Origin of the sequence: Marinomonas sp. NPDC078689 (assembly GCF_044542435.1) — a bacterium.
In the GTDB taxonomy this organism is placed as follows: domain Bacteria; phylum Pseudomonadota; class Gammaproteobacteria; order Pseudomonadales; family Marinomonadaceae; genus Marinomonas; species Marinomonas arenicola.
The window spans coordinates 1-57671 of record NZ_JBITUJ010000003.1 but is presented as its reverse complement, the minus strand read 5'-3'; the positions used below and the strand labels follow the sequence as shown (position 1 = coordinate 57671).

Annotated in this window: 46 protein-coding genes, 1 rRNA gene and 2 pseudogenes; 22 read left to right on the top strand and 27 right to left on the bottom strand. The window is 45.9% G+C overall.

Translation table 11 applies throughout. The features are described from left to right. Positions 1-34: 34 nt before the first annotated feature. The 4 genes from ACIGBN_RS06405 to ACIGBN_RS06390 all read left to right on the top strand — a co-directional run bounded on the left by ACIGBN_RS06405 (position 35) and on the right by ACIGBN_RS06390 (position 3305). Positions 35-433, top strand: coding sequence for a YeeE/YedE family protein (locus tag ACIGBN_RS06405; RefSeq protein ID WP_133004030.1), 399 nt, complete (start codon positions 35-37; stop codon positions 431-433). Positions 434-443: 10 nt separating this feature from the next. After that, positions 444-854, top strand: a complete 411-nt coding sequence (locus ACIGBN_RS06400; protein ID WP_133004031.1) for a DUF6691 family protein — start codon at positions 444-446, stop codon at positions 852-854. Between the two features lie 267 nt (positions 855-1121). After that, a complete protein-coding gene (locus tag ACIGBN_RS06395; RefSeq protein ID WP_396664328.1) occupies positions 1122-2288 on the top strand; it encodes a type III PLP-dependent enzyme in 1167 nt (388 codons plus the stop codon). A 162-nt stretch (positions 2289-2450) separates the two neighbouring features. After that, on the top strand, positions 2451-3305 hold the full coding sequence (locus tag ACIGBN_RS06390; RefSeq protein ID WP_396664326.1) for an MOSC domain-containing protein: 855 nt from the start codon (positions 2451-2453) through the stop codon (positions 3303-3305). Between the two features lie 74 nt (positions 3306-3379). On the opposite strand, the gene ACIGBN_RS06385 is transcribed toward ACIGBN_RS06390, so the two are convergent. Further along, positions 3380-4966: an ABC-F family ATPase gene (locus ACIGBN_RS06385; RefSeq protein ID WP_396664324.1), complete on the bottom strand. Its 1587-nt coding sequence runs from the start codon at positions 4964-4966 to the stop codon at positions 3380-3382. Positions 4967-5304: 338 nt separating this feature from the next. Between ACIGBN_RS06385 and ACIGBN_RS06380 the strand changes: the two genes are divergently transcribed. Next, positions 5305-5796, top strand: coding sequence for a Crp/Fnr family transcriptional regulator (locus ACIGBN_RS06380; protein ID WP_133004035.1), 492 nt, complete (start codon positions 5305-5307; stop codon positions 5794-5796). Positions 5797-6008: 212 nt separating this feature from the next. Here the strand turns inward: ACIGBN_RS06380 and ACIGBN_RS06375 are convergent, their stop codons facing one another. The 10 genes from ACIGBN_RS06375 to ACIGBN_RS06330 all read right to left on the bottom strand — a co-directional run bounded on the left by ACIGBN_RS06375 (position 6009) and on the right by ACIGBN_RS06330 (position 19704). Next, positions 6009-6359 (bottom strand): RidA family protein, encoded by a 351-nt coding sequence (locus ACIGBN_RS06375; protein ID WP_133004036.1) that lies wholly within the window; start codon positions 6357-6359, stop codon positions 6009-6011. A 114-nt stretch (positions 6360-6473) separates the two neighbouring features. Beyond that, complete coding sequence (gene cobO / locus ACIGBN_RS06370; RefSeq protein WP_133004037.1) at positions 6474-7082, bottom strand: cob(I)yrinic acid a,c-diamide adenosyltransferase; 609 nt, start codon at positions 7080-7082, stop codon at positions 6474-6476. Positions 7083-7225: 143 nt separating this feature from the next. Next, entirely contained in the window at positions 7226-10966 is a 3741-nt protein-coding gene (metH, locus tag ACIGBN_RS06365) for a methionine synthase (RefSeq protein ID WP_396664800.1), read from the bottom strand. Positions 10967-11104: 138 nt separating this feature from the next. Next, entirely contained in the window at positions 11105-12763 is a 1659-nt protein-coding gene (locus ACIGBN_RS06360) for a hypothetical protein (protein WP_396664322.1), read from the bottom strand. Between the two features lie 217 nt (positions 12764-12980). After that, the gene (pepN, locus tag ACIGBN_RS06355) at positions 12981-15614 is read right to left on the bottom strand and encodes an aminopeptidase N (RefSeq protein WP_396664320.1); all 2634 of its coding nucleotides are present in this window, start codon (positions 15612-15614) and stop codon (positions 12981-12983) included. Positions 15615-15624: 10 nt separating this feature from the next. Further along, complete coding sequence (locus ACIGBN_RS06350) at positions 15625-16449, bottom strand: DUF2797 domain-containing protein (RefSeq protein ID WP_133004041.1); 825 nt, start codon at positions 16447-16449, stop codon at positions 15625-15627. Further along, on the bottom strand, positions 16449-16730 hold the full coding sequence (locus tag ACIGBN_RS06345) for a YeaC family protein (protein WP_133004042.1): 282 nt from the start codon (positions 16728-16730) through the stop codon (positions 16449-16451). Before ACIGBN_RS06345 ends, ACIGBN_RS06350 begins: the two co-directional genes overlap by 1 nt. A 41-nt stretch (positions 16731-16771) precedes the next feature. Further along, positions 16772-17653, bottom strand: coding sequence for a rhomboid family intramembrane serine protease (locus ACIGBN_RS06340; protein ID WP_396664317.1), 882 nt, complete (start codon positions 17651-17653; stop codon positions 16772-16774). 99 nt (positions 17654-17752) lie between these two features. Next, entirely contained in the window at positions 17753-18634 is an 882-nt protein-coding gene (locus tag ACIGBN_RS06335; protein ID WP_133004044.1) for an NAD(+) kinase, read from the bottom strand. A 116-nt stretch (positions 18635-18750) separates the two neighbouring features. Continuing rightward, the gene (locus ACIGBN_RS06330; RefSeq protein ID WP_396664315.1) at positions 18751-19704 is read right to left on the bottom strand and encodes a 1-aminocyclopropane-1-carboxylate deaminase/D-cysteine desulfhydrase; all 954 of its coding nucleotides are present in this window, start codon (positions 19702-19704) and stop codon (positions 18751-18753) included. 219 nt (positions 19705-19923) lie between these two features. On the opposite strand from ACIGBN_RS06330, the gene ACIGBN_RS06325 reads away from it, so the two are divergent. Then, positions 19924-23004, top strand: a complete 3081-nt coding sequence (locus ACIGBN_RS06325; protein WP_396664313.1) for an FAD-binding and (Fe-S)-binding domain-containing protein — start codon at positions 19924-19926, stop codon at positions 23002-23004. Positions 23005-23066: 62 nt separating this feature from the next. Beyond that, complete coding sequence (locus ACIGBN_RS06320; protein ID WP_133004047.1) at positions 23067-23807, top strand: spermidine synthase; 741 nt, start codon at positions 23067-23069, stop codon at positions 23805-23807. A 106-nt stretch (positions 23808-23913) separates the two neighbouring features. Here the strand turns inward: ACIGBN_RS06320 and pgm are convergent, their stop codons facing one another. From pgm to ACIGBN_RS06305, 3 genes are all read right to left on the bottom strand, one after another. Then, positions 23914-25560, bottom strand: coding sequence for a phosphoglucomutase (alpha-D-glucose-1,6-bisphosphate-dependent) (pgm, locus tag ACIGBN_RS06315; RefSeq protein WP_133004048.1), 1647 nt, complete (start codon positions 25558-25560; stop codon positions 23914-23916). Between the two features lie 146 nt (positions 25561-25706). Further along, positions 25707-26903: an EAL domain-containing protein gene (locus ACIGBN_RS06310; RefSeq protein WP_133004049.1), complete on the bottom strand. Its 1197-nt coding sequence runs from the start codon at positions 26901-26903 to the stop codon at positions 25707-25709. A 21-nt stretch (positions 26904-26924) separates the two neighbouring features. Continuing rightward, positions 26925-29072, bottom strand: a complete 2148-nt coding sequence (locus ACIGBN_RS06305) for a methyl-accepting chemotaxis protein (protein ID WP_133004050.1) — start codon at positions 29070-29072, stop codon at positions 26925-26927. Between the two features lie 506 nt (positions 29073-29578). Here ACIGBN_RS06305 and ACIGBN_RS06300 point away from each other — a divergent pair. Beyond that, positions 29579-30730, top strand: a complete 1152-nt coding sequence (locus tag ACIGBN_RS06300) for a patatin-like phospholipase family protein (RefSeq protein WP_133004051.1) — start codon at positions 29579-29581, stop codon at positions 30728-30730. A 119-nt stretch (positions 30731-30849) separates the two neighbouring features. On the opposite strand, the gene aceF is transcribed toward ACIGBN_RS06300, so the two are convergent. Both aceF and aceE read right to left on the bottom strand, forming a co-directional pair. Further along, positions 30850-32799, bottom strand: coding sequence for a pyruvate dehydrogenase complex dihydrolipoyllysine-residue acetyltransferase (gene aceF, locus ACIGBN_RS06295; RefSeq protein ID WP_396664310.1), 1950 nt, complete (start codon positions 32797-32799; stop codon positions 30850-30852). Between the two features lie 89 nt (positions 32800-32888). Continuing rightward, positions 32889-35555, bottom strand: coding sequence for a pyruvate dehydrogenase (acetyl-transferring), homodimeric type (aceE, locus tag ACIGBN_RS06290; protein WP_133004053.1), 2667 nt, complete (start codon positions 35553-35555; stop codon positions 32889-32891). 933 nt (positions 35556-36488) lie between these two features. Between aceE and nadC the strand changes: the two genes are divergently transcribed. From nadC to ACIGBN_RS06235, 11 genes are all read left to right on the top strand, one after another. Then, on the top strand, positions 36489-37334 hold the full coding sequence (nadC, locus tag ACIGBN_RS06285) for a carboxylating nicotinate-nucleotide diphosphorylase (RefSeq protein ID WP_133004079.1): 846 nt from the start codon (positions 36489-36491) through the stop codon (positions 37332-37334). Between the two features lie 10 nt (positions 37335-37344). Next, complete coding sequence (locus tag ACIGBN_RS06280; protein WP_396664307.1) at positions 37345-38529, top strand: acetate/propionate family kinase; 1185 nt, start codon at positions 37345-37347, stop codon at positions 38527-38529. A 41-nt stretch (positions 38530-38570) separates the two neighbouring features. Continuing rightward, positions 38571-40676, top strand: coding sequence for a phosphate acetyltransferase (gene pta, locus ACIGBN_RS06275; protein WP_396664306.1), 2106 nt, complete (start codon positions 38571-38573; stop codon positions 40674-40676). 278 nt (positions 40677-40954) lie between these two features. Next, complete coding sequence (locus ACIGBN_RS06270) at positions 40955-41401, top strand: pilin (protein ID WP_396664304.1); 447 nt, start codon at positions 40955-40957, stop codon at positions 41399-41401. Positions 41402-41403: 2 nt separating this feature from the next. After that, the gene (locus tag ACIGBN_RS06265) at positions 41404-42354 is read left to right on the top strand and encodes a GspE/PulE family protein (RefSeq protein ID WP_396664302.1); all 951 of its coding nucleotides are present in this window, start codon (positions 41404-41406) and stop codon (positions 42352-42354) included. Continuing rightward, complete coding sequence (locus ACIGBN_RS06260; protein ID WP_396664301.1) at positions 42341-43393, top strand: type II secretion system F family protein; 1053 nt, start codon at positions 42341-42343, stop codon at positions 43391-43393. The genes ACIGBN_RS06265 and ACIGBN_RS06260 overlap by 14 nt, the downstream gene beginning before the upstream one ends. After that, positions 43393-44187: a prepilin peptidase gene (locus ACIGBN_RS06255; RefSeq protein WP_396664299.1), complete on the top strand. Its 795-nt coding sequence runs from the start codon at positions 43393-43395 to the stop codon at positions 44185-44187. Before ACIGBN_RS06260 ends, ACIGBN_RS06255 begins: the two co-directional genes overlap by 1 nt. Continuing rightward, positions 44184-44804: a dephospho-CoA kinase gene (gene coaE, locus ACIGBN_RS06250; protein ID WP_133004060.1), complete on the top strand. Its 621-nt coding sequence runs from the start codon at positions 44184-44186 to the stop codon at positions 44802-44804. The genes ACIGBN_RS06255 and coaE overlap by 4 nt, the downstream gene beginning before the upstream one ends. 4 nt (positions 44805-44808) lie before the next feature. Beyond that, complete coding sequence (yacG, locus tag ACIGBN_RS06245) at positions 44809-45015, top strand: DNA gyrase inhibitor YacG (protein WP_133004061.1); 207 nt, start codon at positions 44809-44811, stop codon at positions 45013-45015. A 29-nt stretch (positions 45016-45044) separates the two neighbouring features. Continuing rightward, on the top strand, positions 45045-46256 hold the full coding sequence (locus ACIGBN_RS06240) for a response regulator (protein WP_396664296.1): 1212 nt from the start codon (positions 45045-45047) through the stop codon (positions 46254-46256). Between the two features lie 11 nt (positions 46257-46267). After that, positions 46268-46915, top strand: a complete 648-nt coding sequence (locus tag ACIGBN_RS06235) for a HAMP domain-containing sensor histidine kinase (RefSeq protein ID WP_341567871.1) — start codon at positions 46268-46270, stop codon at positions 46913-46915. 39 nt (positions 46916-46954) lie between these two features. Here ACIGBN_RS06235 and ACIGBN_RS06230 read toward each other — a convergent pair whose 3' ends face one another. The 8 genes from ACIGBN_RS06230 to ehuB form a co-directional block, all read right to left on the bottom strand. Then, a complete protein-coding gene (locus tag ACIGBN_RS06230; RefSeq protein WP_133004064.1) occupies positions 46955-47644 on the bottom strand; it encodes a sensor histidine kinase KdpD in 690 nt (229 codons plus the stop codon). Then, the gene (locus ACIGBN_RS06225) at positions 47641-49317 is read right to left on the bottom strand and encodes a tetratricopeptide repeat-containing response regulator (protein WP_133004065.1); all 1677 of its coding nucleotides are present in this window, start codon (positions 49315-49317) and stop codon (positions 47641-47643) included. Before ACIGBN_RS06225 ends, ACIGBN_RS06230 begins: the two co-directional genes overlap by 4 nt. A gap of 10 nt (positions 49318-49327) precedes the next feature. Further along, complete coding sequence (locus ACIGBN_RS06220) at positions 49328-49948, bottom strand: GntR family transcriptional regulator (RefSeq protein WP_396664293.1); 621 nt, start codon at positions 49946-49948, stop codon at positions 49328-49330. A gap of 11 nt (positions 49949-49959) precedes the next feature. After that, on the bottom strand, positions 49960-51132 hold the full coding sequence (locus tag ACIGBN_RS06215; protein WP_396664291.1) for a benzoate/H(+) symporter BenE family transporter: 1173 nt from the start codon (positions 51130-51132) through the stop codon (positions 49960-49962). A gap of 272 nt (positions 51133-51404) precedes the next feature. Then, the gene (gene ehuA / locus ACIGBN_RS06210) at positions 51405-52178 is read right to left on the bottom strand and encodes an ectoine/hydroxyectoine ABC transporter ATP-binding protein EhuA (protein ID WP_133004068.1); all 774 of its coding nucleotides are present in this window, start codon (positions 52176-52178) and stop codon (positions 51405-51407) included. Then, on the bottom strand, positions 52175-52852 hold the full coding sequence (ehuD, locus tag ACIGBN_RS06205; protein WP_133004069.1) for an ectoine/hydroxyectoine ABC transporter permease subunit EhuD: 678 nt from the start codon (positions 52850-52852) through the stop codon (positions 52175-52177). The genes ehuA and ehuD overlap by 4 nt, the downstream gene beginning before the upstream one ends. Then, a complete protein-coding gene (ehuC, locus tag ACIGBN_RS06200) occupies positions 52852-53511 on the bottom strand; it encodes an ectoine/hydroxyectoine ABC transporter permease subunit EhuC (RefSeq protein ID WP_341564829.1) in 660 nt (219 codons plus the stop codon). The genes ehuD and ehuC overlap by 1 nt, the downstream gene beginning before the upstream one ends. 15 nt (positions 53512-53526) lie before the next feature. Further along, the gene (gene ehuB / locus ACIGBN_RS06195; protein WP_396664288.1) at positions 53527-54375 is read right to left on the bottom strand and encodes an ectoine/hydroxyectoine ABC transporter substrate-binding protein EhuB; all 849 of its coding nucleotides are present in this window, start codon (positions 54373-54375) and stop codon (positions 53527-53529) included. A 292-nt stretch (positions 54376-54667) separates the two neighbouring features. Here ehuB and ACIGBN_RS06190 point away from each other — a divergent pair, with 292 nt between their 5' ends. Both ACIGBN_RS06190 and ACIGBN_RS06185 read left to right on the top strand, forming a co-directional pair. Beyond that, positions 54668-54973: a helix-turn-helix transcriptional regulator gene (locus ACIGBN_RS06190; RefSeq protein WP_341564827.1), complete on the top strand. Its 306-nt coding sequence runs from the start codon at positions 54668-54670 to the stop codon at positions 54971-54973. Between the two features lie 13 nt (positions 54974-54986). Beyond that, positions 54987-56051 (top strand): alkene reductase, encoded by a 1065-nt coding sequence (locus ACIGBN_RS06185; RefSeq protein ID WP_396664286.1) that lies wholly within the window; start codon positions 54987-54989, stop codon positions 56049-56051. A 185-nt stretch (positions 56052-56236) separates the two neighbouring features. On the opposite strand, the pseudogene ACIGBN_RS06180 reads toward ACIGBN_RS06185, so the two are convergent. After that, positions 56237-56554, bottom strand: a pseudogene (locus ACIGBN_RS06180) (type II toxin-antitoxin system RelE/ParE family toxin); the annotation flags it as partial. A gap of 23 nt (positions 56555-56577) precedes the next feature. Further along, a pseudogene (locus ACIGBN_RS06175) lies at positions 56578-56715 on the bottom strand (type II toxin-antitoxin system prevent-host-death family antitoxin); the annotation flags it as partial. A gap of 351 nt (positions 56716-57066) precedes the next feature. On the opposite strand from ACIGBN_RS06175, the gene ACIGBN_RS06170 reads away from it, so the two are divergent. Further along, positions 57067-57261, top strand: a complete 195-nt coding sequence (locus ACIGBN_RS06170; RefSeq protein WP_396664284.1) for a hypothetical protein — start codon at positions 57067-57069, stop codon at positions 57259-57261. A 132-nt stretch (positions 57262-57393) separates the two neighbouring features. Here the strand turns inward: ACIGBN_RS06170 and rrf are convergent. Then, a 5S ribosomal RNA gene (gene rrf / locus ACIGBN_RS06165) occupies positions 57394-57508 on the bottom strand. Positions 57509-57671: the final 163 nt, after the last annotated feature.

Below are 57671 nucleotides of genomic sequence, written 5' to 3'. Positions count from 1 at the left end.
ATATTAGACAATACTGATGTTACTGGAGCCAGTTATGACCTCTTTCTATAATCCCTTATTCGGCGGCCTTCTCATTGGCCTCGCTGCGGCGATTTACCTAATCACAACGGGTAAGGTGCTGGGCATTAGCGGTATGCTTGCGCAATCCTTATTTAAGGCCAACAAAACGCTGCCTTTGATTTTTTTGCTGGGTTTAATCATCGGCGGCAGCGCCTATGGTGTATTCACCCAGCAAACCGTCCCATTCCCAGACATACGAAGCCCATGGCTGATGATTGTTTCTGGATTGCTTGTGGGTTATGGCACCCGCCTAGGAAATGGCTGCACCAGTGGTCATGGTGTATGTGGCCTCGCCAGACTCTCGCCTCGCTCTATGGTGGCGACCGCCATTTTCATTTCCACTGCCATCATAACCGTGGCACTTACTCACTAAGGAGATCATCATGATATTTTTCATCACACTGCTTTGCGGTTTACTTTTTGGTTTTGGTCTCGCACTGTCGGAAATGACCAACCCTGCCGTGGTGATTGGCTTCTTGGATATTTTTGGCAACTGGAACCCTTCTTTGATCATTGTAATGGCCGCTGCGGTCGCCGTGAGCATGATTGGCTATCTGATCAGCAAAAAACAAATCAAACCTCTGCTCACCGATCTCTGGTCGCTTCCCACAGCCAAAATAATTGACAGCAAATTGATCCTCGGTAGCGCCCTTTTTGGTATCGGTTGGGGACTCAGCGGCTATTGCCCAGGGCCTGGCTTAACCGCACTCATCAACAACCCAGCAGAAGGTCTGTATTTTGTTATCGCATTGATTGCAGGCAGCGCCTTGTATCAATTTCAACCAACCAAATAAAGCCCTATCAGGACAAGACGATTCGCTTCTTTTTAAAAGGGAATTTTTCATTGTAAAAAACATAAAAAATACTTGACGCTAACCCTTTAGGGTTTTAAATTGCGCCCGCGTCATTTGCTGAACATAATCCGCACCGCTTCAACTGCTGCGCTAGTCGCTTAAGGCCCTCGAGCCGGATAAGTAACAGCCATAAGTAGGATGGGGGGAGGTAAAGACGTTTCATCACTTTAATCCGGTTTATGTTTAGCCAAAAAGGAACCTAATTCCATGACGATCGACGTCCATTCTTTCTACTCTCCAGAACGTTTCGCCCGCTTCAAAGCTTTTGCTGAAACAAAAGAAACCCCTTTTGTTGTGATCGACACAGCCATGATTGATGAAGCCTACACTGAAATTACAACAGGCTTCCCTGTGGCCGATATTTTTTACGCCATTAAAGCCAACCCAGCGCCAGAAATTCTGACTTTATTGCGTGACCGCGGCTCAAATTTTGATGTGGCGTCTCGTTACGAGCTAGACAAACTGCTTGCCATTGGCGGCGTGTCGCCTGAGCGTGTTAGCTACGGCAACACCATTAAAAAAGCACAGGACGTTCGCTACTTTTACGAAAAAGGCGTACGTATGTTTGCTACAGATTCAGAAGCTGACCTACGTAATATTGCTAAAGCCGCACCTGGCTCTCGGGTCTATGTGCGCATTTTAACAGAAGGCACTGTTACTGCTGACTGGCCACTATCGCGTAAATTCGGCTGTCGACCAGATATGGCAATGGACTTGTTGGTATTGGCGAAAGAACTTGGCCTGATTCCATACGGCATATCTTTCCATGTAGGCTCTCAGCAGCGTGACATTGGTGCTTGGGATGCGGCGATTGCCAGTGTGAAGGTGATTTTTGAACGCCTAAAAGAAGAAGATGGTATTGAGCTTGAAATGATCAATATGGGCGGTGGTTTTCCTGCCAATTACATCACTCGCACCAACGAATTGTCGACTTACGCGGAAGAGATCTCGCGCTTTTTAGAAGAAGACTTTGGCGACGATTTGCCACGCATCATTCTTGAACCAGGCCGCTCTTTGATTTCGAACGCGGGTATTTTGGTCAGCGAAGTTGTGTTGATTGCACGCAAGTCCAACACAGCACTAAACCGCTGGGTATACACGGATGTGGGTAAATTCTCAGGCCTTATTGAAACACTGGATGAGTCCATTAAATACCCTATCCATGTTGATAAGAAAGGCGAGTTGGAAGAAGTGATCATTGCCGGTCCTACGTGCGACAGTGCCGACATCATGTATGAGAACTACAAATACGGCTTGCCATTGAATCTGGCCATTGGCGACCGCATGTACTGGCTATCAACAGGCGCCTACACCACCACTTACAGTGCTGTGGAATTCAACGGCTTTCCGCCGCTGGCGTCTTACTACTTATAATCTTCGTTCGCTTACTTTCCAGTAAGCCATCGTTAAAACACAGCGCCTCGCTGGGACCATCCAGCGAGGCTTTTTATTGCGCCTCACCATTAAATAACCATAAGCCGGTTGCAGCCATCGAGAAGTTAAGGATAATTGCCTTATCTATATAAGGAGAACACCTTGTCTTATTTTGTTAGCGACCTCTGCATTTACCCAATAAAGTCCATTAAAGGCATCTCCCTAACCACCAGCCAAGTAAATCTAGATGGCTTATTAGGCGACCGACGCTACATGATCACCAAGCCAAACGGTGATTTTTTGACGGGCAGAGAGTACCCTACGCTCACGTTATTAACGGCATTGCCATTGGGCGAAGATCGCTGGCAGTTAACCCATCCTAATGCAGAATCCCCTTTAGATCTTGATCCCAGCACCTTTAAAGAAGATTACCAAGAGGTGATCATTTGGGAGAACCCAGTAGCCGGACAATCTTGCTCCGAACAAGCAAACCAGTGGTTCAGCAAAATCCTCAACGACGAGGTAGCCCTGGTGTACTTTGGTGACCAATCCTCCCGCGTCACCAGTCGTCGACCTGACAAACCGGTTGCTTTTGCCGATGGCTACCCATTTTTGCTGACCACCAAAGCCTCACTCGACGAACTCAATAAAAGCTGTCCAGAAGACATCCAAATGGCGCAATTTCGCCCTAACATTGTGGTCGATGGCGACCTTCCTTTTGCCGAAGACAGCTGGAAACGCATTAAGATTGGCGACGTCATATTTGAGAACGTCAAACCTTGTGAGCGCTGCATTTTCACCACCATCAACCCAGATACGGGCGAACGCAGCAGAAAAGGCGAACCGATGAAAACCCTTGGGAAATTCCGTCTTGTGAAAAAAGAAGGCGTGCTGTTTGGGATCAACCTGATTGCTGAAAATAGCGGCACTATTCAGCAAGGAGACCGCGTAGAAATTTTAGAATATCAAGACGCGCCAGTGCTGGATGACAGGCGCATCAAGTCCTCTAAGCAGTAAGTCTCGATCAATAGACATAAAAAAAGGGAAGCCAACACTGGCTTCCCTTTTTATTTGCAATCAAAAAGCGATGATTAAGCTTCTTGTTTTGCCAAGTATTCGTCGTAAGTACCGTGGAAGTCAACGATGCCTTCACTGGTTACTTCCATAATACGGGTTGCCAAAGAAGAGACAAACTCGCGGTCATGACTGACAAAAATCAAGGTGCCTGGGTAGTTTTCAAGCGCCAAGTTCAAAGACTCGATGGATTCCATGTCCATGTGGTTAGTCGGCTCATCCATTACCAATACGTTGGGCTTTTGCAGCATCAACTTACCGAATAACATACGACCTTGCTCACCACCAGATAAGACCTTAATAGACTTTTTGATGTCATTTTGCGAGAACAACAAACGCCCTAAAGTGCCACGAATAACTTGCTCATCGTCGCCTTCTTGACCCCACTGCCCCATCCACTCGATCAAATCAACGTCTTTCTCAAATTCATGAGCGTGATCTTGAGCGTAGTAACCAATATTGGCATTTTCAGACCATTTCACAGTACCGCTCGTTAGCTCTGTATCGCCAACCAAACATTTCAACAAGGTGGTTTTACCGATACCGTTTGGCCCGATCACCGCAATGCGCTCGCCCACTTCCACCATCATGTTCAAGCCGCTGAACAATTGCTCATCGTAAGACTTGGACAATTTTTCCACTTGAACCGCCATACGGTGCAATTTCTTTTCTTGCTCAAAGCGAATAAATGGGTTTTGTCGGCTAGATGGCTTAACGTCTTCCAGCTGGATTTTATCAATTTGCTTCGCACGAGAGGTTGCTTGTTTGGATTTTGACGCGTTCGCAGAAAAGCGACTTACGAACGATTTCAGCTCGTTAATTTGTGCTTTTTTCTTCGCATTGTCAGACAACAGACGCTCACGAGCTTGTGTCGCCGCGGTCATGTACTCATCGTAGTTACCAGAGAAAAGGCGCAACTCACCGTAGTCCAAGTCAGCCATGTTAGTACACACGGAGTTCAAGAAGTGACGGTCATGGGAAATAATGATCATGGTGCAATTACGCTCAACCAAAACCCCTTCCAACCAACGAATGGTGTTGATGTCCAAGTTGTTGGTAGGCTCGTCCAATAACAATATTTCAGGATCAGAGAACAAGGCTTGCGCCAACAATACACGCAGTTTTAAACCTGGAGCCACTTCACTCATTAGGCCGTAATGCTGTTCCGTTGGGATACCAACGCCTAACAACAATTCTCCGGCACGAGCGTCAGCCGTGTAACCGTCCATTTCTGCAAATTCTGCTTCAAGGTCGCCAGCACGAAGGCCGTCTTCCTCAGTCATCTCAGGGTTCGCGTAGATCGCGTCTTTTTCTGCCTTAACAGCCCACAATTCAGTGTGCCCCATGATCACAGTATCGATCACAGAATATTCTTCGTAAGCAAATTGGTCCTGTTTCAACTTACCAAGACGCTCATTTGGATCTTTGGATACGTTGCCGGAACTTGGCTCTAGATCACCGCCAAGGATTTTCATGAAAGTGGATTTACCACATCCATTTGCACCGATTAAACCGTAGCGTTTGCCTTCTGCAAATTTTACGGAGACATTTTCAAACAAAGGTTTGGCACCAAATTGCATGGTGATATTGGCCGTTATTAACAAGGTAATCTTCCACTTTTCATGACGTAAATTTAGGCGCTTATTATCAGCTGCCCTTGATGGCGCGTATTATCGCACAAATACCTCTCACTCTTTAAGCCACAAAATCATTATTGCGCGTAATAAAGCAAAGTAAAGTGACAGCGCCTCTGTTTGGCACAGAGAATAGATTGTATTTTTGAACGCTTGGTTACATATTCGCTCTAATGGTTACCAGAGAAAACAAAACACCCCTTTTCTTGAAAGAGGCGTCTACTTCACACTGTACCGTAAGCAAAACAGCTTAAGAATATCGCACAACAACCGATAATAAAGATAACCAACATCGGCGGGAGAACATAATGCGTACCGTCCAAGCATATGAAACAGAATTTGACATTTCACCCAAACGGCTTAAAGAAGGCTCTATTTTCGGCGCACTGTCAGAAGACGCCATACAATACCTTCTAGATAACGGCCTTATTCACGCTGCCCAAAAAGGCGATGAAATTTTCCACTACAACGACAAAGGAGAGAGTTTTTACGCTGTCCTTCACGGCAGCCTAGACTTCTTCAAACAACACCAACACAAAGTATTACACACGCGTGACGTGGAATTTGGCGAAGCGATTGGTTTCGTCTCTATGGTGGCTCTTCATGGACGAGTGGGCACCGCCTACGCCAAAGAAGACAGCTTATTACTTGAAGTAACCAGCACCCTCTTCAGTGATTTCCATGACACTTACCCTTTCGATTTTGGAATACTATTGATGAATTTGGCCAGAGACATGGCGCGAAATATTAGAGAGCTCAGTAACGCACTGGTAGAGCATGAAGTTGGCGCGCACCTATGACATCTGCATCATTAAGACAGTCACCAGGGCGGATCATAAGGCAATGAAAGAAGCGTGATTTAAGCTTGCATTGAAAGGGAATGGCATTAAAAACGAATGGCACTGAAAGAAGTTCATCAGCCTTCAGCAACGGCTGAAGCAAAAAGGTAAAAAAACTGAATCTACATTAAGCGAGCCACAGATTGATCTTTTCAACCTGTGGCCAAACAACACTATTTCTCAGCGGCAACCACGGAAATCTCCACTAACAACTCCGCTCTGGCCATACGCGCTTCAACACAGGCGCGTGCTGGAGCATGACCTTCTGGCACCCAAGCATCCCAAACAGCGTTCATGGCAGCAAAGTCTTTCATATCACGAATGTAGATAGTCGCAGACAAGATATGCTCTTTATCAGACCCTGCTTGCGCCAACAGATTTTCCACTTTATCGAGCATGGTCGCCGTTTGCTCAGTAATATCAGTATTGGCATCCGCCCCAACTTGACCACAAAGGTAAATGGTTCCTTGATGCTTAACAATGCGACTCATGCGCTGGGCAGTTTCCATACGTGTAATAGACATAAACAAATTCCTCTAATGATTGCTTAACGGGTGAATGGGGACAATCTTAACAAATAAAAAATAGAGAATCCCACTTAAAAACAACCAAGATACAAAATATGATATGGCTGTTTTTTAGAATTCCAGTCCTTTCTGTGCCTTTATGCCGCGCTTAAAAGCATGTTTCACTTCTTTTATCTCGCTCACCGTGTCGGCTAACTCAACCAGTGATTCCGACGCTCCTCTGCCAGTTACCACAAGATGCTGAGTGTCTGGTCGATTCATCAACGCCTCCAACACCACACCCTCTTCAAGGTATTCGTAGTGCAACAAATAGGTCAATTCATCCAACACAACCAAATCAAAAGCAGGGTCTGCCAACATGGCTGCCGCTTGCTGCCATGCTTCATTAGACGATGCGATATCCGCCTCACGGTTTTGCGTTTCCCAAGTAAAACCCGACGGCATAATCTCCCACTGAACGTTCGGCTGCGCTTTAAAAAAGTCTATCTCGCCCGTGTTCCATTCGCCTTTTAAAAACTGCACCACCCCCACTTTCATACCGTGACCCAAGGCGCGCGCCACCATACCAAGCGCCGAGCTGGATTTGCCCTTGCCATTGCCGGTCAGCAACACAAAAGTCCCCTTGTCTTCTTGCGCTTTAGCAATGCGTTTATCAACGTGCTTTTTGATTGCTTGCATGCGCAATTGATGCTGTTCTGGATCTTTAATGGTTTTTGCCATCGTGTTCTCCATTCACTGTTAGAAAGTCATTATTGACACGGATTTTCTAGACACTGGCTGCTAAAAAACACCTTCTAGAAAGTAAAAAAACCTTACCTACGACCAAGCATAGATAAGGTTTAACCGATTCACTCGATGTTTTTTTAGATACGATCGTCTTCTGGATCGTAACCAAGGTTTGGTGATAACCAGCGCTCGGCATCGTCTTTTGACATGCCTTTACGAGCCGCGTAATCATCCACCTGATCTGGACCTATTTTGCCCACACCAAAATAGGTGCTGTCTGGATGCGCAAAATACCAGCCACTTACCGCAGCGGTCGGTAACATAGCGAAGCTTTCTGTAATTTCCATATCAATTTTATCTTTGACATCCAACAACGACCAAAGCTTAGCTTTCTCAGTATGATCCGGGCACGCAGGATACCCTGGCGCAGGACGCATCCCTTGATATTTCTCTTTGATCAACTCTTGATTGGTTAACGTCTCTTCTGCGGCATACCCCCAGAACTCTTTACGCACTCTTTCATGGAGGTATTCGGCCGTCGCTTCTGCAAGACGATCCGCCACCGCTTTAATCATAATAGAGTTGTAATCGTCATGGTCTGCCTCGTAGGCTGCAACCAAAGGATCAATACCAAAGCCTGCGGCACAAGCAAATGCGCCCATATAATCCGCGACACCACTGTCTTTAGGCGCCACAAAATCCGCCAAGCTGTGATTGTATTTACCCGGCGCAGTCAGCTCATTTTGAATGCGTAAGAAAGACAGGCGTTCAATGACTTCGGTGCGAGTTTCATCCGCGTAAATTTCAATGTCATCATGATTCACTTGGTTTGCCGGGAACAAGCCCACCACAGCTCGCGCTTTTAAGCTCTTTGTGGCGATCACTTCTTCGAGCATTTCCAGCGCATCGTGATAGACACGAGTCGCTTCTACACCAACCACCTCATCCGTTAGGATGCGCGGATAAGCGCCCGCCAATTCCCATGTTTGAAAAAATGGCGTCCAATCGATGTAATCCTTAACCACATTCAAATCAATGTCATTTTCCGTTAACACAGTAATGCCAAGCTTACTTGGTTTAACGATATTATTTTCAAACACCAGCGGCGCTTTATTAAGACGCGCCTTGTCCAAGGACACACGACGACCCGCTTTAGCGCGATCTTTATAGCGGATACGTGTTTTCTCATAATCCAGCTTGATCTCATCAACAAATTTCTGACGACGCTCCGTATCTTTACTCAGTAAAGCACTGGCCACACCGACACTACGAGACGCATTGGTTACGTGTACAACTTGGTTGTTCTTGTAGTTTTGCTCAATTTTTACCGCGGTATGGGCTTTAGAAGTGGTCGCCCCACCAATCATCACAGGCAAAGTAAAACCTTGGCGCTGCATTTCTTTTGCCACGTGCACCATTTCATCCAAAGATGGGGTAATCAAACCGGACAGACCGATCATGTCAGCCCCTTCTTCTTTGGCGGTACGCAGGATTTTCTCAGCCGGTACCATAACGCCCAAGTCGATCACTTCAAAGTTATTACATTGCAACACCACACCCACGATGTTTTTACCGATATCGTGCACATCGCCTTTCACTGTGGCCATCACAATTTTGCCATTACTAGAAGACGCCGTGTCCATGTTGCGGGCTTTTTCTTCTTCGATATAAGGCATCAAATACGCCACCGCTTTTTTCATTACGCGAGCGGATTTCACCACTTGCGGCAAGAACATTTTGCCGGAGCCAAACAAGTCACCAACAATGCCCATACCGTCCATTAATGGGCCTTCAATCACCTCTAATGGTCGATCAAACGCCAAGCGAGCTTCTTCTGTGTCTTCGTCTATAAACTCTGTGATGCCTTTTACCAAAGCATGACTTAAGCGCGCAGAAACGGGCAAACCGCGCCATTCTTGGGTTTCTTTTTCAGCCACTTCACCGGTGCCGGCAAACTCTCCCGCCATCGCCAACAAATTGTCGGTCGCATCCGGTGTTCTGTTTAGTACCGCATCTTCAACCGCATCGCGCAGTTTTAGAGGAATGTCTTCATACAAGGCCAATTGACCGGCATTGACAATCCCCATGGTCATGCCTTGCTTAATCGCATGGTACAAAAAGACCGCGTGAATCGCTTCACGAACAGGGTTATTACCACGAAACGAAAAAGACACATTCGACACACCGCCAGAGACTTTCGCATAAGGCAATTCACGAGTAATGTCGCCAGTCGCTTCAATAAAGTCCAACGCATAACGGTTGTGTTCTTCAATCCCGGTCGCAATGGCAAAGATATTAGGGTCAAAAATAATGTCTTCTGGTGGGAAGCCAACTTCGTCCACCAAAATCTTGTAAGAACGACGACAAATATCAATCTTACGCTGGCGAGTGTCCGCTTGGCCGGTCTCATCGAACGCCATCACAATCACAGCCGCGCCGTATTTCATTAGCTTGCGCGCCTGCTCTCTAAAGTTGTCTTCCCCTTCTTTCATGCTGATGGAGTTAACCACCCCTTTGCCTTGAACCCACTTAAGGCCGGCTTCAAGAATCTCCCATTTAGAAGAGTCCAGCATGATTGGTACACGAGAGATATCCGGCTCTGAGGCGATGAGCTTCAAGAAACGCTCCATCGCTGCCTGAGAATCCAACATGCCTTCATCCATGTTGATGTCGATGATCTGCGCGCCGTTTTCCACTTGCTGACGCGCCACATCCAGGGCGGTGTCGAAATCCCCTTCTTTGATCAGGCGCTTAAACATTGCCGAACCTGTGACATTGGTTCGCTCGCCCACGTTCACAAACAAACTGTCGCCATCGATATTAAATGGCTCCAAGCCAGATAAGCGACACGCTTTTTCAATCGTCGGAATCACCCGTGGTGTAGACTGCTCGAACGCCTTCGCAAACGCTTCAATATGGCTCGGTCCGGTGCCACAGCAACCACCAATAATGTTAATAAAACCGGAGTCGACCCAACCTTTGATCTCATCAAGCATTTCTTCTGGTGTTTCATCGTACTCACCAAAGGCATTAGGCAAGCCCGCGTTTGGATGCGCAGAAACATGGGTGTCAGCAATTCTAGACAGTTCGTCTATGTATTGGCGTAAATCTTTTGGCCCCAACGCACAGTTCAGCCCCACAGAAATCGGCTTGGCGTGAGAAATAGAGTTCCAGAAAGCCTCTGTTGTTTGACCTGACAAGGTACGACCCGATGCATCGGTAATGGTGCCCGAAATCATAATCGGGTAGCGCACTCCGGTTTTTTCGAAATAATCCAACACCGCGTAAATGGCGGCCTTGGCGTTCAAAGTATCGAAAATGGTTTCGATCAGAATGATGTCCACGCCACCCTTGATCAGACCATCTACCGCCACCGTGTAAGCGTCGACAAGTTCATCAAAATGGATATTACGAAAGCCTGGATCATTCACATCTGGCGAAATTGTACAGGTACGACTGGTTGGTCCAACCGCCCCCGCCACAAAACGTGGCTTATCAGGGTTTTGCTGAGTGAATTCATCCGCGGCTTCGCGTGCTAGGCGTGCGGATTCAAAATTAAGCTCATAACTCAGCGCCTCCATGTGGTAATCCAGCATGGAGATATAATTGGCATTGAAGGTATTGGTTTCTATGATGTCCGCGCCCGCAGTAAGATAGGCACAGTAGATGTCTTTAATGATCTTTGGTTGCGTTAATGACAGTAAATCATTATTCCCTTTGACATCGCTTTCCCAATCCTCAAAGCGCGCACCACGATAATCTTTTTCTTCCAATTGATACGATTGGATCATGGTTCCCATGGCACCATCGAGAATAAGCACATTTTCTGCTAAACGCTTCTCTATAATGGAATACGATTTGGACTTTACCACTGTCATTACCTCAATAAAAATATGCACAGTCACTATACTCAAATACCAGCACACTGGTGTTGAAAAATAGTAATGAGAAGTTGAATGATCTAAGGATGAAGCAAGCCGCCAGATTTGGCGGCCACTTACTAAAAAGAAAGGGGGTTAGCTGTTTTTGTCTTTGCGGTTAACACGACCGACTAAAAAGCCCCCCAACAAGCCAACTAAAATAGCCATTCCCCAATAACCGTATTTATCCAACAAGTTGTTATTGGTTAACGCCAAGGTGTCACTGTCTCGATAGATTTGTCTCATAATTCGCTGACCTTGATAATTCATCTGCTGAGAAATAAACAGATTCAAGGTGGCTTTTGGTCGTTCATTTAAGCCATTTACCCGCCAGCGCCATTGCAGCTGGCCATTTTGTATCACGGCTTCGGCTTCGCTCGCACTCACCATTTGTATTGCACTGTCCGTCACCAATTCGGCCACATAGGTCTGCCCTGCTACAGGCTTGTCTACCGTGGCCGTCACCAAAATCTCAAACGTATTATGCAATGACATCTCGTTAGGGATTTGCCATCTTACATTGCTTAAACCGGAATCAATCTGTGCTTGTAAGGCGTTCACTTCTGCTTGAAAAGGAATCAAACCATTCACTTGAGATTCCAGCGCTACCCGTTGGCTTTCACTGTTCTTGGCTCGTAGTTCAATCGCATCCAAGCGTTGTTGCAGTGTCGCTTGCTGCGCTTTTGACTGAGCCAAAGAGTCCGCCAGCCTAGCCTGTTCTTGCTGCTGATTGACCAGCATTGATCGGCTTTTTGCCAGTTGCCTGTCGGCGGCCAAATTTAATTTACTCAGTGTCGATAAACGCGCTTCTAACGCCTTTAGTTTGGCTTTATCAGCAGCGCCCTTCTGCAATGAAGCTTCAAGTCCCGCCATCTCGTCTTGATAATCGGCAATCAAGGTTTTCTGAGCCTCGATAACACCGCTTAACTTAATAATATCACTGTGCAACTGCCCCGTATCTCGGCTATCCAGGGACGCTTGATCAACGGACGATGTGGTGCCTTTTTGCAAGCCATCTATCGTCTCTCTTTGTGAATGCACTTTCGTCCATAAGATTTGGTTTTGCGATCTTGCCGCAGCGATCTGCTCCGCCAGACGACGATTTTCTTGTTGCAAAAACGCCAATGATTGCTGATTGGTTTGATTTTCGTTGCTCAGCGCGGCGTATTTTTCTTGCAAGACAGCTTGTTTTTTAATCAACGACTGGTAGGCCTGATTCAGCGCATAATGCTCTGAATCCAGAGTTTGAAAGCTGTTATTCAAATCCAGAAAATGTTGACTAGAGGAAGCAAAAACGGACTCAGAGGACGAATCCATTTGCTGTGCTTTGCGCTTGCTTTCCAAGGCTTTTATTTGGTCAACAAGGTGATCATTTTCTACTTTTAATTCAGCGTACTGAGATTCTAGACTGTTACGTAAACGCCTTTCTTTTGCCAATGCCAACAAAGATTCGGCGTCTGCCTCACCCGACTCCAGCAAAGCAATGGCGCTGTCTTTTTTATCAAGCGCGGTATGAAGGTCCACTAACTGGGCATCATTATTTGCCAACGCTTTTTTTAGCGCCGCAATTGCTTGTTGGTTGTCCCTGTTTGTCTCAGCAAGCTTGCTACGATATTCAGCGAGGTCAGCGGTGGTCGCCTCTCCTTCGATCTGTTTGGCGCCTTGATCTTGGGATGTAGAAGTCGTTGTCGTAGTGCATGCTGACGCCATTAACCCTAAAGCAACAGGAATTAAAATAGTCATGCGCGTTGTCATTATCCGCTCCTTAATAAACCCAAGGTCAACAATAAGTTAGATCACTTATGCCAGATTTCAAGGTGGAATGCAAAAAAGGCGTCAAGTTCGTGTTTTTATTTTGTACACACTAACTCAGTCACGTCGCGACTAGGCACTCTCAAGGCGACAAAAAAATACCCCACGCCAGACATGACGTGAGGTATTTGAAACAGTGCTAAAATGTTACATTTAGACGTTAAACAAGGCTTTTAGAAACCACCTCATAAACATCTTTAGACAAGTCTTCTGCCAGAATACGCTCAAGCTCTGCTTTCATTTTAACGCTGAGTTCTGGTTTCAGTTTTTTCCATCTTGTCAGTGGTGTACACAAGCGAGACGCCAGCTGAGGGTTACGCTTATTCAGCACAATGATCTGATCCGCTAGAAAACGATAGCCGGAGCCGTCTTCTTTATGGAAGCCTGCCACGTTTTGACCAAACCCACCCAATACAGAACGCACTTTATTTGGGTTTTTCAAATCAAACGATGGGTGAGCCATCAAACCTTCTACCACAGCCAGCGCATCGTCAGCATCTTGAGAAGCGCTCAACATCAACCATTTGTTCACGACCAAGGGCTCATTTTTCCATTGCTCATAAAACGCATTGAGCATGCTCGCCGCGTCTGGATGAGCAGAGTGCACAGCAATCGATAAGGCGCCAAATTGGTCCGTCATGTTGTCTGCGTTAGCGAATTGCTCAGCAATGGCGGCTTTTGCCTTGTCATCTGAAGTCTCAGACCAATAAGACAGCGCCATGCTCTTGAGCGAGCGACGCGCGATGTCTTGTGCGCTAGGCTGGTAATCAGAGGTAATGATGTTGTTTTGGTAAGTTTGCGCAAATTGCTCAGATAACGCATTGGCAATTGTTTCTTTTAAGAACTGACGGGCCTTTTTGATGGCCAACGGATCAATCGTTTCAGCCAACTCAGACAAGTAAGCCTGACTTGGCAAGGCAAGAATCAACGCCACCATAGCAGGGTCCAGAGATTCATCCGCCAATAAGGATCGTAATCCTGCCACCAGCTGAGACTCGATTGCTAACGGTTGACCTGATGACGCCTGCTCAATCAACTGAGTCAGCTCATTGACCGCCAATTGTTGCGCCGCACTCCAACGATTAAAACCATCGCTGTCTGCCGACATAAGCAACAACAATTGATCGGCCGTGTAGTTATAACGCAGTTTCACTGGCGCAGAAAAAGAACGCAACAAGGATGGCACCGGCTTGCTGCTCACTTGAGTAAACTCAAACGTTTGTTCACTTTCGCTCAACAACAAGGTTACATCAGTGGATTGCTCGCCTTGGTATTGCGCTTGAATTTCTTGCCCTTGCTCATTCAACAGACCAACACGAATTGGAATATGAAGCGGCAGTTTCGTAGGTTGCCCAGGGGTCGCTGGCGTTTCTTGTTTTATCGTGAGTAGATAACGCTGCTCTTCTGGAAGATAGGTATCTTCAACCGTTACAATCGGAGTACCCGCTTGAGAATACCAACGCTTGAACAAGGTCAAATCAATGCCAGAAGCATCTTGCATGGCCGCGACAAAATCATCACAGGTCACGGCTTGCCCGTCATGGCGCTCGAAGTAAAGGTCCGACCCTTTACGGAACAACTCCTCACCCAACAAGGTATGTATCATACGGACAATTTCAGAGCCTTTCTCGTACACAGTAAGGGTGTAAAAGTTAGAAATCTCAATAAACGAAGAAGGACGCACGGGGTGTGCCATTGGGCCTGCGTCTTCTGCAAACTGTGCGGTTTTCAAAAAGGAGACGTCTTCCACTCGCTTAACCGTTGCAGAGTGCATGTCAGCCGAGAAAGATTGGTCACGGAATACCGTAAAACCTTCTTTCAAACTTAACTGAAACCAATCACGACAGGTCACGCGATTGCCCGACCAGTTATGGAAATACTCGTGCGCCACGACCGCTTCAACACGTAAGAAGGCGTCGTCTGTGGTGGTTTTAGGGCTGGCTAATAAACAAGAAGAGTTAAACACGTTCAACCCTTTGTTCTCCATTGCGCCCATATTAAAGTCGTCTACCGCGACAATCATAAAAATATCAAGATCGTATTCACGTCCGTATTTTTCTTCATCCCAACGCATAGAGCGTTTCAGTGCTTCCATGGCGTAATCCACTTTGTCGATGTTATGGGACTCAGTGAAAATTTGCAGTTTTACATCACGACCACTTTGCGTGGTGAAACGGTCATTTTTTACCGCCAAATCACCCGCTACCAAAGCAAACAAATACGCAGGTTTCGGGAAAGGGTCATGCCAAACCACGACGGTTTTGCCTTCGTCGGTTTTAGCGCGTTCAATCTCGTTACCATTGGACAGCATCACAGGGTAACGCGCTTCATCAGCAATGATGGTCGTGGTAAACACCGACATCACATCAGGGCGATCAAGGTAATAGGTAATGTGACGGAAACCTTCCGCTTCACATTGGGTACAAAACATTGACGAAGATCGATACAAGCCTTCGAGACGCGTGTTGTTTTGCGGCTCAATCAAGGTTTCGCAGGTCAATATAAAGCTGTCTGCGGTGGCGGTGATAATCAACTTATCGTCCACCAACTGATACTCTTCTGGCGGCAAGGCATAACCGTCCATCGCCACGCCAATCAGCTTAACATCTTCACCGCCATCTAAAATAAGAGGCGCATTGGATTTACCATCCAAAGGGTTACGGCGCATGTGCAATCTGGATGTGACCACTGTGGTGGCTTCATCTAGATCAAACGTCAGTTCGGTTTTATCAATGAGAAAAGGAGGAACCTTATAATCTTTTAAATAAATTGCTGAGGGTTGGCTCTCTTTCATTTGCTCTCTCCTAAAATGTCAGTGATGCTTGGTAACCGGTGTATTTACGAATGTTAATAACGCCCGTGTCGAGTATCCAGTACTGCCCTTTTATCCCCATTAGCACCCCTTCTATTTCAGGTGTTTTTTCCGCATTCAGACTGGTGACCTTAGTCGGGTATTCTAAAACGGGGTAGGTAAATTCGTGCGTTTCGTTTTCATCAGAAAGGTCAATAATGGATTGCAAGCCAAATTCATGTTGTAAGGCATCTAAGCCATCATAAAGTAAGCCAATTAACCGTTCTTGTTCATGTTCAAGATTGAGCTCTACCGCGGTGCCTTTGAGCATGTTGCGCCAATTGGTTTTGTCCGCCACTTCATTTTTAAATAAGGTTTCCACCAGACCCGACATGCGGCGGTTCACCACACGAAACAAGGCGCGCCCCTGGGTGGCGCCTTGATCTAGCCAACGTGTTGGCAATTGATCGCCACGGGTAATCCCTACTTTAAGACCAGATGAATTGGCCAAGTACACATAGTGATCCTGTAAACAGTATTTTTCTGCCCATTCTGGCTCACGGCAAGTGCCTAAGTGATAGTGGCATTTTTCTGGGCTCATAATACAAGTATCGCAAGCGGCCAGTTTTTTAAAGCAGGGAAAACAAAAACCTTGGCTAAAAGACTTTTTAGTCACTCGACCACAATGGGTGCAGTTAATCGCGCCTTTAAAATGCAACGCAATTTTTTGGCCAATCAGGTCGTTCATATTGAGGCTGTCATCGCCTAAGGTTAACCTGTATTGAACTTGTCCTTGAGGCGCCGTCGCCGACATTTTTTTCAGATTGCCAGACAACATTAAGCGTTTTCCTCAGGGCCATCGTTCACCCATTTAATGCTGTCCACCTTGTCTTGATTATCGGCTTCAAATTTGGCTTGTTTGCTACCACGATCAATATACCCAACACGGCTTTCTTCAGGCTTATTGTTGTAGTCATAAGTGATCACAGCCTGTAAGCACAGCTCGCTTTGCTCTTTTGTTAAGCGTACGCCATTAGGCCATTTACCCAATTCAACCGCTTGCTTTAGGCTGACATAAACCTCTGGAGACATGTTGTCGATCATTTCTTTAAAATTCATGGAATACTCTCATTAACCGTCGCCCAAACAATCAGGCGTTTTTAAATTTTTTTAAAGGCCGTAAAACGGGTGATTAACCAATACAGCACCGCCAATACCAGGCCCGCCCCTAGACCAATCGTATGGGCGGTGTTTGCGATTCGGCCAAGGCCGATCATCTCAGGAAATTGGGTATAGCCGATCGCCAACCAAACCATAAAAAATATCATCAATGGCTTGCTGACAATCATCGGCCAGCGTGGGCTCAGCACAGGCATCAGCCAAGCAAAACCAATCACCCCATACACCACACCAGAGAGCCCGCCAAACAATGGGTTCCCCGTCAATTGATATTGCAAAACATTACTAATGATGGCGATCACCACAACACCAAGCGTCCAAACCAAAGACCCCACTATTTTTTCAAGACGGCGACCAACATCCCAAATCCATAAGGTGTTAAACACAATGTGCATGATGCTGAAATGCAATAAAGCAGGAGACAATAAACGCCAATATTCACCGCGCGCCAGCACTTCTGATAAGGGATAAAAGCGCAGTTGATTGCCGACCACATCAAATGGACTAATGGTGAAATAACTGAGCGTTGACAGTTCTGAACCAAGCTGGGTAATAAAGGCAATCAATATCGCCGCGAGAATCACAATCGCGGTGGCTGGTGCGTCCCGTAGTTGACTAACAAGGCCACCAGAACGACGCGAAGGTGCGGCGGCTTGATTCCGCTCGACCTTAGGTAAGGCACTGGGGTTTTCTTGCCAGAGTTGAATTAATTGCAGCGTCGGTGTTTGGTGTGAAGGGTCGGTGATCCACAGTTCCTGTCCAGTCTTGCCCATCACAATTTGATGGCCTATTTTCAATCGCCATAAGGTCTGGCTAAGCAACGCTGGATCTGCATTTTCATCAAACTGATAAACTAACAACATAATTGACACTGCACCTTTTCACATCGTTATAACAAATCAACTGGCCCTCAATGAATCCTTGCCATCATCGAGGGCTACTCTTGAGAAACCGCTCGTTATCTAAGGTCGATAACTGCTTTGCCAACCAAGTTTATCGCGACACACATTATAAAAATCGTGATTTTTAGGGTGTATCAAACGAATATTACCGGCCTTTTTGGTGATGTGGATTTCGTCACCTGGCGCTGCGGTAATGTTTAGCTGTCCATCACAACTGACGCTTGGGTAGGTCAAGTTCGATTCACAAACAACGATACGAATGCGTGCATTAGCATCGATCACTATCGGGCGATTACTTAATGTATGAGGGTGCATAGGCACTAAAACAAGCGCATCAAGCTTTGGCAGCATAATTGGACCACCAGCAGACAAGGCATACGCGGTAGAACCGGTTGGCGTAGCAACAATCAAACCATCGGATTTTTGGTTCATCACAAACTGATCATCAATAAACAGATCAAAGCGTATCATTCGTGCCGACTTACCTGGGTGCAATACAAGGTCATTCAATGCAATGCCTTCACCGCTCGGACGGTTCTTACGCTTAATCTTGGCTTCGATCATAAAACGCTTTTCTTCATGGTACTCACCACGAAAAATAGGCTCCAACTCTTCTTGAAAAGAATGCGGGGAGATGTCCGTTAGAAACCCTAAGGTGCCACGGTTAATACCAATCACAGGAACATCGTAGTTACTAATGGCTCTAGCAGCGCCTAAAAAGCTGCCATCGCCGCCGACAACCATCACTAAGTCACAATGATTGCCTAACTCTTTCAACGGGGAAGAATCCACTTTAATGCCGGGCAGCATAGTGGCTAAATCGTGTTCTAATACCGGTTCTGAGCCCTTTTCTTGCAGGTATTCCATCAGCTTCTTAACGGTATCAAGAATCTGAGGTTTATCTAATCGAGCTATTATTCCAACACGCCTAAAAAGACCCATGTGTCATTCTCTTTCTGTCTGTCTGTGTAATGGTAAGCAACTTGATAGGCGATTTAAGATCGCTTTTATTATGAAAAGCCTTCAACCAAGTGCCGCGCCACTTTAACATGAAGGCCTTACTTTTCGCCATCCAGAGAAGAGGCGATATATGGATTCAAGGCCGCTGAATACCCTCTCCACCCTTGCAAACCACCCGTATGAATCAATAAGGTACGTTTATGGGGCCATTTTCCATCACGAATCCTATTCATGACATGAAAAAGGGTTTTGCAGGTATAAACTGGGTCCAGCTGTTGAGCTGGGTTTGCGTCTGTAAAAAGCCTCAGAAACTGCTGCAATGCCTGACTCTGCTTAGCGTAGCCGCCTTCGTGAGCATCACTATGAAACGTCATTTTCTCTTCCAAAGCCGCAATATTCGTTTGATCCTCAGACACTAAACTGGCCAAAGAGAGGATCTCATCCGCTTGCGCAGCGGCCCCTTTAAGCGCACTAACAACGTGTAAATACGGGGTTTTCTCTGACGCCAATAAACCTGCCGCTGTGGTTCCTGTGCCAGCCGACACCACCCAAGCGTCACATTCACTGTCTAAATAGTCTATATCGGCCGCCCAATCTTGGCAGCCTTTGGCCCCTAATACCCCGCCGCCGCCTTCTGGGACCCAATAAATGCCTTCATATTGCCCATTAAGGTAAGACACCAACTCTGATTGTTCTGCTAGACGATAGTCTTGTCGAGTACAAGGCCACAAACTGACGCCCGCATTTGCCACATCGTACAATGTCGGCGTCAACCTAGGCTGAAGTTCGCCTCGCACCACGGCAATCCCCGCCATCTCAGTATCTCGTAATGTGGCGGCAAAGGCGTGCAGATGGTTGGAATAAGGACCACCAAAGGTGGCCATATAGCGAGCCCGAATGCGTTTTGCTTCGCGTAAATGGTACTTTAATTTGTGCCACTTGTTGCCTGGCGCTTGCGGGTGTTCAAGGTCGCCACGGTAAATAAAGAGTTCACAAGAAGCGTGTGGATGTTGCCACTTGGTGGGAATATGAAGCGGTTGGATAATAGACAAAAAAAGGCCTCGGCTAAACAGTCGAGGCCATAATATCATAAGCGGAAGTCAGTAAAATAAGGGAAACTCATTCCCAACTTAATGATCTTGGTTTTGACAGACCTTTTCCCATTAAGTTCCTTTCGTGAAGCTCATAAAAGATTCATCCGACAAAAGCATTATCTTCATCATTTCTTTGTTAAAATCCCCGCAGCCATCATTTGCGGAGAATGAAACACCATGATTCCATCACTTTCTGAGGTCTCGCCGATTCAGGCCAAATACCTTTCCTTTATTACACGTTTAAAGGCTTCAGGATTCTCAGGCGATAGTAATTTGGATTACGCCAATCGCGTGGTGCTTTCTACCGACAACTCCATTTATCAAGTGCTACCTCAAGGGGTCGTCTACCCTAAAAACACATCAGACTTACAGCAGCTTGTGACCCTTAGCAATGAGCCCGAATTCCACGACATTGTATTAAGCCCTCGTGGTGGAGGCACCGGCACCAACGGCCAGTCTCTCAGCGATGGTTTGATAGTCGACGTGTCTAAATACATGAATCGCATACTAGACATCAATATGGAAGAAGGTTGGGCGCGCGTGGAAGCAGGCGTGGTTAAAGACCAACTCAACGCCGCGGTGAAACCTCATGGCTTATTTTTCGCGCCAGAACTGTCCACCAGCAACCGCGCGACCATTGGCGGTATGATTAACACCGACGCCAGCGGCCAAGGCTCGGTGACTTATGGCAAAACCCGCGATCACGTTCTTGAACTCACCACGGTACTTCTGGATGGCGGCTTACTCATCTCATCGCCTATTGACGATGAGGCACTGACCTCAATACAAAATGGTAGCGACTATGCCGCCCACGCTCATCGTGTTGTTGACGCCATTCAAAAAAGCAAAGCGGCCGACATTGACGCAACATTCCCGCCATTGAACCGTTGTTTAACAGGGTATGATTTGGCCCACATTCGCTCAGACGATGGTTTGTTTAACATCAACTCTGTGCTGTGCGGCTCAGAAGGCACGCTGGGCTTCATTACTGAGGCCAAGGTGAATTTGCTGAGCATCCCAAGTCACGCCGCCTTAGTCAATATCCGCTACAACAGCTTCGAAGCCTCGTTACGTCACGCCCGTGAATTATTAACGGCGCAGCCCACATCCATAGAAACCGTCGATTCAAATGTCCTAGCGCTTGCCAAAGGCGACAATATTTGGGGTTCTGTGGCGGAGTTTTTTCCCGACCTACCAGGGCAAGACATACAAGGCATCAACCTGGTGGAATACACAGGCAACAACGAGCAGGAAGTGGCCGACAAAATAAAACGACTGACAGATCAGTTGGATCAATTCGCAAAAAACGGCGACAGCAGTACGCTGGGCTACACCATTGCGATGGGTCACAATAATGTCAAAAAACTGTGGGCGATGCGCAAAAAATCAGTGGGATTGCTTGGCAACGTACAAGGGGAAAAGCGTCCTATTCCTTTTGTCGAAGACACCGCCGTACCGCCAGAACATCTAGCGGATTTCATTATGGAATTTCGCGCGGTACTCGACAGTCATCAAGTCCAATATGGCATGTTTGGTCATGTCGATGCTGGCGTGTTGCATGTGCGCCCTGCTTTGGATTTAAAAGACGAATCACAAGAACCCATGATCCGAGAAATCACCGACAAGGTGGTGGCTTTGACCCAAAAATACAATGGTTTGCTGTGGGGCGAACACGGCAAAGGGGTTCGTTCTGAATACGCCCCCGCTTTTTTTGGCGACTTATACCCCTGCATTCAGCAAATAAAAGGCGTTTTTGACCCGAGAAACCAACTCAACCCCGGCAAAATTGCCACACCTTTTGAACTAGCGGCCGATTTATTAAAAATAGACGCGGTTCCGCTGCGCGGTCAATTCGACCGTCAGATCCCGATTCGAAATCGGGAGCAATTCAAAGACGGCCTCTACTGCAACGGCAATGGTGCCTGCTACAACTTTGACCCTAATGACGCCATGTGCCCTTCTTGGAAAGGCACCCGTGACCGTCGCCATTCACCCAAAGGGCGTGCATCCCTCATGCGAGAATGGCTCAGAGGCATGAGCGCTCAAGGGGTAGACACCCAAAAAGCCAGCAAAGAGGCCAAAGACAGCCATTTTCTGATGAGCTTTATTCCACGCCTCAAAAACACACTTGCCAAACGCCGTGGGGATTATGATTTCTCCCATGAAGTGCATGATGCCATGATGGGCTGCTTAGCCTGCAAATCTTGTGTTGGACAATGCCCTATCAAGGTGGATGTGCCTGAGTTTCGAGCTAAATTTTTAGAACTCTATTACGCTCGCTATTTGCGCCCGATGAAAGACTATTTGGTTGGCTCATTGGAATTTATGATGCCGACTCTGGCTATTTTTCCACAACCTTACAATTGGTTAGTCAGTCGGCGCTGGGTCAATCATTTAACAAGCAAATATTTTGGCTTAACAGACAACCCAAAACTGAGCCCCATTAATTTAAAGAAAGAGATGTCACGACGCGGCATTCGACTTGCCACCCCACTGGCAATTGAAGCCCTGAACCCCAAAGACAGAAAACGTGCGGTGATTGTCGTGCAAGACGCTTTCACCAGTTATTTCGAAACCGAGCTGGTGCTCGACACCATGGAAATGCTGACACGATTAGGCTTTCAGGCCTATCTGGCACCTTATTTACCCAATGGCAAACCGCTGCATGTTCACGGCTTTATGAAAGCCTTTCAAAGAACCGCACGCAAAAACTTGGACATGCTACAAAGCCTATCCTTCTATGGTTTGCCTTTTGTGGGCATTGATCCCTCCATGACACTGACCTATCGCGCCGAATACATGAAAACCTTCAGCGACAGTCGCCAAGTGCCGAGCATCCAATTAATGCAAGAATGGCTCGCCAGCAAAACAGAGCATTTAAAAAAGCAGCCATTGTCTTTAGATGGCAGCGCGTATCATCTCATGACCCACTGTACCGAGAAGACCAACGCCAGCGCATCGATCAAAGACTGGCAAACGGTTTATCAAACCCTAGGTTTGGAGTTGATCGTTGAAGATGTGGGCTGTTGCGGCATGGCTGGCACTTATGGCCATGAAGCCGCCAACCAAGACACCTCAAAAGTCATTTATGAGCTTTCTTGGAAAGAAAAGGTCACGAATCCGGCGCTAGCAGGTAAACTCCTCGCCACGGGCTACTCTTGCCGGAGCCAAGTGAAGCGCTTTGATCAAGTCCGCATTCTGCATCCAGCACAAATGTTGCTGCAGCACCTTCGTAGCGCTTCAACAAAAGCACCATAAACACCCGATATTGACACTGTTCGGCCGACAATTTACCGGCCTTATTTTATGAAAGGACAAACATGAATTATTTAAACTTGCTGCACGATAGCGCGGACGAGTACGGCCCTATTCGAGTCTTTGATGATGGGAAATTTCGCATCCTGTCGTTCGCCGATGGTGACGAACAAAGTCGTATTAAATTGTCTACGCCACATATTTTGCAGCATGAATACACACAAGCCATGACACTGGCTTTGTTGTTTAACCAACCCAAACGCATAGGCATTTTAGGCCTTGGCGGTGGCACACTTCTAAGCGCCTTATACCATGCGGTTCCCAGCGTACAAATTACGGCCGTAGAATTACGCCAAGAAGTCATAGATGCGGCCGAAATGTATTTTAAAGTACCAAAAGGCAAACGCATTCAAGTTGAGAATGCGGATGCGCAAGCTTATATCGAAACCGGCTTCGATAAAAAAGTGGATATCTTGATGACCGACCTATACAACACGGACGGCATGGAACGCGGCGTACTGCAAACCACCTTTCTTGAGAATTGTGCGAAAAACATCAAGGAGAACGGCTGGTTGGTGCTCAACTGTTGGCTCGACCACAAAAACGATACTGAGCTAATCGACAAATTAAAGCGAATTTTTAGCGATGTCAGAGCACTCGATACCGGCAGTGGCAATTGGGTGGTGCTGGCAGGCAAACAGAAAAATGAGCTAAACGGCAAAGAACTCAAAGCCTGCGCACAAAAAATCAGCGCACAACTCGGCTTTCCCCTGTCTCGCTGGCTATCTAAAATGTACAGTGTCTAAAATGCACAGCGCCAAACCTGCAACACAAACAAAAAAGCTTACTCATTAAGTAAGCTTTTTTGCTCTCTATTAACCGTCATTCAAACGTTTAATTCAGTGCAACACCTTAAACAGACAACACACTGTCGACCAGTGCCTTCGCCTCTTCTTCCAGTTTTGCCAAATGGGCTTCAGAGACAAAACTCTCAAGATAAATCTTGTACACATTTTCAGTCCCGGATGGACGCGCTGCAAACCAGCCGTTTTCAGTCGAGACTTTTAATCCCCCAATGGCCGCGTTATTACCGGGCGCATGGGTCAAAACACTGACAATTTTTTCCCCTGCCAATGTTGTCTGCGTCACGTTTTTCACATCCAGTGCCGCCAAAATGGCTTTTTGCTCTAAGGTCGCAACCACGTCAATGCGCTTATACAAGGGCGTACCATAGCGCTCTGTCATGGCATCGTAATGCTGCTGTGGATCTTTGCCCGTTACCGCCAAAATTTCAGCGGCCAACAAAGCCATGATAAAACCGTCTTTGTCTGTCGTCCAAACAGAGCCGTCTTTACGCAAAAAAGACGCACCGGCGCTTTCTTCGCCACCAAACGCCATGCTGCCGCTATAAAGCCCTTCAACATACCATTTAAAACCAACAGGCACTTCACACAAGGTGCGCCCTAAACCTTCTACCACACGGTCAATCATGCCACTTGAAACAAGCGTTTTTCCCAATTGAGCCGTTTTAGGCCAATGAGGTCGGTGCGACGCCAAATACTCTATCGCAACAGCAAGAAAGGCATTTGGATTCATCAAACCAAAGCCTGCACAGACAATACCGTGGCGGTCATAATCTGGGTCATTGCCCACCGCAATATCAAAATCGTCTTTGAGTTTCAGTAAGTTCTGCATCGAATAAGGCGAAGAACAATCCATGCGGATACGACCGTCTTTGTCTAATGGCATAAAGCGGAACGTCGGGTCTACGTCTCGATTTACTAAGGTAATATTAAGGCCGTATTTTTTCGCCATTGGCTCCCAAAAATGGATGCCGGAGCCACCCATTGGGTCTACCCCTATTCTAATGCCAGCGTCAGCAATCGCCTGCATGTCCACTACATTGTCTAAATCATCAATGTAGTGGGTAATGTAATCGAACGGCTCAATTAAGCCACTTGCTGCCGCTTCTTTTTGGTTCAAATACAAGACACCAGACAAGCCATTGGCAAGCAACTCATTGGCGCGCTTAGCCACCCAATCGGTAATGTCTTTATCCGCAGGACCACCTTGCAGCGTATTGTATTTAATGCCGCCGTCTTCTGGTGGATTATGAGAAGGGGTAATCACAATGCCATCACTCAAATCTGAGGCGTCTGCCGATGCATTGTGAGTCAGAATCGCATGGGATATCACAGGCGTAGGGGTAAAACCGCCAGACTCTTGCACGCGCACTCTCACCCCATTGGCGGTTAAAACACCCAGGGCGGTTTGATAGGCAGCTTCTGATAAAGCGTGTGTATCTTTGCCCAAGTACAAAGGGCCAACAATATTCTGTGCTTTTCGGTATTCTGCGATGGCTTGGCAAATGGCCAAAATATGCTGTTCATTAAAGCTGGTTTTTAACGCGCTACCACGATGACCTGAAGTACCAAAACTGACCTGCTCTGTAGGATTCGCCACATCGGGCTTATTGATAAAATACGCGGTCATTAACTCAGGAATGTTAACCAAAGACTGGTGAGACGCAAGCTGTCCAGCTTGAGGATGAATTGCCATATGAAAAAGCCTCATTGAGCAGTAAAAAAGGGATAGTGATTAGTCTCCCTCATATTTACAAGCGTTTCAACGAGTTATCATAACTTCATTAGATAATTCATGGATCTTACTAAACCCGGATACGCCGTTTTAGAGCGGCTAGCCACTCACGATGACGCCTCCACATCGATCAACAAAATAGTATTGTCATTTAGCTGTACCGACAAAGTCTTGCAAGGCGTACTCGTTTCAATATCTAAATATTCTTGCGACAACACCCTACTTTCACCGGCAAACAATTGATAAAAATAGGCACGCCAAGACCAGTTATAACCTTTGAATCTTGCGTCTTCTATCCACACATCGCCCTCCATAGGACGCGCATAGTTTACCGTCAATTGCTCACCCGTTGAGTCAGCCGCGTAAAAACGTATTACCCCATTTATGGCTCGCAAACTCTGTGAGACAAACTTAACATCCACAATATCCAGCATTTTATGGTGTTGTTGAATGGACTCGACTGCTTGCATCAAATGCTGATAAGAAGCTCTCGCTTTCTGTGCTTTTTCTTTTTGTGCCGCAAAAAAGCGTGCACGAAGCTCAGCCACTTGCTGGCTAAAAGCATGACAATCGGCAAAATCTTCTGTCGCCTGAGAAAACAAAAAACCCTGCATATGGCGCGCGCCACAACGTAAACCAAAGAAAAATTCTTCTTCTGTTTCAACGCCTTCACACACAATAACCGCACCACTTTTCGCACAAAAAACGACCAGAGATTCGACCGCCGATTCCGCCATTCCACCCTGAGCGCCTTGCTGAAACAAGCGCATGTCTAGCTTAATAATGTCTGGTTCTAAAGCGATGACTCGATCAATCTGTGAGAAGCCGGCACCAAAATCATCAATCGCAATGCGCACCCCCGCTTCACGATACAACTTCACCGCGCGACACAAGCTGTCTAAGTCACCATTGAGTTCAATCAATTCAATCACTATGCGACTGGGGTCCACTTTGTGACGATGCAGCATATCCAGCGTCGGCAAAGCGTCTGTCGTGGTCGCCGTTAACCATTGCGGCGATATATTGAGTGTCATGCGGGTTTGATCTGGAAGCTCATGAGCCCGCCTCACGGCTTTTTCACGAACTAGGCGATCTAGTCGCCTCTTGTCTTCTGTACTAATACCTTCATCAGTAAATAAATGCCCCGCAGACACGGCTTCGCCATTCGAATTGACATAACGCGCCAGCGCTTCATAGCCTGTCACTCGACCACTTGATACTTCCACAATAGGCTGAAAAAATGGCTTTATACTATCCCATTCCTCTTGCACGTTTTCAGAAGTACTGAATACCACATTTTGCACACTCCGCTCCTACTAAACCAGTTAACCGACGCTCACTTCAAACGTACTGACTAACGTGGATAGGTCCGCCGACCGATTTTTGACTTGATTAGAACTCATTTGTAACTGCTGCATACAGTTACTCATTTGTTCAGCGCTAGCGGCAACACTGAGAGTATGATCACCATGCTGATGGCTATTGCTAGAAATAAGTTCAATCACATTGAACATATTATCGGCTACTTTTGCGAGCGCTTCACTATCATTTGATGCAACTTCATTATTCACCAGGCTTTGGTTTACTTCATGAACGCCCGCTTCCATATACTCAACAGCCTGATTGGTTTGCACCATGATGCCTTCAACCACCTTACCAATGTCCGCAGCGGCGGCGGCAGTACGCCCTGCTAAGGCGCGCACTTCATCGGCAACGACAGAAAAACCGCGACCATGCTCGCCAGCCCTAGCCGCTTCTATTGCCGCGTTTAACGCCAGTAGATTCGTTTGGCTGGTAATGTCGGCAATCTCTTCTACAAAGCGACTGACATTGGAAGCATTGTCATTCAATGCCATGACAGAGGAGGCAGAAGATTGCACCACATCGCGAATGGTTTCTGTGCTTTGGCGCACGCCTTGGTATTGTTTATGGGCCTGCTGAACCGCCTCTTGCATCTTGCGCTTCATTTCTTCGGCAGTTTGCGACGCCACCGCTACCCCTTCCGCCTGCTGATTGACCAGTGTTAAGGATTCTTGGGCGGCTTGACGAACTTGAGAAGAAGCCGTGAACGCTTCTCGATTAAAGCTTTGCATTTCATCCGCCAGCGAATTCACCTCCCTCGCAGACACAATCACCTCACCAACTATGCTGTCTAATTGATCGACAAAGCTATTAATCCAACGCCCCATCTCTCCGACTTCATTGGTTGGTAATCGACTCAGTTCCATGCGCTGCGTTAGATTGCCTTCGCCTTCAGAAAGCTCTTTGATGACTTTTGTCATGCCAACTAATTGGTTCGCCGTTCGCCGCGCTCCCAAACGATCCAAACACACCAAGGCCCCCAAGCCACCGATCAGACTTAATACAAAATACAGGCTCGTATTTGGCGCGAAGAAACTGGCTAAAACGTATTGAAATACACAAACACAAAGCATCACCAAGGCGTATAAACAAAAATTCGAATAGGAGATAGACCGCGTTCTGTACACCTCTTCCAAATCCGCCTCGCACATCATGCCCCAGGTATCATCAGAGCCTGGCATGACGAACGTCACCCCTTTGCCGATAACAGGTATGTGCCGATAATCCGAATAGCCTGGGTATTTAACATAGAGGTTTTCGCCATTTTTAATGGTCTCTCGAACCCCTGGGTGCAACTCCCCTGTTGCCGGATCGGTGAATTTTAATTCAAGTTCAGTATGCTGCTTAACCGTTACTACCCCAAAAGCCGTTGTCACACCTTGTTTGAGATTTTCACCAAGAAAAAAAGCATCGTCTTCAAATCGAGACCGCGATAACGCCACCCCTTTCTGAATGCTCTTATCAAATACAGAGGACACCATGAACAAATAGTTATCTCCAGACTCATGGTAGATATGACCCGCTTCTCGCTGAATCAGATCACCAATCACATCATTCGGCACCCGGACACACAAACAACCTTGAAATACATTGCTGCGAGAAACGATCGGCAAATAAAACATTAAGGTGACGGCGTCATGAAAACTCGAGGTCGAAGCGCCAAGCGCTAAGGTGATGTCATCAGGGTAAGGGCCATGCAAAAAACGCCCCTTTTTACTCCGCTCAAAGGCATCAAGTTGCGTGTGCTTAGTCCCTATTCTTACTTTATGAGTCGAAGCGACCAAGCCTGCTTGATCATTACAAAGGAACACTTCGGAGGCATCAGGTAAGCCTTGCTTTAACAAGGGCAAGAAAGCCGCCAGCTCATCAATCTCTGTGATTTGGTGCTGGGCAACCTGATTCATTCTCGACCAAACTGTGTTCGCCCAAGTCGTTAAGATCCTAACCCTGGTTGCGGCAACCCCTTCAAAGGTGCTTTCAACGCTGGCTTGCGATTTTCGATTTAATAAACAGCTCCATTGCATTTTTAACTTGCCAGTTGATCCAAAAACAGGCAACCAGCTCTTTTCAGCCGCACTTAAATTCATCTTATCGCTTTCCAACGGTGCCATATTTGGCTCTCCCACCTACTGCTTAAAAATGTGTCATTGTCTGTATAGCGTAAAGAGGCAATCTACATGCCAACTAATTTTAAGCGTTTAACAGCCACACTAAAGGGCCTCTTAAACGATCAAAAAACGAACAAAAAACAAATAAAAACAAAGACTAAACAGTAAAAGCTCACTGCTTTTACTGGGACTACTAGAAGAGTTATCTGAGCAATTTGACAAGGGCAGAGGATCCTACTTTGTTTACGATTTATTACATCTGAGCAACCATTTCTGTATTTACATTTTAAATCCAAATAAAAAGCAGCCTCACCTTTGTTCAAGCCGCCATAGGCGCACAATAGGAGGGCGATAAATTTAATGCGCACCAATGCAAAGCAAAGTGTTCAAGCTTGATTTCTCGCAGCTATTTAAATAGTTAATCTAACAAGGTATTTTAACTATTTATTGGCGATACTTAGTGTTGTCGATAGTTCGACTTGAACGCTTAACAAGAAGAGTAATCATCTATGGAAGATAAACGCGCTTTAATCCTATCCGGAGGTGGTGCTAGAGCAGCATACCAAGTAGGCGTTCTTTCCGCGTTAGGTAAGATGGTGGAAAAAGGCAGCCCACTGCCCTTTCCAATTTTATGCGGCACCTCTGCCGGCGCACTCAACGCAACCATGCTAGCCACCAACGCGGACAACTTTACCAAAGCGGTGTCTAAACTTGCGTTTGTCTGGCGTCATCTTACCCCTGATCAAATATACACAATGGGGCGCTGGCCGATTGCCAGCTCGGTGACCAGAACATTACTCGCTCTTTTTCATCTACAAAACCGCCACAGCCCAATCGCCCTAATGGACAATGCCCCATTAAAAGCGTTGCTGGAAACCTTCATTGAGTTTCCCAATATCGACACCGCCCTCAAACAGGGACACCTAAGCGCACTTGCCGTCACCGCCATGAGCTACAGCACTGGCGAATCCACGACATTTTTCGAAGCAGAACGAAACATAAAGCCATGGCAAGGCAACCGCCGCAAAGGCATGATCGACAAGCTCACGGTCGACCATTTACTCGCCTCCAGCGCCATTCCAACCATTTTTCCCGCCCATAAAGTACAAGGTCATTATTACGGCGACGGCGCCATTCGTCAGAAATCCGCCATTTATCCAGCGTTGCAACTGGGCGCCAAGAAACTTTTTATTATTGGTGTGAGTGGCAACAGAAGCCCTAAAAAGTGGTCTAGCAAACACACAGATAAGCCTTCAAACGCACCCAGCATGGCGCAAATACTAGGCCAATTACTTAACAGCGCCTTTATCGACAATTTGGAAGACGATATTCGCCAGCTAGAAATAATGAATAACCTGATCCGTGATTTGCCTGAGGAGAAAAAACAGCATCACGCCTTGCCCACAGAAACCTTAATCATCTCCCCTTCTGAGGAACTGAACGCCATTTCTGAGCACTACATACACACGTTGCCCAAAAACGTTCGTATCCTACTCAAAGCAACGGGAGGCTCCATCTCACAAAATGCCAGCTCTGCCGCCAGCTACCTGCTCTTTACCCCAGAATATTGTCGAGCACTGATCGAGCTTGGTTACAAAGATGCCATGTGGGAGAAAGATCGCATTCAAGCCTTTTTACACGAAGGTACGCCGTCACAATGACATTTCAAGAATCAATGCCTGTGTCGGACAAAAACAAAAAAAGCCGCTAGAAGCGGCTTTTTATTGATCTGTGATCTTAACTCAGATGGCTTATTTTAATAAACCATCTGCCCTTTTAATCAAAGGCTAAGACGACGAAGATCGCTCAACATTGAATTCAAGAAGGTCATGAAACGACCTGCATCACCACCATTTACTGCTCTGTGGTCATAAGACAGACACAAAGGCAACATAGTGCGAGGCTCAAATTCTTTGCCGTTCCAACGTGGCTCAACGTCCGCTTTGGAAACACCAAGAATTCCCACTTCAGGACAGTTCACAATTGGTGTGAAACCTGTACCGCCGATGGCACCCAGACTAGAGATAGTGAAACAACCGCCTTGCATATCAGCTGGTTTAAGCTGCTTATCCAACGCTTTCTTGATCAAAACACTGGCTTCTTTAGCAATTTCAACAACAGATTTTTTATCTGCATCGCGCAATACAGGAACAACAAGACCCGCAGGGGAATCTACCGCGATACCAATATGCACGTATTTTTTCTGAACGTAGCTTTCGCCATCGGCCATCAAAGACACGTTGAATGATGGGTTTGCCACCATTGCTTGAGCAACCGCTTTAATCAGGAATGGAAGTGGCGTTAATTTAACACCTTGTTTTTCCATTTCGCCTTTCAAGCCCTTACGGAAAGACTCTAGATCCGTAATGTCAGCTTTATCGAACTGTGTTACCTGAGGAACAACCAAAGCATTACGCACCATATTTTGGGCGGTAAGCTTTTGGATCTTACTCATTTTAACAACGTCAATGTCGCCAAACTTACTAAAGTCTTGATCAGGCACTGTTGGCAAGCCTGCACCTGTTGCTACCGCAGATCCAGCTGGGGCAGAAACGGCTTTTTGAACCGCAGCTTTAACATAAGCGTGTAGATCCTCTTTTGTGATACGACCACGAGGGCCTGTCGCACGAACAAGAGACAATTCCACACCCAGTTCACGCGCCAACATACGTACTGCAGGGCCTGCATGTACATTTTTAGACGGTGTCGCTAGAACCGCAGCTTGATCAACATTCGCCGCCGCAGGAGCGGCTTTAGGAGCAGCTGCTTGCGCAGGTGCCGCTTCTTGCTTAGCTGGTGCTGCTTTAGGCGCTGGCGCAGAAGTGGCTTCAAATTCTAAATCAAGAATTGAGTCCCCTTCAGACACTTTATCGCCTTCTTTAACGGCAATGGATTTCACAACACCTGTTTTAGGTGAAGGAATTTCCATAGAAGCTTTATCTGTCTCGAGCACGATAATAGAATCGCCTTCGTTGACAGAATCTCCCACTGCAACCGCTACTTCAATGATCTCAACCCCTTCTGCACCACCAATATCAGGTACATTTACGGTTTCAACACCACCAGCAATGGTTTCTTGAGTCGCTTCAACAACAGGTGCATCCGCGCTTGCTTCTTCAGCAGGTGCCGCTGCAGCTGGCTGTACTTCTGCCGCCGTCTCAGTGGTAATGACCAACATATCTGAACCTTCAGATACGGTGTCCCCTACGCTAAGCAGGATTTTGCCAACTTTACCGCTGAATGGAGCAGGAATGTCCATCGACGCTTTATCCGTTTCAAGAACGATTAAAGAGTCACCTTCTGCGACGGTATCGCCTTCGGCAACACAAATCTCAATGACTTCAACGTCTGTTGCGCCACCAATATCTGGCACAGAGACTTTTTCTTCACTGCTAGACGTTGCGGCAGCGGCTTGTGGCGCGGCCTGCGGTGCTGGCTCAGCTTTCGCTTCTTCTGCCGGCTCGTCTGCTTTCGCTGGCGCAGCCTCAGCACCTTCTACTTCAAGGACTAAGACTTCAGAACCTTCTGAAACCTGGTCGCCTTCTTGAACAGAAATACTGACTACTTTACCCGCGATCGGAGAAGGAACGTCCATAGACGCTTTGTCCGTCTCCAATACAATAATAGATTGGTCAACTTCTACGATGTCACCAACTTTTACACTGATCTCGATAACATCAACATCAGCTGCACCACCAATATCCGGTACTCGAATGATTTCAGTACTCACGGAAATCTCCTTTGTCATATAGACGCATCAAACTGAATGACTAACCAGACTTGAGCAAGGCTCAAGTCTGGTACCTAGCTTGTTTATAATTAGCAAGTAACTGGGTTTGGCTTCTCTGGATCTAGACCAAATTTAGCAATTGCTTCGCTAACTACAGATGCATCAATTACACCGTCTTTCGCCAATGCACTCAAAGCAGATACAACGACCCAGTAGCGGTTGATTTCGAAGAAATGACGCAATTTAGCGCGCGTATCACTTCGACCAAAACCGTCTGTACCAAGTACGTTATATGTACCTTTCATGAATGGGCGAATTTGATCAGCAAACAATTTAACGTGGTCTGTAGAGGCAATCACAGGACCTTTGTCTGCCAAGCAAGATTCTACGTATGACTGACGCGGCTCGCTTTCTGGGTGAAGCATATTCCAACGACTTGCGTCTAAACCTTCACGGCGCAATTCATTGAAAGAGGTCACACTCCAGATATCAGAGTTAACACCGTAATCATTAAAGAGAATTTCAGCCGCCGCTTCTACTTCACGAAGAATAACGCCAGAACCAAGCAATTGAACTTGTTTCTTATTGGCTTTCTTCTCATGAGATTTCAGCTTGTACATCCCTTTGATGATGCCGTCTTCGACACCTTCTGGCATGTCTTCATGAGCGTAGTTTTCATTCATTACGGTTAGGTAATAGAAAACACTTTCTTTCTCTTTGTACATACGACGCAAGCCATCTTGAACGATAACAGCCACTTCATATGAGTACGTTGGGTCATAAGAGACACAGTTAGGAATCAAGCCAGCTTGAATATGAGAATGCCCATCTTCGTGCTGTAAACCTTCACCGTTCAGCGTAGTACGACCTGCAGTAGCACCAATCAAGAAGCCTCGAGCTTGTGAATCACCCGCTGCCCAAGCCAAGTCACCAACACGTTGGAAACCAAACATTGAGTAGTAGATGTACACAGGAATCATCGGCAGATTGCTGTTACTGTAAGAGGTAGCCAAAGCCAACCATGCAGAGAATGCACCAGGCTCATTGATCCCTTCTTGAAGAATTTGACCTTGAGCAGACTCTTTATAATACATAACTTGAGTGTGATCATGTGGTGTGTAACGCTGACCTTCAGAAGAGTAAATACCCAACTGACGGAACATACCTTCCATACCGAAAGTACGAGCTTCATCCGCTACGATTGGCACAACACGTTCACCAATGGCCTTGTCTTTCACCATCACGTTTAAGGCACGTACAAACGCCATAGTCGTAGAAATTTCACGACCTTTTGTGCCGGCTATTTGTGCTTTAAACGCATCCAATGAAGGCACTTCAAGCGCTTCACAATCACGACGACGAACCGGGAAATCTCCGTGCAGCTCTTTACGACGCGCACGTAAGTATTTCATTTCAGGGCTGTCTTCCGCTGGGCGGTAGTAAGGCAGATCCTTCAATTCTTCATCGCTGATTGGAATACCAAACTTGTCACGGAATTGAGCCAAAGACTCTTCATCCAGTTTCTTCGTTTGGTGAGCTGTGTTTTGAGCTTCGGCCGCTTTAAACATGCCGTAACCTTTAACGGTTTGCGCCAAGACAACCGTTGGTTGACCTTTATGAGTCGTCGCTTCAGCGTAAGCTGCGTAAACTTTATAAGGGTCATGACCACCGCGGTTAAGGTTCATAATGTCATCATCAGACATATCCTTAACCATCTCTAGCAATTCTGGGTATTTACCGAAGAAATGCTCACGCGTGTAGGCGCCACCATTGGCTTTGTAGTTCTGAAGTTCGCCATCGCAAACCTCGTCCATACGTTTTGCCAACAAGCCTTTGTCGTCTTTTTCAAACAGAGCATCCCAATGGCGGCCCCATAAGCATTTAACAACATTCCAGCCTGCTCCACGGAACACGCCTTCTAATTCTTGGACAATCTTGCCATTACCACGAACAGGACCGTCAAGGCGCTGCAAGTTACAGTTGATGACAAAGATAAGGTTGTCTAGTTTTTCGCGACCAGCAAGTGCAATGGCACCCAAAGATTCTGGCTCATCACACTCACCATCACCTAGGAACGCCCAAACCTTACGGTCACCTTGATCAATCAAACCACGGCTATGTTGGTATTTCATAACGTGCGCTTGGTAGATCGCTTGTAGTGGCCCAAGACCCATAGAAACGGTCGGGAACTGCCAGTAATCAGGCATTAACCAAGGGTGTGGGTAAGAAGAAAGCCCTTTCCCATCTACTTCACGACGGAAGTTATCAAGTTGCTCTTCAGTCAAACGCCCTTCGATGTAAGATCGAGCGTAGATACCTGGAGAAATATGACCTTGGAAGAAAACCATGTCCGCTTCTTGCTCACTGTCTGAACCACGGAAAAAGTGGTTGAAGCCAATGTCATAAAGCGTTGCTGCTGAAGAGAAGCTGGTAATATGACCGCCAAGAGTGGAATCTTCACGGTTTGCTTTCATTACCATTGCCAGTGCATTCCAACGGATTATGGAACGAATGCGACGCTCCATAAACAAATCTCCCGGTAACGGCTTCTCATTTTGAGGAGCGATAGTGTTACGGTAAGACGTTGTAATGGAGGCTGGCATTGCTGTGCCTGCTTTCGCAGCCTCTTTTGTCAAACGATCCAAAATGTATCGTGCGCGATCAGGACCTTCTTCTCGAAGGACAGACTCGATTGCATCAACCCATTCTTTTGTTTCGATCGGATCGATATCTTCGAGGATATGCTGCTCCGTCATAGTGTTAATAACCCCCGCTATTAGGACAGATCTCAAACCTACCAAGGACTTTTATTGTTTACCTTGGAGGCGACTTAAACGAACCAGCGGAATTTATATTAATAACACTATAAAAACCAGCCGACACGAGAAAAAGCGATACCTGACCTTTGTTTATCGGTATCGTTTTTTCTCTTTATCTAGACAGCGTTGTTATTATTTTAGAATTTGCTATCCACTCGACTACCAAAAAGAAATTGGTAGGTTCGTTTCCATATGGGCCTATATCTACTAAGCCCTTAATTCCCTTACTATGAAATTAACACCCCGTTTTGCAGAGTGATCATAGAAAGTTCAATAAACTGTTCACCACATTGTTTGTCGTTGTCAAAATAGTCATCTGCAAACGCATTCCCTATTTCGATTTGCCAGATAGTGGGCAAATCGGTGGTTCACTCTTCCTTTATAGGTATTCAAATCAGGCGTAAGGTTAACACCTAATCGCGAAATCGCCTAGACACCTACCTCAAGATTGAATAACTTCCCCACTATAAAAAGCTCGCACATTCAGCAATAGTGGCCTTTTTTTGACTAAGGCCACTCAGCAAGCCCTTTAAAATACTGGGCGCCAAGGGAAACATTCACAAAGAATATCCCAATCATAAGCAAAATCTATTTAGGCCAAAGGCGATCATTTATTAAACGATTCTGTCTTTTTTATAACGATCGCTTTGTTGCGCTTTTGCCTTCTCAACAAGAAATAGAACACTTTATAACCAATCCTTCCTTTCTCTCCACTGCCCATTGCCCCCTTTTATTTTACTAATTCACTTAATTCGCCTTTTCATCATTTGAATATCCATGAAAATTGCACAAGTGGGCGCTTCTCACACTGACGACTTCTTAGATTATCGCTACAATGGGCACTTTCTCGACATTAGAATAGGAAATAACATGACACTGTTGAATGCAGATTCACTCGAGCACATGACATCGAACGTCACTTTTGCTTTAAAAGAAGACGTAGGTGCGGGTGACATTACCGCCCAACTTATTCCAGATGACCATGAGATTACGGCGTCAGTCATCTCCAGAGAATCTGCTGTCTTATGTGGCCAAGACTGGGTAAACGAGGTTTTCAAACAGCTCGGTCATGATGTGACGCTAGAATGGCACGCCAACGACGGTGATCAACTAACCGCAAACCAACCTTTTTTAACACTAAAAGGCCACGCTCGTACTATTTTAACGGGCGAGCGCACTGCATTGAATTTCATTCAGACCTTGTCCTATACCGCTACCATTGCACGTCAATACGCAGAAGATGTCGCGGCCACGAACCTTACTATTCTTGATACACGAAAGACGCTACCAGGCTTACGCAGCGCACAAAAATACGCGGTTAAAGTCGGCGGTGCACAAAATCACAGAATTGGACTTTTTGATGCCTTCTTGATCAAAGAAAACCACATTATGGCAGCAGGCTCGATCACCAATGCGGTCAACATGGCCAAGCAAATTGCGCCAGGCAAAACCATCGAAGTGGAAACAGAAAGCTTGGCAGAGGTTGCCCTAGCCGTGGAGGCTGGCGCCGACATCATTATGTTGGACAACTTTTCCTATGAAGACATGGCAACCGCTGTCACCCGCTTTAAAGGACAAGTAAAATTTGAAGCATCTGGTAACATGGATCAAGAAAAGCTAAAACGGGTTGCCCAAACAGGGGTGGATTATGTTTCCATTGGCGCCCTCACCAAACACGTTCAAGCCATCGACCTCTCTCTTCGAGTCCATAAATAAGGAACATATGATGAGCGACAGTATATTAGTCATTAATTGCGGCAGCTCTTCTCTGAAATTTGCTGTTCTGTGTGACGAAGGACAATCCGTATTGCTCGAAGGCATTGCCGATAGACTCGGCTATACCAACAGCACTCTTACGTTTAAAAAAGACGGCAACAAAGAGTCTATCCACCTTAAAGAAGGCACTCATAAGAGCGCCGTCGCCGAAATCAAAAAGTGGTTAAGTGACAGACCGGCTATTTTGGACAGCCTAACGGGGATTGGTCACCGGGTCGTACATGGTGGCGAGACCTTTAGTCAATCTGTGCTGATTGACCAATCTGTCATAAACGGCATTGCTGAATGCGCGAATTTTGCGCCCTTACACAGCCCAGCTCATATTATCGGCATGAATGTGGCCATTGAACTCTTCCCGGGCATACCGCAAGTTGCCGTGTTTGATACCGCGTTCCACCAAACGCTTGCAGCGGAACAGTACCTTTACCCGATTCCTATGGCACTGTATCGACAGCACCACTTTCGCAAATACGGTTTTCATGGCACCAGCTATCGCTACATTAGCCGCCGTTTGGCAGAACTTGAACCAAACAGCCTACAACAAGGTGTGCTTGTCGCGCATTTAGGCAACGGCGCCAGCACCTGCGCAATCAATAAAGGCCAATCCACAGACACCAGCATGGGGATTACGCCACTTGAAGGCCTTATGATGGGGACGCGCTGTGGCAGTTTAGACCCAAGCCTGCTTTCTTTTATTGCTGAAGCGGAAGGCATTTCCTCGGCCGACGCATTGGATGTATTGAACAAAAAAAGCGGTTTGCTGGGCATCTCCGAACTGTCCAATGATTGCCGAACCTTAGAAGAAGCCATGGCACTGGGCAATGAACAAGCCAAATTAGCGCTGGATATGTTTGCCATCCGAACCGCCAAATACCTTGTTAGCGCCGCCACCACTCTCGACAGCATTGATCATTTGGTCTTTACCGGTGGCATTGGTGAAAATTCCTCCTATGTTCGCGCGGCCATATGCCAACAATTAAAAGCCTTTAATATTTACATTGATGGTGATAAAAACTCTTTACGGGGGGCGACGATGAGCATTGAGTCAAAACAGAGTCATGTCAAAGTCTGGATCATCCCAACCAACGAAGAACTTATGATTGCTTTGGATACCATCCACTTAATTCGTCAATAATTTATATTAACCAACACTCGTACAAGTAGGACCCCTTAATTATGTCGACAAACGTGTTAATGACAGTACCGACCGGACCCGGTGTTGGTTTAACATCCGTCTCTGTTGGACTGGTTCGTGCCCTAGAGCAACAAGGTTTGAAAGCGAGTTTTTTCAAACCCATCGCCCAGCCACACCCAGGCGATTGCGGCCCAGACAAATCAACCGCAATGGTCGCACAAGGATCAACGCTTACACCGGCCGAGCCAATTCCCTTGCATGAGGCCGAACGATACCTATACAACGACAATATCGAAGAGTTAATGGAAGAAATCGTTGGTCGCTTCCAAGCCAGCGTAGAGCCAGATTCCACCGTCATCGTCGAAGGTCTTGCGCTTATCTCAGGGCACCCTTATGCAACCCGCTTGAACAAAGCCATTGCGCGAACCCTTGATGCAGGCTTAGTGCTGGTCACCGCCCCTAATAATATGCGCGTGAACGAACTTGAGCATCACGTTGAAATTGCCGCTGGGTCCTACGGTGGCATTAAAGCCCCTGACGTCATTGGCTGCATTTTAAACAAAACCACTCCGGGTTCATTAGGCGTTAAATCCTATGGTGACTTATTTGCTCAGCGCGGTATTTTTAAACGCAACTTCAGTCTTCTAGGGCAAATTCCCGTTTCTGAAGAACTCACCTACCCGCGAGTCAAAGACGTTGCAGACTTTTTACAAGCCAAAATAGTCAACGCTGGCGAGATGGAATCGCGACGTGTTCAGTCCTACACTTTGTGCGCCCGTGGCGTTGAAAACATGCTGGAAGCTTTGCGTCCAGGTGTTCTGGTATTCACCCCTGGGGATCGTACCGACATCATCATGGCGACCGCCATTGCCGCGCTTAACGACACTAAAATCGCCGCTCTGGTATTAACCGGTGGCTATCAGCCTAGTGACGCACTAATGGTCTTGTGTGGCAAAGCCATGGCGAAAGGCTTGCCAGTGCTTTCTGTGACGACCAATAGCTGGGAAACGGCGATCACCATGCAGTCGTTTAACCAAGAAATTCCCTTGGACGACAAAGAACGCATATTGACCGTTAAAGAACACATTGCCCGCTGTATTGATCATGACTGGGTCAATTCTTTTGCGATGAACCAAGAAGAAAGAAAACTGTCTCCACCAGCGTTCCGTTATCGCTTAATAGAGCAAGCTCGATCCCTCAACAAGCGAATCATTCTTCCTGAAGGTGAAGAAATTCGCACGATACAAGCGGCGTCCATTTGCGCTGAGCGTGGCATTGCACGCTGTACGTTATTAGGCAAAGAAGCTGAAATTCTTCGTATTGCACAAAATAACGGCATTGAGCTTAGCCATGGCGTCGAAATCTTAGACCCTGAGAGCATTCGTGAACGTTATGTTGCTCCTATGGTTGAGCTGCGCAAACATCGCGGACTGACTGACATCATTGCCAGAGAGCAACTCGAAGACAATGTGGTGCTCGGTACCATGATGCTGCAAACCAACGATGTTGATGGTCTTGTGTCTGGTGCGATCCACACCACCGCCAATACCATACGTCCTGCCCTACAGCTCATTAAAACATCAAAAACTGCGTCGCTAGTCTCTTCCGTTTTCTTTATGTGCTTACCAGATCAAGTACTTGTTTACGGTGATTGCGCGATCAATCCAGACCCTACAGCCGAACAGCTTGCTGAAATTGCAATTCAAAGTGCCGATTCCGCTACCGCGTTTGGGATTGCACCAAAAGTCGCCATGATCAGTTACAGCACCGGTGGTTCTGGTAGCGGTAATGATGTGGATAAAGTGCGAGAAGCAACCGCGATTGCACAACAGCGCCGCCCAGATTTGCTGATTGATGGGCCTTTGCAATACGACGCCGCCATCATGGAAAAAGTCGCCAAACAGAAAGCGCCTAATAGCAAGGTAGCAGGCAAGGCAACCGTGTTTATCTTCCCTGACCTCAACACAGGAAATACCACCTATAAAGCCGTGCAACGAAGCGCAGACGTAGTCAGTATCGGCCCAATGCTGCAAGGCATTCGCAAACCCGTTAATGATTTGTCTCGTGGCGCCTTGGTGGATGACATAGTCTACACCATTGCGATTACGGCCATTCAAGCTGGTCAAACCAACCAAGGCAACGCATAACCTGCCATCGATGATGGCTGGTGATTGAATGCCACAGAAATAGGCTAACGCCTTCCCATAACCTGATGAAAGCCATTTCATCAGGTTATTTTTTTATCTGCTGATCTCTCTCGTTTTTTAATACCTGTCTTTCCTTAGCCGACCCTCAGCGTTTCTAGCGCGTCCATTTGATTGCAAAAATTCACACAAGCAAGTGGTGTTATTCCACAAATAGGCTAGTGTTTTATTAACGATTAGCAGGAAGCTAACGTCCCTTACCCTCTTCAAGGAGTGAAGAAATGAACCGTCTACGCGCCCATCAAGGTGGATTTACGCTATTGGAATTAATGGTCGTCATTGCCATTATTTCTATTCTTGCCGCCATCACCGCCCCAACGTTTACCCGTCAAATCACAAAAGCAAAACTGGTTGAAGCTCAAAATATAGCCACCCAAAGTCAATCGTTTATTGAGGAGTACATTCTGCTCAACGGGACCTTCCCATCCACCACTGAGTTCGCTGCCATAGCGCCCACGGTCGCAAGCGATTCTATTGTGAAAAGTATTGCGGTAAGCGATCAAGAAGAAGGCACTGGCAGTGTGACTGTGACACTCAACAGCGACACCGGTATTAGCGAAGGGAACTATTTCAAATACAGCAGAGATGACAGCAATGATTGGCAATGCGTCTCCGATTTGGACAGTAAGCTCCTTCCCCCGCAATGCAGCACGATAGAGGTCGAATAGTCATGACTTTAGAGGAGATTTTAGCCAGTGCCATCAAGCTTGCTGCCAGTGACATACACATAGAACAAACGGCCGCTGGTATCCATGTCAACACACGACAATATGGCGTCATTCACGTACTGGCGACCTTAGGGGCAGACAATCCGTTGATCAATCGTATTAAAATGCGAGCCAACTTAGACCTGTCTGAAACGCGCAGAACTCAAGAAGGCCAATTCAGTTTTACCTACCAACAACAAACGACGTTTGTTCGCGTAAGCCTTATCGCCACCATAAAAGGGGAAAAAGTTGCATTACGTCTGCTGCCCGAAAAAACACGCTTCAACCTTGATAGCATAGGACTGCCCGATTCTTTGCAAGTACAGCTGGTCAATCAACTGGAAAAGCCAAATGGATTAATCCTCGTCTGCGGAGCGACTGGCGCGGGCAAAAGCACAACGCTTTACTCTTGTTTAGATTATTTGAACAATGAGAAACGCACTATTTTTACCATTGAAGACCCAGTAGAGCATGAAATAAGCGGACTCTTTCAATGTGAACCAAAGCCAGAAATCGGCCTCAATGCCATCCATCTGCTAAAAGCGTTTTTACGACAAGACCCAGACATCATTATGGTGGGGGAAATCAGGGACGCAGAAACCGCCAATCTTGCGATTAATGCATCGTTAACAGGCCACCTAGTGTTAGCCACTTTGCATACGAATTCTACGCTGGATGCGATCCATCGCTGCCGCAGCTGGCAAGTCGACTTTTTTTCACTTGTCAGCTCCCTCAAGCTGATCATCCACCAAGCCATGGAATACCGCTCCAGCAGCCAAAATGCGCTGTTTAGTGGCTTGTTGCCTTTGTGGAAAGAAACCTTGCCAATAGATTACCAGCAACTTATTGCTACCCCTTCATTGTGGCAGGCGTATAGCCATAAAAACTCAGGGGGAGCAGATGCCTTGGTTTAGCGTCAAATTTGATGGCACGACTTACTATCGATACGCCGTATCAGAACGCCGTTTGTTACTGCATTATGTGTCGTTAGGGCAATGGAATATAGATTGTCGACGCTATACACCACGACACTTCAACTACAAAACCTTGCTTCTCTTTTTCACTGAAATTAACAGTGCACTGCAAAATGGACTGCAACTTAACGAAGCAATACACAGCCTTTCTGAGTCCTCCAGTAACCCAATCTTAAATAAAAACTGCTTGGCGATCTGCCATGAGCTGCATACCGGAGAAGCCTTTAACACTATTTTATCGAGACTCTCAAATCAACGCTGCCAGCCTTACTGCCAACTCATCGTTAGCGATGGCTCAAGAGAAGATTGCGAGCAAAGCATTAAAACCTCAATAGAACAACTTACGTCGCTTCTCGCGTGGTCTGCAAAACTGTTAAAAGGCATTACCTACCCCTTTTTTATCATGCAGGTCGCGCTGGCTATCAATTTGCTTCATAGCCTGTTTGCCAGCACTGACGCCCCTTCTAATCTTCTACTCAACACAAGCATGTATTTCATAACGAGCTTTGTCCAAGCCATAATAGTGATCAATTTCATCAATGGAAACGCCAGTAACTGGTTTGAGACTTTCAACGCAAGCTTTCGCTTAACAAAGTTATTGGCGTTATTGAACGCCAGCCGTAAAACAGGCAAGCCCTTGCAGCAAGCACTGTACAAAATGCCTCTGCACTTTAATCACGCCACATTAAAGGAAGAGATTCTTTTTACTTACTACTCGTTACAACTCGGCAACAGCTACCAAACTAGCTTTCCCACAAGTTGGTTTCCCAAAGAATCCGCTTTAGCACTCGATGCCGCCAGTCAAAATGGGGACATCGACAGGGCCCTAACATTGGCAGCACAAGAGCATGAACGACAATGCCAGCAGGTGATTTATTGGTTTGAAAAGATCGTCCCTGCCTGCTGTCTTTTTATTGCCGCAGGCTTTGTTGTGTCCGCGTTATTGTCCATCTACCAACCTTTGTTGGCGCTGTCTTAATGACGCTCACGCTATTATCAGCAGCGCTGTATGCGTTCAGCTTACTGTGTCTTGGTAGTTTTGCAGCGCTGTTTTCCATTCGCTGGCCTGCCGTTAATCTCTACTTAGCCGAAAAAGAAGCCCATGAGCTGCTCTCTCTTAATTTTATAAAAACACCGCCCAAAAACAGTGTCTTTGGACGCTCCTACTGCCCCCATTGTCATCACACCCTAGGCTGGAAAGACACAATTCCTCTGTTTAGCTATTGTTATTTAAAGGGGCAATGCCGCTATTGCGCCAAGTCAATTTCAGCCTATTATTGGCGCATCGAAATACTGTTTTTGATCACTGGGCTTCCTCTTCTGTGGTTACCGCTCAGTCTTTATGAGCTGATTCTTAACACCGTTATTATCAGTGCACTGCTCAGCGCGGCCATTATTGATTACCAGCACAGACTCATTCCAAATGAATGCAGCGGCCTTGCCATCGCAGCCGCTTTAGCGCTAAACATAGGCACCCCTAATCTAGATGCGTCTATTTTAGGGGTCTTGTTGGGATATGCGATTGTTGCCCTGCTTAGAGAGTGCTATCTTTATTATCGAAACAGAGAAGGCATTGGACTTGGCGATGCAAAACTGCTTGCAGCGCTAGGCGCTTGGACATACATGGAATCGTTATTCTCTATTCTTTTGTATGCCAGCCTTTTAGGTATTGTATATACCGCTATTTATTATAAGACAGGCAGGCAAAACATACCGTTTGGCCCTTTTTTAGTCATTTCAGGCATCGCCCACTTTTATTGCATTCACTTATGAAACAGAATCATTTATCGCCCATTGTTGGGCTTGCTGGCGGCATAGGGTCAGGCAAAACCACCGTGACTCAACGCTTCAACGCACTTGGTATTCAAAGCGTCGACGCGGATGACGTTGCCCGTGAAGTTGTCCTTCCAGGATCAGACTGCCTTAACCAAATCGTAGCGCGCTTTGGCGCCAACATTCTATTAACCGATGGCAATTTAGACCGTAAAGCCCTGCGCGACATTGTCTTTAAGCACCCAGACGAAAGGCGCTGGCTTGAGTCCATTACACACCCAAAGATTAAACAATCCATCGCCGAACAACTGGCCAAAGCCTCTTCTCCTTATGTGTTATTGGTGCACCCTCTGTTGTTCGAAACTGGCCAACATAAAATCTGCCAACTCGTGATTGCCATTGACGTTCCTAAAGCGCTACAAATAAAGCGCATTATTCACCGAGATGACAGCACTGAAGAGCAAGCTCAAAGCATTATTAATGCCCAGATAAGCAATTCAGAACGATTAAAACAAGCGGACTTTATCCTTAAAAACGATAGCAATTTGATTGACTTAGATGATAAAGTCATGGAATTAAACCAGTGTATTTTAGAACGATTGAATGTAAGAGATTAAAAGAATGACCCTGATTGCCTGCCCTACTTGCCAAAAGAAAACGCCTTGGTCCGAAGAAAACAAAGACAGACCTTTTTGCAGTGCAAAATGCAAGCTAATCGATCTAGGGGAATGGGCAAGTGAAAGCTATGCGATTCCACAACAAACCTCAGAGGAAGACGATATTTTTTCTGAGGACTTAGCGATGGACCCTAATAAGTCGTTTCTCTAACTTAACTAATAAGATACGGATTATCTACAATGGGACTGACTGATTTCTCAAGCCACAAAGCCTTGCTCATAGAAGACATGGCCGAAGCCAGAATAATGCAAAAAAAGATGCTAACCGACTTTGGTTTCCAATCGATTGATATCGCCATGAAAGCGGAAACGGCTATTGATCTACTTAAAACACAATCTTTTGACCTTATTCTATCGGATTACAATCTAGGCAATGGCAAAGATGGTCAGCAGCTACTTGAAGAAGTACGACATTCCGAACTTATCCCAAATACCGCAACGTATTTAATGGTTACCGCCGAAACCTCGATTGAAATGGTGATGGGTGCGATTGAATTTCAGCCGGATGGTTACATCACCAAACCTTTTTCACAAGCGCTATTACAACGCCGACTTGGAAAGCTTTTAGAAATGAAAGCCAAACTAAAACAGGTCAATATTGCACTTGATAAAAAAGACTTCCCTAAAGCCATCGAAGAAGCCTATAAGGTCATCGAAGCGCACCCTTCTCTAGAAGGAAAATGCCATCGAGTCATCGGTGAATGCTACTTAGAGATGAAAGAATACCGACAAGCAAAAGAGATTTTTGCGAGCGTGTTAAAAAATCGAAAAATGCCTTGGGCAGTCTTCGGTGAAGCCAGAGCCTGCTTCTACCTTAATCAACTAGAGCAATCTGAAAGCAAGTTCCGTCAATTAATGCTCGACAACCGTTTCTTTGTCAGCGCTTATGATTGGTTGGCCAAGATTAAAATTGCACAAAAAGACAATGCGGCAGCACAAGCCATTTTAATTGACGCGATTGAACGCTCGCCAAAAAACCTATTACGTCAGATGGAGCTGGGCAAACTCAGTTTAATCATTAAGGACTACAATACCGCGGAATTGGCGTTTAGACGCGCGGTATCGCTGGCCAAACACTCTTGCTATAACACGGCTGAGATATATTTAAATCATCTCTCTACTTTCGCCAAACTGTCAGAAGAAGCCCCTCTTTCATCACGCCAGAAAGAAACGTTTCAGTCTACATTGAAAAAAATACACCAATTGTTTTTTGATGACCCTGCGGTGAGAGCACAAACTTACTCCTATGAGACTGATATTTACCTTAACAGCAAAGACCCCAACAATGCGAAGAACACTCTTCAGCTATGGATTCGTGATGTGGAAACAGGCATAGCACTGGCTCCGACCAATCAGCAAAACACCCACTATAAACTCGTTCTTGAAGGTTAATCATGAAAAAGATGGACATAAGCACAATTCTTGCCAGTGCCATACATGAAAGCAAAAACCAAGTAGGCACTCTTCTTTATCAACTGCAAGGCCTCAAGGAAACGCTACCAAGCAATAATGCTAACGAATCTAAAGTCACCATGATTGAAGAGTCGCTAAAAAAGCTAAACGACGAATGGGTGGAATATCTTTATCTCTACAGACTCGCATCTAATGGTTATGAGCTGCACGTAGACACTTTTTTACTGGATGAGTTTTTAGACGACCAAGTGTTCGCATTATTAGCGTCCGCTAATGCCAAACACCTTGATCTAAGCTATCACTGTGAAAAGAGTCTAACCGGTACTTTCGATGAACGCTTAATGACCGCGGTCGTGGGAACCGCTGTCTACAATGCACTGCGCTTCGCGAAATCCAAAATTGAAATCCACGCCAGCATCGAAAAAAACTTTTTGGTGATCAGCGTTGAAGACGATGGCCAAGGCTTTAAAGCCACACCAGAAGACGAAGATACCCTGAACTCCAACACGGGATTGGGGCTTTATTTTGCCCAGCTGTCTGCCAACGCTCATGTGTGCAATGAGGCAGAGGGTTATATCAAAAAAGAGCAATCCACATCATTAGGCGGTGCAAAACTCGCGATTTATCTGCCTCAATAAATCGCTTTCATCGGCTGTCTTATGGGCTTTTAGCGCCTGTTAAGGGAGAAAAATTTCAAATCGACTACCGCCTAGCACTGACTCATTATTCAAATGAACCCAGCCACGCTGTTCACGGTTTTGATGCATGTTGGCAACCAGGTAACAATAATACCAACCTAGCATCTGATTGGTTAATCCCGAGAAATCTTGCTGTTCTATTATTTCTGAGAAGTGCTGAAGACGCTCTTCTGGATACCCCCTGCCGTTATCATCAATGATGATTTTGGTGCCATCTTCGGTTTTCTGTAAATCAATTTGAATAACGCCGTCGCTATAGCGGATGGCATTAACAATGGCGATGTCCAAAATATGGCTGACCAAATTGATGTCCACATAGCCACTAATGTCATCATTGGCAATGACCTTGATCGTGACCCCAACGCGGCGACAGAGAACGTCATGAGAAATCACTTGCTCCTCAATAAGCTCTAATAAGTAGGCATCAGTCAATCGAAAGGTGAGTTCATTTTTTTCGAGCAGATACAAGTTATGCAATTGCTCTATACCATTCTGCATACGACTAATTTCATAGTGAATGGAGGTTAAATCTGTCTCTTCTGGCGTCTTGGAGGATGAGCCCAACGGCATTTTCTCCAACGTATGCTGTAATAAATTCACAGATTGTTTCATGTCATTCATAGAGGCTATCATGACATGATGAAATTCATTTTTTATCGAGTCTCTCATGCTGAATCCTGAGGGTTATATTTTGTAATAAATGTTTTAAGCGTTTGGAGACGAGAGAACTGTTTATGATTCTCTCCCACATGATTCAACCGTTGAAAGGCTTGATGACATCGCTCTAATAGCCTGTCACTGCCTTGATCCGCTGCCATTTTTTTAATCACTGTTTGCACCAAGTTTAAATTAAGACCTGGGTGGTTAGGAGAGATTAAGAGTGCCTCTTCAAACACGGCAAGGGCCTCATCGTACTCTTGTTTCGCATAGTGATTTAACGCCTTAAAATTGAGCGCTTTAGTTTTTGCTCGAGCCCCCATAGGAAGCGGCTCATCAATAAAGTCCAAAATAGCCTGCTCTTGCTCTGACGATAGCTGTTGAACAGTGCCTTCAGATTGCCATTGGGCATTTGCCTCTTCTTTCTTGCCTGCCAAGTAAAGTGTTTTACCTAATTGAACCGAAATGTCAGGCGTTTTTAATTCAGGGGCTTCTTCGATCATTTTAATCGCGGCGTCTAAGCTTGCTAGCGCCTGCTTAGCATGACCTTGAATGCTGTATAATCGGCTTTCACAAAGGGCTTTTTTGAGACGCACATCATGTTGATCTGAATACTTTTTAGAGACTCTATTAAGAACCAGCAACGCATCGTCGGTCATTTTTTTACGCTCTCGACCTTCTAGCTCGACCGATGCCTCAGACAACAAATCAGCCAACTGGAAATATTGCTCTGGTGATTCATTAATCGTGTTCGCCGTCAGCTTCAATGCCAGATTACTGGCCTTGACCGCACTGTGAACATCACCATTCTCGCAACTCAACTCCATCATCTTTTTTTGTCGCAGCGCCACCAAGGGAGACAGTTTGACGCTTTCCTCTAGCGCTTGCTGAGCTTGACTAAAGCGCCCTTTTTTCTCAAAGCAAAAGGCCAACAAATCGTACCCTGTGGTGCTCTGTGGAAAGCTTTTTAATGTTGACTCTAAGCACTGAATCGCAGTATCCCAATCATGGCGACCAATATGCATTTTGGCCATGCCTAGCATCGCCCAATCAATATCGCGAGATTCTAACTCAGTGCTACAAAGTTGCGTCAGCGCTTGCCAAGATTCTGTGGCCAAGAAAGCATCCACCAAGGCTTTTTTACACCAAATAGAGTAGCGACCTTGGCCCGCAATATGTTCCTCACATAACCGTTGCAACTGAGGGTAGTCTTTCTTTGCTTGAGCTTCTTTCATGTTCGCAAGCGCCTCATTTTGCGCAAACAAACGCTCTAACCTTTTGCTTAACACTCCCTGAGTAAATGGCTTACCAAGGTACTCATCAGGGTGTGACTCCATAATGCCAAATACCACATCGCGACTTGTTTCTGCGGAAATCACAATGAAAATAGCATCACTTTTTAATAATTTAAGTTGCCGTAATTCTTCTAAAACTTGCTGGCCATTTTTGCCATGGCCTAACCGGAAATCACACAATACCAAGTCATATTTTCGCGCACGGCACGCCTCAATCACCCCTTTCCCTGTGGAAGTTTGGTCGACTAAGGCGAAGCCAAGCGCCACCAGCATCTGCCGTATGGATTGTCGGGAGTTTTCAAACTCATCCGCCACCAGCGCAGAATAGCTCCCATAGGAAAGAGCGTTTTTAATGGGCCCAGATCGTATCCGTGTATTTATGTCTACCATAGTCTCTCTTTTAGTTTGTTGATTTCAGATGACTGACTAATAACTGCCCAGCGTCTTTAATATGCTTTTTTAGCAATGATAATGCCGACGAGTGATCACCCGACTCAATCAATTCAAGTAATACTGCATGCTCTTTTTGACTGTGGTCTTTGTAGTTCATTGGCCCATATTGGAAGCCCAAATAACGGCTGGCTTGCTGATTTAGGGAACACACTGTCTTGTATAAGGTTGGTCTATTAGCTGGAAAATACAAGATCTTATGGAACGCCCAGTTTAATTCCCCTTTTTCCAGTAAGGTGAGTCGGGCGTTATCCAATAACCCTAAGGTGGCTTTGGCGCGCCCAATATCATCCGCTTGAATACCCTCAAACGCATAAGAAAAAAGTCTGGGCTCAAGATCTGCACGCATCAAATAAAGATCTTCTGCTTCTTGCCAGTTCAGATCTGGGATAATGTGCCCAGCTTTACCATGAGGAACCAACCAGCCCTCTGCTTTCAATTGCAAAAGCGCATCACGAACTGGAATGCGACTCACCCCATAACGATCAGATAATTCCACTTGCCTTAATGGACGACCAACGGGCAATCGGTTGTTTAATATATCGTCCTTTATTTTTTGATACAGTAGCATTGGCTCAACCTCTAGTTACTTTTTGTAAGTTTGGCTGCTAACAAGAAGACACTACCCAATACAATCCCCCAAAAAGCAGACGCAATTCCCGCAAAAGATACGCCAGAGACGGTTACTAAAAAGGTAACTAAGGCCGCTTCACGGTACTGATCATTAGACACCGCACTTTTTAAATTCATACCTATGGTCCCTAATAAAGCAATGCCCGCCAATGCCGCTATCATGCTTTTTGGAAACACTGAAAACAGAGCAACCACCGAGGTACCCGCTAATCCAGCAAGCAGATAAAAAAGCCCTGCAGATAAACCCGCAATATAACGTCGCTTAGGGTCCCGATGGCACTCATCGCCCGAGCAAATCGCCGCGGTGATGGCGGCCAAATTAAACGCAAAGCCACCCAAAGGCGCCAACACAACAGAAGCAAGCCCTGTCCAGCTGATCAAGGGAGACACTGGTGTGTGGTATTGACTGCTGCGCATAACCGCAACACCGGGGATATTTTGTGAGGTCATAGTGACGATAAACAGAGGAATACCAATGCCAATCAAAGCATTCACATTCCACTCAGGCCACACCCATACAAATTGACCTACAGACAACGGAATATGGCTCAACATAGCATCATCCGAACGTACGACGCTCAAAATAACACCGACCATAAACACAATCAAAATCACGTAACGAGGCAAAAAATACTTAACCACCAAATACGTCACCAACATGGCCGCCACTAAAAATGTGTCTGTTTTTAACGACTCAAAAATCCCCAAACCGAACTTAAACAGCACCCCTGCCAACATCGCACAAGCAATGGGCAAAGGCACTAACCGCATTAATCGATCAAATAAACCTGTGACGCCAGTAAGCAGCGTTAAGGCGCCGGCAAAGATAAACACGCCAATAGACTCTGCGTATGTGATCTGCCCCAAACTGGTTGCCAATAACGCGGCCCCAGGCGTAGACCAAGCTGTAATAACCGGGGCTTTGTACCACAAGGAAAGAAAGAAACAGCTCGCCCCCATGCCAAGCCCTAAGGCCATGATCCAAGAAACAATTGTGTGTGAATCTGCCCCCGACGCCTGAGCAGCTTGAAAAACAATGGCAACAGAACTCGCAAAGCCAACCAATACCGCAATAAAACCAGCCACCACGGCACTAAGACTTATATCTTTGAATACAGACAACGCTTATCTCCCCAATCTAGGTTTTCATTAGCACCACTATATTTCAAAAAATATATTTTTGTATACATTTTTAACAAATCGGCCTAAAAACAAAAAACCGTCACCATGCTTTGCAGGATAATTTCAAAAAATATATTTTTGTATACATTTTTAACTAATCGGCCCAAAAACAAAAAAGCCGTCACCATGCTTTGCATGATAAACGGCTTTGCGGTGGTCCACTTTTGTTGGCGATAACGCCCTATATTGCTTTGCTTTTTATTAGGCTTCTTTTATTGACCTAGGTAAGCATTCAAAAATGCTTTGGTTCGCGTTTCTTTAGGGTCTGTAAAAATTGCTTCCGGCTTGCCTTCTTCCACAATGTTCCCGTTATCAAAAAAGCACACCCGATCACTGATTTCGCGAGCAAAATACATTTCATGGGTCACCAAAAGCATAGTGAAGCTTTGCTCTTTGGCTAAGTTTCTAATCACATCCAGCACTTCATCCACTAACTCTGGATCTAAGGCCGATGTGATCTCATCCAATAATAAAATAGAAGGACGCATGGCCAGTGCCCTAGCAATACCAACGCGTTGTTTTTGTCCTCCCGATAAGTCATTTGGGTAACTGTCTGCCTTATCTGATAAGCCCACTAACTCCAATAGCTCTTCTGCAGATTTTTCCGCCTCTTGTCGAGACAAACCCTTAACTCGCATCGGTGCTTCGGTGATATTGCGCTTTACCGTCATATGAGGAAATAAGTTAAAATGCTGAAACACCATACCTAACTGATCACGCATTTTATGCAAATGCTTGTTAGAAGCCGGCACATAGGCTCCATTCCACAACATATGCCACAACGACTCCCCTCCAACATTAATGTAACCACCATCAATCCCTTCAAGAGTCATCAAAATCCTCAGCAAAGTACTCTTTCCTGATCCACTGGGGCCAATGATGGAGACAATTTCATTCTCTTCAACACGAAAATTAAAACCGTCGAAAATGGTGGTGTCACCAAACTTCTTTTGTACATTTTTAAATTCAATAATAGGCTGACTCATCGCAAGTTAAATCCTTCTTTTGGAAAACGCCTTTCAATGTGATGGATACTGTAGGCCGCCAACAAACTGAAACATAAGTACAAAACCCCAACTAGGGTAAAAGGCTCTAGGTAGCGGAAATTTTCAGAACCGATAATTTTAGCCACTTGCAGCATTTCCAATAATGTAATGGCCGATAACTGTGGGGTTTCCTTAAACATGGCAATAATGTAATTGCCCGTGGCGGGGATCATAGGGCGAATTGCTTGGGGTAAAATGATGTCTTTATAAGTGTCTAGCGTGGTTAGATTCAGCGCTCGTGAAGCCTCCCATTGGCCTTTATCTACGCCTTCAATTCCGCTGCGAAACACCTCAGACAAGTAGGCTCCATAGTGCACACCAAGGGCGATTACCCCGGTCACTAAGGGCGACATACTGATGCCAAACTCAGGCATGACGTAATACAAAAAGAATATCTGAATGAGCAAAGGAGTACTGCGGATAAACTCCATCAACCAATACACGACAATGCGTATTAGTTTGCTCGGACCACGCCTTAATAGGGCAAAAATCAACCCCACTGTGACCGCCAATAAACTGCCTAATAAAGTGGCTAACAAGGTTACTTTTGCCGCCGATAATATCATTGGCAAGACTTGCCAAACAAAAGCCCAATCCCAGGTAAGTTCAATCATTAGTTCACCCCTCCGCGGCCTAAACCTCTGCTTAGACGCTTTTCAAGATAGCGAAAAAATAGGGATAAACACTGAGCCATAGCGAAATATAACACCAACACAACGCCAAAAATCTCACCCACTTGCAATGTCATGTCAGCCAATGATTTGGCCTTAAAGGTTAGATCTGCGATTGTGATCAGAGAGACGAGCGAAGTAGCTTTGACCAATTCAATAGACAAATTGCCAAAGGGAGGAATCATATTAACGAGAGCTTGCGGCAGAATAATATGCACTAAGCGCTGCGATGCTGAAAAATTCAATGCGACCGACGCCTCATACTGCCCTTTAGGTACTGCCTGAATCGCACCCCGAACCACTTCTGTGCCATAAGCGCCTATGTTTAAACCAAGCGCAAGGACACCGGCGGTTAAAGCATCAATTGAAACGCCAAAGAAAGGCAGCACAAAATAAATCCAATACAACTGAATCAACGCAGAAGTGCCACGAAAAAATTCTATGTATACAATAGCCAACTGTTTAAAAGGAGCCGGGGCATAGAGTCTAATCAAGCCAAAAACAAACGCCATCAAAGCCGCCAGCGGCAGAGCCATGGCCACGATCTGAATCGTGACCACGGCTCCCTGGAGTAGTACGGAGACAATTTCTCCAAGTTCCATTGCAACAACTCCCTATTATTGGCAAAGCGCTGCGGTGGTCACATCGCCTGGCAATGTGTATTTACCAAAACCATATGGTTTCACCAAAGCAAGATGTTCTTTACTACCAATAAAGCTCGCTAATTGCTGGTTGAAAGCATCACGCAATGTCTCGTCCCCTGGGCGGAAACCAAACGCGCCATAACCTTTAACGGATTTACCTTTAATAATTAAATCATCAAACGGCTGAGCCAATTCGACATGACTGTCTTTGTTAGCCAACGTCGCCATAGTAAGGCTAGTGCCTGCAAGGGCATCGATACGGCCAGCTTTCAATGCCGCCACACCGGATGGGTAATCTGGTAAAGTGACAATTTTGTTCATGGCAATGCCAAAGTCTCTTGCATAACCATACTCTACCGCGCCAGACATAACGCCCAGCTTCACTGATTTTTCTTTTACATCAGCGTAACCGTTTAGTTTTTCTGGGTTGCCATTTTTGACGATAAAACCTTCACCAATGCTGTACGTCGGATTTGAGAAGAGTACCTGTCGGCAGCGCTTTGGGGTGACATACATACCGGCAGCAATCAAATCAAATCGCCCTGCTCGCAACCCTGGGATCAAAGCCCCAAACTCAGTCACGACAACCTTAATGTTTTTCACACCCAATTCATGAAGCACATGAACCGCAATACTAGGGGCTTCACCTGCCGGCTTTCCATCCGATGTGGTATAGCCATAAGGCACTTCATTGGCAACACCGATTGTCACACTGCTGTTTTCTTTAATGGTGTTCAAGGTGTCTGCTGATGCAGAAACGGTGACAAAAGAAAGCACCAAACTAATTAGAGATATAAGATATTTATTTACAAAAAAACTCATAAAGGACCTCTTCCATTGTGGTTCGTTAACATTTCTTATACATTTTCCCTTATTACACTAAATAAATTGAAGGAACTATTCAAGAATTAATTAGTCCTGTAATATTTTTAACTGTTATCTTATTTCGTCTATTTTTACTGATTTCACCTCGCCTTATGTCCTATTTCTGCTGCCACGGTATAATGTGAACTCCAGCCAAGATCAAACATGACAAGATTGTGCAAACCACCTATTAAATTTGCATATCGAGATACATCGATATAAGTTAACTCCATCTGCTTAGGTTAAAGAAATGACTCAGAACGATTTAGATAGCATCATCAAAGCGCTTTCGAACCCCGCGCGCCGTGATATTTTAGCGTGGCTCAAATCGCCAGAAATTGAGTTTCCAGAACAATGCAGCAACTACGAACATGGCGTTTGTGTCGGACAAATATTTGAAAAAGCCGGTCTATCTCAATCTACCGTGTCATCACATTTAGCCAATCTTCAACGGGCTGGTCTGGTCATTTCAAAACGACAAGGTCAATGGGTTTATTACCAACGGAATGAAGAGTGTATTGCAGAATTTGCAGACTATTTAAAACAAACTTTATAAATGTGGAGCCGTCATGTCTCAGCTATTCGAACCTATTACGGTAGGCCAATTAGAACTTAAAAACCGTATTATCATGTCCCCTCTCACACGCTGCCGCGCGAGTGAAGGAAGAGTACCAAACGATTTAATGGTCGAATATTACACTCAACGCGCTTCTGCTGGCTTAATCATCAGTGAAGCAACGTCTGTTGACCCAATGGGCGTTGGCTACCCTGATACACCGGGCATTTGGTCTGATGAGCAAGTTGAAGGCTGGAAGAAAATCACCCACGCTATTCATGAAAAAGGCGGAAAAATTGTTCTACAGTTATGGCATGTAGGGCGCATTTCTGACCCTGTCTATTTAAATGGTGAACAACCTGTTGCACCAAGCGCCATCGCAGCACAAGGGCATGTCAGCTTAGTCCGCCCTATTAAAGCCTTTGTAGAACCGAGAGCACTGGAAACTGACGAAATCAAACACATCGTTGAAGCCTACCGTGTAGGCGCAGAAAACGCTAAAAAAGCCGGTTTCGATGGTGTAGAAATTCATGGCGCGAATGGCTATTTGCCTGACCAATTTTTGCAATCGTCCACTAATCACCGTGATGATCAATACGGTGGCAGCTTAGAAAACAGAGCCAGATTCTTACTTGAGATTACTGACGCCGCCATTGACGTCTGGGGTGCTGATCGCGTTGGGGTTCACTTATCACCTCGTTGCGATGCGCATGATATGGGCGATGACAACCCAAGCGAAACATTCGGCTATGTTGCCAAAGCTCTAGCAGAAAGAAATATCGCCTTTATTTTCACCAGAGAACATTTTAATGAGCCTGGTTTGACAGCCCAAATCAAAGAACAATTTGGCGGCGTCGTCATAGGCAATGAAGCGTTAACAAAAGAACAAGCAGAAGGACTAATCAAAAGTAACACCATTGATGCGGTTGCCTTTGGTAAAGCCTACATAGCCAATCCTGACCTTGTCACACGACTTGAGCAAGATACTGAACTCAATGAACTGGACACCAACACCATGTATGGTTCTGGTCCAGCTGGCTACACTGATTATCCGTTTTTAGAAACAGAAACAGCTTAATTCAGAAACATTGTAAGCTAAATAAAAATACCAGATTAAGAAGACATTGAATTAGATTTTATGTTTTCGATCTGGTATTTTTTTGCCCGCCTATTGCGCTTGGAGTCACAGACAAAGGTTCACGGCCACTTATGACCGTTTCATAGGAATCACCAAAACCTATAGTTGGCTTTTGTAATGATTACTTACCAATGCTGAACTTCTGAGAATCCAAAATCTAAGCTATCAATATTTTTCATTGCCTGATCGTGAATGTAACGCCTAAGATCCTGCTTTTGACGCATCACCTGTAATAGGAAAACTTTCTTGCTCTCAAATTTATAGAAGATTCGACAAGGGGTTACTACAACCTCTCGGCAGCTGAACATCGGAATGTCAACAGGCAGTTTTTCTGATTCTGGCTGATGTTCTAATCGCTCTATTCTTGAAATAATATTTGTGACTAGTTTCTCAGCCGCAGATTGGTTTGATACCGAGATGTAATCTGCGATGTCATTAAGCTCACTTAATGCAGGAAGCGTTCAAACTATTTCAGCCATTTTTTCATTTGCTCTTTAGCTGACTGGTTTGAAAGTACCTGACCTTCCTTTACAGTTTTTTCACCACAAGCAATTCCTTCTAAAATAGCCATGCGTTTTTGCATCATTTCAAAGTCATCTACATCATTAATATCGGAGCAAGAGATTAGAGCGCTGTGCTACTTTTTAAGGGGTCTGACCCTGCACATCTGGCATGATTAATCTCGATGAAAACATAAAGCACTGTATTCATTAGCTTTTATATATGCCTGTCTTGATTAGAGTAATAAAGTGATGGTGCAAGCAATAAACGACCGTTCTACTGAAGCAGAGAGTACAACGGTTGCGACTAGGGTCAGAGCCCTTAAACATCAAGTGATGTGGTTGGTTGAACGCTGTGCGACTTTTTAAGGGGTATGACCCTGCACAATCAGTGTGACAGGTTCTTGTTTTTCATTTGCGCTGACGCGTCGAGCTTGCGAGACAGGCGCAAGCAAATGGAAGAGCAAGAAACGACTTTTACAGATAAAGATGTCGAATACTACAAAAGTACTGTTTTCAGAGCGAGAAGCCCAAAAAACATCCCCTCCAGCTTCCCCTTGGCAGAGGAAGAGCTAGGTCAAACCCTGTGTTTTTCCCGACTTATTTCAGACATAAAAAACCTGACTGCATTAGCTATCAGGGCTTCTTAGTGTTTAAATCTTGATAACGAGTGACTCTCACATGCGTTCCTTCATAAGAGCCCCACACAGGTGGAGGTTGTTATAGCCTGAAACGAAAAAATCCTACCCCGTTTAACGGGATAGGATTTTTCTTAAATTAAATCTTGATAACGACCTACTCTCACATGGGATCCCCCACACTACCATCGGCGATGACGCTTTTCACTTTTGAGTTCGGGATGGGATCAGGTGGTTCAACGTCTCTATGATCATCAAGAAAACTGGTATGTTTTATTAGCAATTGGCTAATAAAATCAAATTTTCTTATGCCTGATAATTCAGGACTTCTTAATTATAAGCTTGACGACGACCTACTCTCACATGGGATCCCCCACACTACCATCGGCGATGACGCTTTTCACTTCTGAGTTCGGGATGGG

Coding starts and splice junctions, on each gene's coding strand:
- ACIGBN_RS06170 (WP_396664284.1), top strand. CDS start 57,067: ATGGAAGAGCAAGAAACGACTTTTACAGATAAAGATGTCGAATACTAC.
- ehuC (WP_341564829.1), bottom strand. CDS start 53,511: ATGGAACTTGGAGAAATTGTCTCCGTACTACTCCAGGGAGCCGTGGTC.
- ACIGBN_RS06265 (WP_396664302.1), top strand. CDS start 41,404: ATGACTTTAGAGGAGATTTTAGCCAGTGCCATCAAGCTTGCTGCCAGT.
- ACIGBN_RS06260 (WP_396664301.1), top strand. CDS start 42,341: ATGCCTTGGTTTAGCGTCAAATTTGATGGCACGACTTACTATCGATAC.
- ACIGBN_RS06405 (WP_133004030.1), top strand. CDS start 35: ATGACCTCTTTCTATAATCCCTTATTCGGCGGCCTTCTCATTGGCCTC.
- aceE (WP_133004053.1), bottom strand. CDS start 35,555: ATGACGGAGCAGCATATCCTCGAAGATATCGATCCGATCGAAACAAAA.
- ACIGBN_RS06190 (WP_341564827.1), top strand. CDS start 54,668: ATGACTCAGAACGATTTAGATAGCATCATCAAAGCGCTTTCGAACCCC.
- ACIGBN_RS06240 (WP_396664296.1), top strand. CDS start 45,045: ATGGGACTGACTGATTTCTCAAGCCACAAAGCCTTGCTCATAGAAGAC.
- ehuD (WP_133004069.1), bottom strand. CDS start 52,852: ATGATTGAACTTACCTGGGATTGGGCTTTTGTTTGGCAAGTCTTGCCA.
- ACIGBN_RS06280 (WP_396664307.1), top strand. CDS start 37,345: ATGAGCGACAGTATATTAGTCATTAATTGCGGCAGCTCTTCTCTGAAA.
- ACIGBN_RS06255 (WP_396664299.1), top strand. CDS start 43,393: ATGACGCTCACGCTATTATCAGCAGCGCTGTATGCGTTCAGCTTACTG.
- ACIGBN_RS06325 (WP_396664313.1), top strand. CDS start 19,924: ATGATTCCATCACTTTCTGAGGTCTCGCCGATTCAGGCCAAATACCTT.
- pgm (WP_133004048.1), bottom strand. CDS start 25,560: ATGGCAATTCATCCTCAAGCTGGACAGCTTGCGTCTCACCAGTCTTTG.
- ACIGBN_RS06305 (WP_133004050.1), bottom strand. CDS start 29,072: ATGGCACCGTTGGAAAGCGATAAGATGAATTTAAGTGCGGCTGAAAAG.
- ACIGBN_RS06235 (WP_341567871.1), top strand. CDS start 46,268: ATGGACATAAGCACAATTCTTGCCAGTGCCATACATGAAAGCAAAAAC.
- ehuA (WP_133004068.1), bottom strand. CDS start 52,178: ATGAGTCAGCCTATTATTGAATTTAAAAATGTACAAAAGAAGTTTGGT.
- ACIGBN_RS06350 (WP_133004041.1), bottom strand. CDS start 16,449: ATGTTGTCTGGCAATCTGAAAAAAATGTCGGCGACGGCGCCTCAAGGA.
- metH (WP_396664800.1), bottom strand. CDS start 10,966: ATGACAGTGGTAAAGTCCAAATCGTATTCCATTATAGAGAAGCGTTTA.
- nadC (WP_133004079.1), top strand. CDS start 36,489: ATGACACTGTTGAATGCAGATTCACTCGAGCACATGACATCGAACGTC.
- ACIGBN_RS06230 (WP_133004064.1), bottom strand. CDS start 47,644: ATGAGAGACTCGATAAAAAATGAATTTCATCATGTCATGATAGCCTCT.
- ehuB (WP_396664288.1), bottom strand. CDS start 54,375: ATGAGTTTTTTTGTAAATAAATATCTTATATCTCTAATTAGTTTGGTG.
- ACIGBN_RS06220 (WP_396664293.1), bottom strand. CDS start 49,948: ATGCTACTGTATCAAAAAATAAAGGACGATATATTAAACAACCGATTG.
- pepN (WP_396664320.1), bottom strand. CDS start 15,614: ATGAAAGAGAGCCAACCCTCAGCAATTTATTTAAAAGATTATAAGGTT.
- ACIGBN_RS06270 (WP_396664304.1), top strand. CDS start 40,955: ATGAACCGTCTACGCGCCCATCAAGGTGGATTTACGCTATTGGAATTA.
- ACIGBN_RS06300 (WP_133004051.1), top strand. CDS start 29,579: ATGGAAGATAAACGCGCTTTAATCCTATCCGGAGGTGGTGCTAGAGCA.
- ACIGBN_RS06360 (WP_396664322.1), bottom strand. CDS start 12,763: ATGACAACGCGCATGACTATTTTAATTCCTGTTGCTTTAGGGTTAATG.
- cobO (WP_133004037.1), bottom strand. CDS start 7,082: ATGGCAAAAACCATTAAAGATCCAGAACAGCATCAATTGCGCATGCAA.
- ACIGBN_RS06340 (WP_396664317.1), bottom strand. CDS start 17,653: ATGTTGTTAGTTTATCAGTTTGATGAAAATGCAGATCCAGCGTTGCTT.
- ACIGBN_RS06400 (WP_133004031.1), top strand. CDS start 444: ATGATATTTTTCATCACACTGCTTTGCGGTTTACTTTTTGGTTTTGGT.
- ACIGBN_RS06345 (WP_133004042.1), bottom strand. CDS start 16,730: ATGAATTTTAAAGAAATGATCGACAACATGTCTCCAGAGGTTTATGTC.
- ACIGBN_RS06380 (WP_133004035.1), top strand. CDS start 5,305: ATGCGTACCGTCCAAGCATATGAAACAGAATTTGACATTTCACCCAAA.
- ACIGBN_RS06375 (WP_133004036.1), bottom strand. CDS start 6,359: ATGTCTATTACACGTATGGAAACTGCCCAGCGCATGAGTCGCATTGTT.
- ACIGBN_RS06320 (WP_133004047.1), top strand. CDS start 23,067: ATGAATTATTTAAACTTGCTGCACGATAGCGCGGACGAGTACGGCCCT.
- coaE (WP_133004060.1), top strand. CDS start 44,184: ATGAAACAGAATCATTTATCGCCCATTGTTGGGCTTGCTGGCGGCATA.
- pta (WP_396664306.1), top strand. CDS start 38,571: ATGTCGACAAACGTGTTAATGACAGTACCGACCGGACCCGGTGTTGGT.
- yacG (WP_133004061.1), top strand. CDS start 44,809: ATGACCCTGATTGCCTGCCCTACTTGCCAAAAGAAAACGCCTTGGTCC.
- ACIGBN_RS06335 (WP_133004044.1), bottom strand. CDS start 18,634: ATGGGTCTTTTTAGGCGTGTTGGAATAATAGCTCGATTAGATAAACCT.
- ACIGBN_RS06395 (WP_396664328.1), top strand. CDS start 1,122: ATGACGATCGACGTCCATTCTTTCTACTCTCCAGAACGTTTCGCCCGC.
- ACIGBN_RS06225 (WP_133004065.1), bottom strand. CDS start 49,317: ATGGTAGACATAAATACACGGATACGATCTGGGCCCATTAAAAACGCT.
- ACIGBN_RS06185 (WP_396664286.1), top strand. CDS start 54,987: ATGTCTCAGCTATTCGAACCTATTACGGTAGGCCAATTAGAACTTAAA.